We start from the raw sequence: 55,979 nt of genomic DNA on the forward strand, positions 1-55,979 counted from the left end.
CCCCGGCCTGGATGCCCTGGACCATTCTCGCCGGCGCGATCGGACTGATGTTTGCTGCCGAGCGAATCGTCCCGTATCAGGCGGACTGGAATCGATCACATGATGACGTTGCACGCGACCTGCTGCATGGCCTGGTGAATACCGCGACCAATCACAGCGGCGTATTACTGCTGCCAATGCTGGCGCTGGCGATTCCCGCATCAAGCGTATGGCCAGATGACTGGCCGTTCTGGCTGCAGGTTGTGATGGCAATCATCGTGCTGGATCTGGGGGTCGCGGCGGCGCACCACGCCAGCCATCGCTGGAACTGGCTCTGGCGATTTCACGCCGTGCATCACAGCGTACGGCGTCTGTACGGTTTCAACGGTCTGATGAAGCATCCGGTGCATCAGGCGATTGAAACCGGCTCCGGCATTCTGCCGCTGTTGCTGCTCGGCATCCCGTTGCCCGTCGCGCAGGCCCTGGCGTTCTGCGTGGCCATGCAGCTGCTGCTCCAGCATTCCAATGCCGATTACCGGACCGGCCCGCTCAAGTACCTGTTTGCCAATGCCGAAGTGCACCGCTTCCATCACGTCGGCCGACCCAGCGATGGCGACGTGAACTTCGGTCTGTTCACGACGCTGTGGGATCACCTGGCCGGCACCTTTCGCTACGAGGCAGGCGCCGCGCCCATGCGATCGGACGAGCTCGGTATCGAAGCGCACCCCGACTATCCGGCCGCCTACCTGCCGCAACTTGTCGAGCCGTTTCGCGGGCGCTGAGTGCGATCAGTACGGCGCGAACTGTCGAATTCGAGCTGGTGTTCATTGGCGCAACCAGGACAGTATCAAGGGGTCAAAGGCGTTCGGCCGCTCCAGCTGCGGCGTATGGCCGCAGCGCTCGATCTGACAAAGGGACAGGTTGGGTAAACCGGCCAACTGCGGCGCCCACAGGCTGGGAGGCACCGCGAAATCGTGCGTGCCCGTGATCACGAGCACCGGTGCGGGCATTGCACCGACATCCCAGCTCATCGTGTACTGGCTGAACATCGCGCGGAAAGCCGGAAGGATCCGCGTGGCAATCGGGACTCCGTGCCACAAGGGTGTGGCATCAAATCGGGGTCGGTACCAGTAGAGGGGCGCGTCCGCCACGTATTGGGCGACGAAGTTCTGGCCTGAGGTTGCGACGCTGCCTCTGGCGGACAGAGCCGCTCGGCGCTCCGCCAGCAAATTTCGACGATACGAGGTGGCATGTTCTGCCCAGAACCGCTCGGCTGCTGCGAGGGTGTCGCGTACACCTACAGGCGGCGAATTGATCAGAATCAGTCGGGAGACGCGATCGGGAAATCGCTTCGCATACTCCAATGCGACATTTCCATGGTGCGAATGCCCGGCGACGGCGAGTCGATCGTGACCGCTTGCCGCCCGAATCCGCTCGATGCAGTCGGCATAAAAATCCAGATTGACATGGCTCAGCGGGAAGTCCGGGCCCAGCTTTGAAAAGTGCGGCAGATCGGCGTGAATCATTGTCAACGCACGCTTGAGTCGAAGGGAAAAGGTCCGCGGGTAGTACACCGACGAACCGATCACGAGGAGCGCCGGACCGGCGCCTTCGACCAGGAAGCGCAATTCCCCGCCGGGAATGCCCACCTGACCTTCTCGGCTATCGTTCCGACGCTGCTCGTCAGGCATCGAGCGCTCCACGCTCACACCCGGGCCTGGCGCAACCGCAAAGCGTTGCCGATAACCGACACCGACGACAGGCTCATGGCTGCTGCGGCCAGCATCGGGCTCAGCAGCAGGCCGAAGGCCGGGTACAGCAGGCCGGCCGCGACCGGCACGCCGGCGGCGTTGTAGGCGAAGGCGAAGAACAGGTTTTGACGGATATTGCGCATCGTCGCCCGCGACAACCGGCGGGCCCGCACGATGCCGCGCAAATCACCCTTGACCAGTGTGACTCCCGCGGACTCCATGGCCACATCGGTGCCGGTGCCCATGGCGATGCCGACCTGCGCCTGGGCCAGCGCCGGGGCATCGTTGATGCCGTCGCCGGCCATCGCAACGATGCGGCCTTCGCCCTGCAGGCGCTTGATGGCCTCGGCCTTGTCCTGCGGCAGGACCTCGGCGATCACCTCGTCGATGCCCAGCTGCGCGGCAACGGCCTTGGCGGTGGCTTGCGAATCACCGGTCAGCATGACCAGTCGCAGACCCTCGCCGTGCAGCGTGCGAATCGCATCGGCGGTGGTATCCTTGATGGGATCGGCGACCCCGATCAGACCCGCGGCACGACCGTCCACAGCCACGAACATCACGGTCTGGCCCTGTTCGCGCAGGGACTCGGCGCGTCCAGTCAGGGGCTCGATCGCAACGTTCAGATCGGCCATCAGGCCCCGGTTGCCTAGCGCCACGCGGCGACCTTCCGCGCTGGCCGTCACCCCCTTGCCAGTGACGGACTCGAAGCCCTCGGCCTGGGCGCGCGCAGCGCCCCGCTCCTCCGCGCCGGCCACGATGGCCGCAGCCAGGGGGTGTTCGCTCGGCCGCTCGACCGCAGCCACCAATTTCAGCAGTTCAGACTCTTCGATTCCCTCGGTCGGTTCCACTGTCACCAGTTGCGGGCGCCCTTCGGTCAGGGTGCCGGTCTTGTCCACGACCAGGGTATCGACCGTGCGCAGCACTTCGATGGCCTCCGCGTTTCTGAACAGCACGCCGAAGCCGGCGCCCTTGGCGGTGGCGACCATGATCGACATCGGCGTCGCCAGGCCCAGTGCGCAGGGACAGGCGATGATCAGCACCGCCACGGCGGCGAGCAGCCCGTAGGCCATGCGCGGCTCGGGGCCGACCAGGCTCCAGACGATGAAGGCCAGGGCCGCGACCGCGATCACTGCTGGCACGAACCAGCCCGACACCGTGTCCGCCAGCTTCTGGATCGGCGCGCGGCTGCGCTGGGCTTCGGCCACCATGCTGACGATACGGGCCAGCAAGGTGTCAGCACCGACCTTTGCCGCCCGCATTACCAGAGACCCGGTGCCATTGACGGTGGCGCCGATCAGCGCATCGCCGGCGACTTTGGTGACTGCGATCGGTTCACCCGTGACCATCGATTCATCGACGCTGCTGCGGCCTTCGAGCACCTCTCCGTCTACCGGCACTTTCTCGCCCGGCCGGACGCGCAGATGGTCACCGACCTGCACGTCTTCCAGCGGAACGTCTGCCTCGCTGCCATCCTCGGCGATGCGGCGCGCGGTCTTCGGCGCCAGACCCAACAGCTGGCGGATTGCCGCGCCAGTGCGGCTGCGCGCCCGCAGCTCCAGCACCTGGCCAAGCAGGATCAGGGTCACGATCACCGCCGCCGCCTCGAAATAGACCGCGACCTCGCCCTGGCCGTCACGGAAGGCCGCCGGGAAGATTCCGGGCGCGAGAGCGGCGATCAGGCTGTAGCCGAAAGCCACCGACACCCCCAGCCCGATCAGGGTGAACATGTTGAGATGGCGGTTGTTGATCGACTTCACCGCGCGCAGGTAGAAGGGCCACGCTGCCCAGGTACACACCGGCGTGGCCAGCGCCAGTTCCAGCCAGACACGGGTGCCGTGGCCCAGCCAGGCAGACACGGGCGACCCTGGCAGCATGTCGCCCATCACGATCAACAACAGCGGCAGACTCAGCAGGGCGGCGATACCGAAGCGGCGAGTCATGTCGCGCAGTTCGCCGTCGTCCGCCTCGGCTGATGCATCGGTCGCCTCCAGCGCCATGCCGCACTTCGGGCAGTCGCCGGGGCGATCGCTTTGCACCTCCGGATGCATCGGGCAGGTGTAAGCTGCGCCGGAAGCGTTGCCGGCGTGAAGTTCCGGGCGTCTGTGGGCCGTGCCGGCGTGCTTGGCGTGGGAGCAGGTTTGCGGCTCCTGAGGCGTCTCGGCGACGTGGCATTGATGGGTGGTGTCCATTACTCAACTCCGGTAGTGCAGGATGCGAAGGACACACACCTTAATCCCTGGACTCTGGTCCAGAGTCAAGTCCCTCAAGAATCGGGCAGCCTTCGCGGCTCGCACCGCACAAATTGACCAGCAGTGTCAGCTCGTCGCGCAGCACGGCCAGTTCGTCGAGGTGACGGTTGATCTGCGCCAGTTTCTCGCCAGCCAGCGCCCGCACCTGCGGTCGCGCACTTTGGGGATTGTCGCGAAATAGCAGCAGTTGCCCAATCTCATCCAGCGAAAAGCCCATCTTCTGCGCGCGCTGGATGAAACGCAGACGCGACAGATCACGCGACTCGTAGCGGCGCAGGCCGCTGGGGTCTCGGGCTACCCGGGGCAACAGACCGATCTTCTCGTAGTAGCGCAGCGTATCCGCGCTGAGCCCCAGCTCCCGTACCACATCGCCGATTCGTTGCATGTTTACATCCACCTGAAGTGTGCATTGAGCAGGTACAGACCGACCGCCATCAGGGTCAGCCCACCGGTGATTTCGAAAGCCCGGCGCCAGTGCGCGAGACCGCGCAGGCCTTCCAGCCAGCCCAGGCTCCAGGCGCCGACCAGCAGCGGAACCGCGCGGCCGACGCCAAAGGCCAGCATCAGCAGGGCGCCATAGGCGACCGAGCCCATTGCGGCGCTGGCGCCAAGTCCGACCCACAAGCCCGGTGAGCAGGCCGGGCAGATTCCAACGCTCAGCGGAATGCCGATCATGAAGGCGCCGCCCAGCGTTGCGACGCGCCGGCCGCGCAAGGACACCCAGGGCAGCGGCAGACGCAGCCAACCGGTCCAGATCAGGCCAAGAACGATCAGGAACGGACCCAGGACGCCCGCCCATTGCCGGCTCAGCGCCTGCTGCGCCCATGCGCCACCCAAGGCCGCGCCGATACCCAGCAGCACATGGGTCAGAATCAGACCGGTGCACAGCGCCCCGGCATACGCCAGCGCCTCGCGCGGCGCCCGCGCCCGGGTCACGTAACCCAGCACCAGCGGAATCGACGCGAAGGCGACCGGCGTGAAACTGAACAACAGGCCTGCCAGCAGCGCGGCAGCCAGGCCACCGGCGCCGCCGAGCTGCATCCAGGTGGCCGTGTCCATCAGCGGCTCAAGTGCTCACGCAGAACCCGCCGCAACTCGGCGACGGATGGCGCTCCGCTGAGGACCAGTGCGCCATCAATGGCGATGGCCGGCGTGCTCAGGACGCCGAGGCTCACTGCGTAGTCGATGTCCGCCACGACATCCACTTCGCGAAGACGCAGACGAGCCTCGCCCAACTCCTCGATCACGGACCGGATCCGTTGACGAACAGGCTGGCAGGCACCACAGCCGGTGGCGGTCAGCAGTTCTACAACAATGTCCTTTCGTTCCATAGCGCTTGTCGATTCCCGATCAGTCCGGACAGATTAATTCTTGGAGTCCACTCCAGGTCAACAGTTCCGGCCGCGTCACCGAAAGCCCTTGACATGGAGTGGACTCCAGGTTGTAGCGTGGCGGTCAAGACCTGTTGGAGCGACACATGACAGCGACACACTGGTATTCGGGCCTGCTGGCTCTGGCCCTGGCCCTGGCGGGCACGGCGACCGGCGCCGGCGCCCACGACCCGGTCTTCGGCCTGGGACCGCACACCCTGTTCAAAGGCGGCGTCGAGGTTCATTGGGGCTTTGCCCGCACCGAGGCCGGGGCGGAACGCGAGCAGGAGTTCGCGATTGAACTGAAGTACGGCCTGACGGCGGACTGGGTGATCGGCGTGGAGCAGCACTACGCGGACGCATCGGGCCCGGACGAGAGCCGATCGGGCCGTGGTGATCTGGCGCTGGCGAGCAAGTACCGTTTCTGGCGTCGCGACTTGCCCGGCGTGCAGGAAGCCGCTGCCGTCGCGGTCCGCACGATCATCGGCGGCACCGGCGAGGATAATGTGGCCAACGATGGCGCCACCGACGCCATCCTGGGCCTAAGCTATGGCTACGAGGGTCGCCGCTGGTACCGCTGGGCGGCGGCACGTTATCGCCGCAATGGCGAGAACGATGCGGGACTGACGCGCGGCGATGTGCTGCTACTGGATCTGGTCGGCGGCATCCGCCCGCGACCCACCGGCTACTTTGAACCGGACTGGGTCTGGATGCTGGAGCTGAACGGCGAGCTTGTCGAGCGCGCCGAGCGCAACGGCGTTGCCATCGCCGCCAGCGGCGGCGACCGCTGGTTTCTGAGCCCCGGACTGATGCTGACCTATCGCAATTACGCCCTGAAAACCGGCATCCAGTTGCCCTTGGTACAGAACCTTAACGGCCCGCAGGACGAGATCGACTACCGCGCGGTGCTCGAACTCGAAGGCCACTTCTGACATCCACACGCTGACCTGGAGAATCATGATGATTTCAAGACACCTAACGGCACTGCTCCTGGCGTCGCTGCTCGGCAGCTGGTCCGCCGCGGCGCTGGCCGATACCGCCTACGAAATGCGCGTGGACGGGCTCGCCTGCCCCTACTGCGCCTACGGCATCGAAAAGAAACTCAAGCAGATCGACGGCGTCGATCACGAATCCCTGGACATCGACCTCAATACAGGACTGGTCCGGGTGCGGGTGGCCGATGGCGTCACGCTGAGCGATGAGCGCCTGCGCCAGTTGTTCAGCGATGCGGGGGTCACTTTCCGTTCGGTCGAAAGGACGCCGTTGTGAGGGCAGCGGCATCGATGGTCGGCGAATGAATGAGGCCCGGGCACGCCTGCGCGAAGCTGCCATCACCTTCGTCAGCCTGCTGGGTTCCACCGGCACGCTGGTCTGCTGCGCGCTGCCCATTCTGTTGGTCACCCTCGGACTGGGCAGCGCGGTGGTCGGCCTGACCGGCGCTTTTCCCTGGCTGATCACACTGAGCCAGCTCAAGGCCTGGGTCTTCGCCGCGTCGGGCGGGATGCTCGCGCTCAGCGGCTGGCTGATCTACCGCAGCGGCCGCCAGTGCCCGGCCGACCCAGCCCTGGCGGCCATGTGTGCGCGCGCGGACCGATGGAACCGCCGTATCCTCATCCTGGCAGCCGGCATCTGGCTGCTGGGTTTCTTTGCCGCCTATCTGCTTCTGCCGCTGACCCGGCTGTTCGAATTGGCGGGATAAGCGTCAAGCGCCTCGCTGCATCGTCGGTGTTCGTGCAAAGCACCAATCGACACGAGTCATGGACTCAGTGCTCGTCGTTCCCGGACAGCGAACTTACGATGGGACAATCAGACGGGGAACCGTGCCCTGGGCATTTTTCGATGACCACTTTCAAACCTTGACGAATCCGTTGCATTTCCTTGATCCGTTTTTCCACCTCAAGCAGTTTTGCGGTGGCAGCCTCCCTTATGGCCGCCATGTCCGTTCCGCTGCTGAGAACCAGCAACTCGGCGATCTCGTCCAACGAGAATCCGAGGTGCTTGGCACGCCGAATGAAGTTCAGGCGGCCGACCTCGGCGGCATCGTATTCCCGGTAGCCTGAAGATCGGCGTGCCGGAGGTGGCATAAGCCCGCGACGTTCATAGAAACGGATGGTGTCAATGTTTACGCCGGCCTGCTTGGCCAGTCGCCCTATGGTCATGGTTTTCATTTGGCGGCCCTCCTGGCTGCTGGGTGTCGCGGAATTGCACCGCTGGCATCACAAACGCGATTACGAGGATGCCGAAGTCAATTTCGGCGAAGTCTGGATGATTTGGGACCACCTTTTCGGCAGTTTTATGACACGAAGGAAACTCCCCGCGCCGGCGAGCTTGGGTTCAAGCATGAACGCATCCCGAATGGCTATTTAAAACAGCTAAGCTGGCCGTTTCGAGGCTAAGTCTAAGTGCTGCGGCCTCTCACTCGAAAGGCCGCTGCCCGTTCATCAACCACCACCGTGCTGCGCGAATGCCTGCGGTGGCTTCTCGCCATTGAACATCCAAACAGTGTAGGCATCACGTCGGTCGCCCATTTCCATGCCCGGAGATCCTGCTGGCATGCCCGGCACCGCCAAGCCTTTGCCTTGAGGGCGTTCGGCCAGGAGTTTGTGAACATCCTGTGCGGGCACATGGCCTTCAATAACATAGCCGTCAACCACGGCCGTATGGCAAGAACCCAGAGCAGCAGGCACACCTAAACTGCGTTTACGTTGTGTCAGATCGTTCTCTTCGACTACGTCCACCAAGAATCCGTTGTCACGCATGTGCTCGACCCACTTGCCGCAGCAGCCGCAGGTCGGGCTTTTGTACACGACCATTTTTGGCAAAGCATTAACAGACTGTGTATCGGTGGCCGTGGCGGATTGGCCGCTGCTACATGCCACGAAAAGTAGCGTCAAACTGAGCAACACACTTGAAATAAATATCCTCATTGAGCTGCTCCTGACGACCAATGAACATGTGCGACACGCCACTGGGTGTCTTGCCGCTCCAGCAATAGGGTTTCGGTGCTGAGCAGATTCACCCGCTTGCCCTGGCTATCGCTACGTAGCCGTGAACGCGAAGCCACTATGGCATGATCGCCATAGTCGAAAACCTGGCGTGATACCGGCTCCGAATTGAGCGTGGCCAAAAAAGTCATGTCGTGTGGCATGTGATGTGCTGCATAGTCCTCAAGGCCAGCTTCCGCGCCGCCTGACTCAAAAATCAGAACTGCGGGATCCAACAGTTGACGCACGGTTTTTTCATCCCCGGCACGTAACGCCGTAAACAGCTCGTCGGCGATTTTACTGGGCGATGCGCGGGCGTCACTGGCGGGATGCTCATGGGACGTATGCTGATCCGTGTCCGGACTTTCGGGATGAGGATGACTGCCATGTTCATGCGGCGTATCGGCATGCCCCGACTTAGGCGGGCTGGCCTCAGCATCATGATGCCCTTGCGTTTTCGCGGGCTCCGATGACGGACCAGGGTGAGCATGTTCAGCCCCGGACTCGTCGTGGTCATCGTTCATTGGATTCTGCTGCGTGCCAGCAGACGGACCATGACTGTGCGCATGACCATCGCCTTTCTTATACTTCACACGCGCTTCGCGACTGGCCGCATCGTATTCCGCTGAGCTCATCGTTTTGCTGGCCTGCAAGAATGCCGTCAATGCCCACAGCTCATCGTCTTCGTGGCTGGGGCCAAAGGCCGGCATGGCAGTCATGCGCACGCCGTTTTTGATCACCCAAAAGGCTTCGGCTGGGTTTCGCTGCGCCAGCAATTCCTGCATATCCGGTGGACGAGGATTCATCCCCTGGACCTGCACACTAGGGTCCTGGCCCGGCGGGGTGTGACAACCTGCACACATGCCTTGAAAGTTATACGCACCTCGCTGGATGCGCTCCGTTGAAGCCAGATCAGCAGGCACCGCAATGTTCCTGGATGCACGGGTGACCGCTTTCTCGTAAGCGGTGTGAATCAGGTTTGCTACCAGCGGTGGTTCCGGTGGAAACGCAGCGACTGGAAACCAGCCGCCCATGACGATGGCAAACGCCAATATCACCCCGATAAGCGCGCTACCGGCCATGCCATAAATGAAATTTTTCATTTTAATGCTCGTGTTGGTGCTGATGTTCGTGGGATGGCTGCTGATCGCTGGCCGATGAGTCGGCTTTATTTTTATCTGCGCAGGCCTGCTTCATCTTCATCATCTGCTCATGCTCTTGATCGTTCATCCTGCTCATTTCCGTCGCAGAGTGATTCATCGCGCAGGGGTCGGATGGGGCGGCTGGCGCCTCATGTTGGTGTCCTTCCCCAGCCAGCACCGCGCCGCTTGCAAAGAGAAGCGTCGCTAAAGTGATTTTTAAGTTCTTCATGATGTTTTCCTCATATTTTGATGTCTTTGCGATATCGCAATGTGAGCGACTCGCTCTTTCATTGCGTATTCGCAGCTTGTTTAAAGGTCACTTGCAATGGGTCGCGTGACGGCAAATTCAGGGTCACGATAATTCGCCTCACCTCGGACCAAGACCAGACGTCGTTTAAAGCAAAAGACTCCGCCAACTGATCCAGCTGGACCGTCCTTGTTTGCTCATACCCCCAAATCAGGGCTCGCCCGGTAGCTCCTTCAATACGTACAGCACGATCCTGTTTGTCACGCACATACAAGCGGCTTGGCTGCGGGTCTGCCACCCATTCAAGGCGCAGACCACCCACCGTTTGCACCTGGCCGCCGTGTTGTGCGCGCGCCGGCCTGAAGCTGTCTGGGCCGTGAGCCCAGACGCTCGAGAACAAATTCGCTACGACGAGTGCGAGCATGCTTAGATTCATTTTGGCAGCCATGCGCTAAAACCACATCCGTAGGCCCACTACTGCCGTCAGCTCAGAGATATCGCCACCCCCGGCCTTGATGAGATCGGCGGTGTTGCCCAAACTGCGTGACCAATTCAAGCCCACATAGGGTGCAAATTCGCGTCGGATTTCATAACGCAGGCGCAGCCCGGCCTCCATATCTGAAAATCCAGCACCTATGCCATTTTCTAGGTCACGTTGACCATAGGCATTGATCTCAACCAGCGGTTGCAGGATCAGCCGATTGGTCAGCAGCAGCTCATACTCTGCTTCAAGTCGCGCCGCCGTTTGTCCTTGCTCACCCGCGTACAGGGTCAGTTGGGTTTCAAACCAATACGGTGCCAAGCCTTGGATGCCCACGGCCGCGTAGGTCCGTCCTGGTCCGGGCTCAAAGTCCTGGCGTATGCCCGCCACCACGTCCCACCAGCGAGAAATGGCTCGACCATAAAGCAAGTGCATCTCGGCGGCTTCGAACTCACCGTTGCTACGCTCGCCTTCACTACGCCACCACAAGCGATTCAGGTCGTAGCCCAGCCAACCGCTGATATCCCAGACGCCGCGATCACCTTCTTCCGCATCCTGCCATTCCAGCTGATCAACCAGGAGATAGCCGAGTAGTGGCGTATCCATGTGCTTGCGCAAGTCCATACCATCCAGATCAGGAAAAGCTTCGGCGAGAGCTGCAGCGGTCGGTGGTGGCAGTTCCGGGCCGTACTTTTGCGCAGCAGGCTCACTGGCGGCCTTCATGCCTTGATGTTGCCCATGGCCCACCGGAGACGCTTGTTTCGCCATCGGCATAAGGTGTCCCGCATGAGGATTGGACGGCGTATCCGCCATCGGCATGGCATGCCCCGCGTGTGGGTCCGCTGCCGATTGTGGAGCTACCATCCGATGCCCTGCATGCGGATCGGCGGTGGCTTTTGGCATCGACATTTGGTGATGCGCATGCGGATCTGGCGCTACCGTTGGCGTTGGCGTTGGCGCCGCTGTTGGCATGGACATGTTGTGATGCGCGTGTGGATCAACACCCGGTACCTGTTCTGCGTACAGATTTTGTCCCCATATCATTAGCACGACGCTCAAGCCGATACTTTTCATAAAATTAAACATCGATCCGTACCTCCCGGAACATGCCCGCCTCCATGTGGAACAGCAGGTGACAGTGATAGGCCCAGCGGCCCAGGGCATCCGCACGCACGCGGTAGCTGCGCTGGGTGCCCGGCGGCATGTTGATCGTGTGTTTACGCACCCCGAAACTGCCGTCGGCGTGTTCCAGATCGCTCCAAACACCGTGCAAATGTATGGGATGCTCCATCATGGTGTCGTTCACGAGCGTGATGCGCACACGCTCACCGTACTTCAGCTTAAGCGGCTCCGAATCGGCAAATTTGATTCCATTGAAGGACCAAATGTAGCGCTCCATGTGGCCGGTCAGGTGCAACTCAATTTCGCGGCTGGGGTCGCGGCCATCCGGGTCGGCAAAAAGACTTTTGAGATCGGCGTAAGTCAGTACGCGGCGGCCGTTATTCCGCAAACCGATGCCGGGATCGTCCAGGCGATGTTGTGGCGCCATCGTTTGCATGTCGACACCAGGATTGCCCATCTCGGAGGCTGGATGAGCAAGCATCGCCGCCATGCCGTGGCCGCCGTGGTTCATACCGGACATCGCCATTTTGGAATGATCCATTCCGGCCATATCCATCCCAGGCATATCCATTTCGCCCATGGGCGCAGCCTTGGCCCCATGGCCCATACCGCCGTGCCCCATATCCGCCATGGTCAGCAACGGGCGTGGGTCCAGTGGTGGAATCGCCGCGCTGAGGCCAGGCTGTGGCGACAAAGTGCCACGGGCAAAGCCGCTGCGATCAGATGACTGGGCAAAGATCGTATACGGCTCATTTTGATCCGGCTCTACGATCACATCGTAGGTTTCAGCGACGCCGATGCGGAATTCATCCACCGTCACGGGATGTACGTACTGACCATCAGCCGCCACCACAGTCATCTTCAAACCGGGGATGCGCACATCGAAAAAGCTCATCGCCGCGCCGTTGATAAAGCGCAAACGTATTTTTTCACCGCGTTTGAACAGACCCGTCCAGTTCGCCGCCGGCGTCGCACCGTTCACCAAATAGGTATATGTGTAGGCCGAAACATCAGCAAGATCGGTCGGCATCATGCGCATGTCGCCCCACATGGCCCGGTTTTCTATTGTGGCGCCCAAGCCATTTTTGCGTGCGTCACGCAAAAAATCGCCAGCGGTTTGCTGATTGAAGTTGTAGTAATCGGACATCTTCTTCAGCTTGGCGAACACGTGATGTGGGTTCTCGTCGCTCCAGTCCGACAGCATCACCACATAGTCGCGGTCATAGAGGAAGGGTTCAGGCTCGCGAGGTGCGACAACAATCGCCCCATACATGCCGGTCTGCTCCTGAAAGCCGGAATGACTGTGATACCAGTAGGTGCCACTCTGTTTGAGCTTGAACTGATAGGTGTAGGTTTCACCCGGCGGAATGCCTTTGAAAGATAGCCCCGGCACCCCATCCATATTCGCCGGCAGCAAAATGCCGTGCCAATGAATTGAGCTCGTTTCGGCCATCGTATTGGTCACGCGCAAGGTGACCGTATCCCCTTCGCGCCAATGCAAAGTTGGGGCGGGTATCGAGCCGTTTATGGTGGTCGCGATACGCTCGTTTCCGGTGAAATTGACCCGCTGCTCGCCGATGCGCAGATCGAACTCGGTTCCCCTCAGATGCTGAGGATCACCGGCATCCAACAAGTTGAGGGACTGGGCCCAAACGGGCGCGCCACATAGACTGGCAGCACCACCGGCGGCCAGGCCCTGCACGAAACGGCGGCGCACGGGATTAAAAATAGTCGACATACTCTGTCTCCAAACAAGAATGAAATCACCAGCGTTACGCAAACGCCGGCGGCACAATCAAATCAGGAGCGAGGCTGGAGGCCTTAAGAGTCGAAACGGATGAGCCGGCAAAGGGGTTGTGGCCAGTTGCGATGTAGAGACCGCCGAATCGAATGAAACGCTCTCAATCACTTGCTGCATAGGCAGCGGCATATTCCCCAATTGCACGCAGGCGCTCAAGCAACTGACATCGTGCTCGTCAGACATGCCTGAGCCATCATTCACAGTGCTGTTTTCAACCGATGCATGATCGTCACAGTGCTCCATCGTATGACTTGCTGCAGCCACAACAATGGTGGATTGCGCAGCTGGCGGGCAGCACAAAGCCGCCGCTTGGCTGACTGGCAACCAGGCCATAAGCGCAATCATGACTATGTGGAGACTTGCCTTCATCGTATCTGCACTGAAATCTGCCCCCAGCATAAACCATGGACCCGCATCCAGGGTCAAGTCCTTACAACTTGGCTGGGGTTAATTTCCAACACAAGAAGGATTGTAGCCCTTCCAGAGTTTCCTCCGGAAACTGGCATTTCATACTTGTCGTTTTCGCGAGTTTACTCCCACACAAGCACTATTCGCGCTGACAAATTCCTTATTTATTGGCATTGTCACAGTAAAACTATCGATGTGCGAAATGGCACATCACCCTGCCGTTCAGGCGCAACTCGCCTGCCATTGCTGATTCGATCGGCTTCGGGCCAACTTGTAGTTTTCCCGACTTAAGAGATGCCGCTCATTGTTAACGTGATTGTGAATCTTGGAATGTACTGAAACGAATTTTTGCAGCGAACCCATCGACAGGAACCGCTGCATCGAACGCTCTCGTCGACGAAACGGCTGGCGTGACATCCGCCCGATCGTTCGCTCCCTTGTCCGAAACGTGATTCCCCGAATACTCTAAAACTCGCAATGCCTCTCGGTAAGATCCCAGTTTGTCGGTCACCATTTTCATTGGTAACCCATGCCGCTTCAGAAGTTTTCGCATTAGATGCAAAGCCGCTTGGCGATCTCGTTTTTTAGTAACCACGTAATCGATGATCTCGCCCTCATGATCAACCGTACGCATCAGGCTTGTGTACGAGTCACTGCTTTGGCAGTCAACACCTAATCAGCCCATAGCTTTTCGTGGAGGTACACTTTCGTAGCCTTAGTGACGAAATCATCTGAGCCTTAGACAAAAATGGAAATTTTCAAAACATTCGGACTTTTTGTCCTGACCGCGATTGCCGAGATTGTTGGCTGCTATTTGCCCTATCTCTGGCTCAAGCATGGCCACAGCATTTGGCTGCTGGTTCCGGCGGCCTGCAGCTTTGCCCTGTTCGCCTGGCTTCTCACCTTGCATCCACACGCTGCCGGGCGCGTTTACGCGGCCTATGGTGGTGTCTATGTCAGCGTGGCGCTGGTGTGGCTCTGGGCGGTCGATTCTATCCGCCCCACAGCGACCGACTTGATTGGAGTCGGTGTCTGCCTAGTTGGCATGGGCATCATTATGTTTGGTGCACGGACCACTTAAAACGTCAGAGCATCGAAATCAGCAGGTCCACACTGACACCGTTTGCTTGAAGCCCTTCAAACTGACCTTTTCTCTTTGCATCTCAAAGCCTGCGACCAAATCCGGATCACTACCCGCCGCCAGATCCAGGACTTCACGGGCCGTTGCAATCTGGCCGGGTTTGGCGATTTTCTGAAGTCGTGCCGCAGCATGGACTGCCGGCCCCACAAGTAGCAACGAGCGGCGGACATGATTGCCAACGTAGCCCGCCAGCAGTTCCCCGAAGGCCAAACCGAATCGGGCTTCCGGGATAGCATTGCCATTTGCCCGTTCGGCATTGAGACGGTCCCGAATCGCGAACGCGGCCGGCAGTGCTTCACCGACTCCTGCGAAGTACAACAAGGCGCCGTCGCCTTCGAAGTCACGGACATCACCGCAATGGGCGACGCCTTCCTCGACGACGACCGTCATGAATTCCTGAATCGCTTCGAATGCCGCTTTGGGATCCTGCGATTCAATCAGGCTGGTGGAATCGACAATATCGACAAAAAGTACCGCGAGCTTGCGACGGACAGGCAAGGATTCCCCCGCCAGCCATGATTGCTCGGCAATTGGCCGCTCCGCATCGGCGGTCAGTCGTGGTGCCATCTGCCAGGGCAGTTTGGCACCTGCGTTTGTGTCGATAAGCTCGACTGCAAAGCCGGCCTCGCGCCAAGTTGGCAGGCCGCCCTCCAGCACGGTGACATGTTCATAGCCCGCAGCTATGAGCCAAAGCGCGACACGCACACTGGAAGCATCCCCATCGCAGACGCAGTACACCGCGATGGGCCTTGATCGATCGCAATCCGGAATCTGAATGGCATGAGCGTCCAGATATAGGGGCACGGCGCCACGAATCCCTCGCGGTTCGCGAGCGAAGGCAGCTTTACGCCGCGCATCAAGTACCAGGGCCGAGCCTGATTCAGCCATGCGGGCAAAAGCCTGTGAGGACAACTTGGAAAAGGCCTTGGCTGTCATGATGGTGAATCACCAGCCGGTGAGCACTCATCATCCGTCCTGCATTCATCTTCCTTTTGGGCTTCACGAAGAATACGGATACCTCCGCGAAGCACGATCAGCGCCACAACCGAACCGATCACAAGGTCCGGCCAGCGTGAGCCGGTGGCCACCACAAGAATCCCGGCCAGGATGACGCCGCTGTTGGCTATTACATCGTTCGCGGAAAAGATCCAGGCGGCCCGCATATGAACCTCGCCATCACGGTGTTTTCGGATCAGCCACAGGCAGGTGACATTGGCCACCAACGCCACAATGGCCACCGCAATCATCCAGTCGCCTAAAGGCTCGCTGCCCAGCACGCCGCGCCTGGCGACATCCAGCAGCACCATCCCGGCCAGCGCAATCTGCAACCAGCCGGACAGCCTCGCGGCTGTCCGTTTGATACTGGCGGCACGCCCTACGGCATACAGGCTGGTGGCATAGACCAGCGCGTCTGCGAGCATGTCCAAGGAATCGGCAATCAGGCCGGTGGATTGCCCAATCCAGCCGAGCAAAAACTCCACTACAAACATCACGCCATTGATCGCCAGCAAAGCGATCAGCACGCGCCGCTCGGCCTGGTTTTTCGCCTCGAATTCGCAGCCGCAATCACTCATCGCGCACCTTCCTCTGTTTCCTGAAATTCCACCAACTCTTCCTCCCGCCCATGCACGATGCGGTACAGCGCGGGAAGCAACAGCAATGTCAACAGGGTCGATGATACGATGCCACCGATCACCACCGTGGCCAGCGGGCGCTGCACCTCCGCTCCTGTTCCGACGTTCAATGCCATGGGCACAAAGCCCAAGCTCGCCACCAAAGCGGTCATGAGAACTGGTCGTAGCCGAGTCATAGCACCCTGCACAATGGCGACTTCAAGCCCCTGCCCCTCATGCCGCAGTTCACGAATGAATGACAGCATGACCAAGCCGTTGAGCACCGCGACCCCCGACAGCGCGATGAAACCGACGCCGGCAGAGATCGACAGCGGCATGTCACGCAGCCAGAGCATGGCAACACCGCCAGTCAATGCCAATGGCACACCAGTAAAGATGATCAGCGCATCCTTCAGTGAGCCAAAGGCCATCAGCAGCAGACCCAGTATGAGCAGCAGCGTGACCGGTACGACGATGGACAGTCGCTGACTGGCTGATTGCAGTTGCTCGAAGGTGCCGCCGTAATCCAGCCAGTAACCTGCGGGTAACTCGACTTGCGTCGTGATGCGTTGCTGAACCTCTTCCACAAACGAACCGAGGTCGCGTCCGCGCACATTGGCGGTCACCACCACGCGCCGTTTGCCATTCTCGCGACTGATCTGGGCCGGTGCCGGGGCCAGCTCGATGCGAGCGACTTCACCCAGCGGGATGTAATGGGCACCGTCGCTGTTTTCACTCACGCCAGGCAGCAGCAACGGCAGTCGCTCAAGCACGGCCGTGTCCTGACGCAAGCGTTCAGGCAGACGCACAACCAGCTCGAAACGCCGGTCGCCGTCGAAGATCAGACCGGCGGAAGTGCCGCCCACTGCGGTGGCTACCAGATCCTGTACCGCCTGCACATTGAGACCGTAGCGTGCCAATGCGGACCGGTCCGGAATCACTGACAGCACCGGCAACCCACTGACTTGCTCAACGCGCACATCAGCCGCGCCATCAATGCCTTGCACCACGCTTTGGATCGCCTGTGCACTGCTGAGCAATTGCTCCAGGTCATCACCAAACACCTTGATGCCCAGATCCGCACGCACGCCCGAGATCAACTCATTAAAGCGCAACTGTATAGGCTGGGAAAATTCATAGTTGTTACCCACCAGTTCATTCAAGGCCTGCTCCATCTGTTCGACCAGCTCGGTTTTGGGCAGGTCAGGATTCGGCCACTGATCACGTGGCTTGAGCATCACGTAGCCATCGGCAATGTTCGGCGGCATTGGGTCGGTGGCCACTTCGGCTGTTCCCACTCGTGCGAATGCAATCTCCACCTGTGGAAATTCGCCGATGCGTTTTTCGACCTGCGCCTGTAACGCCAATGATTGCTCCAGCCCGGTACCGGTGATACGCAAGGCCTGCACCGCAATATCACCCTCATCCAGCTGAGGCACGAACTCCGAGCCCAGCGTCGTTGCCAGCCATCCGCTGGCCACAACCAGCGCAGTCGCCCCAGCCACCAAGGCCCAGCGCAGTTTCAAGGCCCCCTTGAGCAATGGCTCATAGGCCTGCTTGGCTGCGCGCATCAGCAAATTTTCTTGCTCGGCCACCGGCCCACGCATAAACACCGCCACGGCGGCCGGCACCAAGGTCAATGACAGCAGCATTGCGGCCAGTAAAGCCATGACGACGGTTGCCGCCATCGGGTGGAACATCTTGCCCTCAACGCCGCTAAGCGAAAAGATCGGGATGTAAACCACGGTGATGATGCCGACGCCAAACAGGCTGGGCCGAATCACCTCGCTGGTGGCGGTGTACACCACGTTCAGGCGTTCCTTAAGCGCCAGCTGACGTTCGCGAATGCCGCTCTGCGCTTCCGACAAGCGACGAATGCAGTTTTCCACCACGATGACCGCGCCATCAACAATGAGACCGAAGTCCAACGCGCCCAGGCTCATCAGATTGGCCGATACGCCGGTGCGGACCATGCCGGTCACGGTGGCCAGCATCGCCAGCGGAATCACGGCGGCGGTGATCAGCGCCGCACGGACGTTACCCAGCAGCAAAAACAGCACAACGATCACCAACAATGCACCTTCCAGCAGGTTCTTCTGCACCGTGGCGATGGCTTTATCGACCAGTGTCGTGCGGTCATACAAGGGCTGAATGAAAACACCGTCCGGCAGGGACCGATTGATCACTTCAAGGCGCTGTGCCACATCGCGGGCCACAGCCCGTGAGTTTTCGCCAAGCAGCATCATCGCAGTGCCGAGCACCGCTTCCTCGCCAGCCACCGTGGCAGCCCCCGAACGCAATTCGCGGCCCAGACCCACGTCGGCCAAATCACGCACCAACACCGGCACGCCCTCGCGGTGGCTGACCACGACCTGTTCAATATCCGCGATGGTCTCCAACCTGCCGGGGGAGCGCACCAGCAATTGTTGGCCGTTGCGTTCGATATAACCGGCACCACGATTGTCGTTATTGCTCCTCAGCGCCGCGCTGAGATCTTCCATCGACAGGCCCCAAGCCAGCAGCTTTTGTGGGTCAGGCAATACGTGATACTGCTTGTCGAAGCCGCCAATGCTGTTGACCTCGGCGACGCCTGGCGTGAGCACCAATTGTGGGCGAATAATCCACTCCTGGACTTCACGCAGACCCATCGCATCCCAGGGCCGGCCATCGGCCATTACCGCACCCTGTTCAGCACGCACCGCGTACATATAAATTTCACCCAGGCCGCTACTGATCGGCCCCATTTCGGGCTCCAGACCGGGTGGCAGCTGGCTACGAACCGCAGACAGCCGTTCGTTGATCAGATGGCGCGCAAAGTACAGATCGGTGCCTTCCTCGAAGACCACGGTCACCTGCGACAAGGCATAGCGCGATAGTGATCGCGTGTAGGCCAGACTCGGCAGGCCAGACAGGGCCGTCTCCACAGGAAAGGTCACCCGCTGCTCGGTTTCCAGCGGCGAATAGCCGGGTGCAGCGGTATTGATTTGCACCTGCACATTGGTGATATCCGGCACCGCATCAATAGGTAGGGATTGGTAACTCCAGACACCAATACCGATCCAGACCAGCATCAGGGCGAGTATCAGCCAGCGCTGCTCGACGGCAGCGCGAACGATTGAATTGATCATGACCGCCCCTTAGTGATCGTGCTCGGCACTGGATTTCTCCAGCTCGGCTTTCAGCAAGTAGCTGTTCGTCGTCACATAGCGCGCACCTGGTTCCAGGCCGCCCAGTACCTCGGTCATGCGACCATCGCTGTGGCCCAAGGTCAGTGGGTGAGCTTCAAAGCGCTGACCGTCCTGCACAAAAACGGCACGCTGGCCTTCAATGTCCTGCAAACTCAGGTTTTCAATGACGAGATTGGCCGGCGTTTCAGCGGTGACAATCTCAGCCCGAACGGTGCTTTCTGGCACCCAGCGACCATCTGGGTTTTCCAGCACCACACGCGCACTTCGCGCAGGGCCATGATCGGCAGCCGGGGCGATCCAGTCGATGACGCCCTCAGCTTGCACGTTGTCGCCAAAGAGCATGACGGTCTGGCCAACCTCGACGGCTGATGCTTGCGATGGAAACACCGCCAGCTGGGCCCAGACTTTAGAGTAATCCGCGATGCGCAGCAGCGGCCGACCAGCGGTCGCTTCGCCGGCCGAGGCCATGCGATCAACCACGGTGCCGTCAATCGGTGCGAGCAGCTTGTAGGGCCGCAGGCTGTCATCGGCTTCCACGGTAGCGATCACATCCCCTTGAGACACGTTCTGACCAATGTCCGGGCGCAGCTCCAATATCTGGCCGGGGTAGCGGGCGTGCACAACGGCCGTACGGGATGGCATTGCTTCAATCCGACCATAGACTGGTAACGTCTGGCGCAATGTGCCAGGGCCAGCCGTGGAGATTTCCAACTTCGCCAAGGCGATTTGTGCTTCGTTGAGTTCAATGGTGTCACCTTCATCATGATGATCACCCTGTGCGTCATTCGATGCGAAAGCACCGGGAGCCCATCCTGCTGCGATCAGTGCCAATGACGTCGCGAACAGGCTTGCAGCGACAAGGGTTTTCTTAGTGGTCATGGTTTTGATCCTTGTGTTCTTTTGCTGAGTCACCATCGGCGGCGGTCAGTGCCGCGCCGGCCAGGCGCTCCAGTTCAATACGGTTGAGGTGTGCGCGACGGGCGGCATCAAGCAATGCCAGCCGTGCGTCGATGAGTTCTTGCCTGGCCGCGATCAAGTCCAGATAGCTGTATCGGCCGGCACGATAGGCCTCACGGGTATTGCTCAGCGCCGATTCCAACCTTGGGATAACGGCATCACGCAGCGCCGCAAAGGCTTCGATGGCATGCCTGCGATGCTGCCAGGCTTCGTACAGGGTGGCCCGCGCTGCAATCCGCGCTGTTTGGGTATCGAAGCGTGCGGCTTCATGTCGCGCGCTGGCAGCATCAATATCACCCCGTGCCCGGCGCCCTGAGAACAAAGGAATGCTGAGTCCAGCCACCAAGCCTGTGCTGTCAGAACCTTCCAGCCGACGGACACCGGCCTGCCAGCGCACATCACCGCGCGACGTGGACTGAGCCAGTCGCAGATTGGCAGCCTGGATGCGTTCCTGGCTCGCTAATTGCTGCAAGTCGGGACTCTGTTCCAGGGTCTTGATCAAGGGTTCGAAGGCACCGGCCCGTCCCGTATGAAACAGCGCATCATCATCCACGCGCTGGAAATCCGGCGAGGTCTCACCCCAGAGCGCGGCCAGCTTGACCTTGAGCGTGGGAATCTGATGTTCGACATGGCCCGCCTCGACGGCGGCACGGGCGGTTGCGGCCTGAGCGCGGTGCAATTCCGCCTGCGGTGCGCGACCCCGCTCAACCCGCTGGCTGACTGTTTTTTCGGCTTGACGCGCCAGCGATTCTGCGCGCCGGGCAACCTCCAGCTCCTGCTGGAGCGCGGCCAATTTGACGAACAAACGTGCCGCTTCGGCCTGGACATCGAGCAGCTGTGTCCGGCGCGTAGCGGCAAGCAGGGCCTCTTTGGCGTCAACGATGGCGATCCGGGATTCAGGCCGGCCGCCCAGCTCAACAACACCCGACAACGCCAGGGTCAATTCAATATTGCGGGTGCCCTGTGCTTCATTGGAGCCGCCGAATTCGTCCGCTTCCGCAGAGAGTTCCATTGGCGGTTTGAGACCAGCTGACGCGCGGTCGCCGGATAGGGCTTTCAGGCGCGGTGCGTAAGCCATCAAAGAAGGGTTGTGTTCGGTCACCCGGCGTACGGTTTCCCGCAACGTTAGGGTGTCTGTGATTTGCGCTTGCGCTTGGCCCACAGAAAGCCAAATCAGACCGGCGACATATAGCCCCGACCGAGAGAGAAAACCAAGCATGGTGACTCCAGAAATCATTGCGCCAACCGGCGCTGGAAGGTGCCGTGATAGCACCTGCGATGATGACTAGAGGCTTAGAGGTGGCGCTCTGGCGGGGGGCGGAAGACCGGTCGCGTTCCGTTTGCGTGACGCTACCCGCTCCACCGGAATGTCGCTGACCTGTGAGAACAGCAGCAAACCCAGAATGCCCACAACAACAATCGCGAGCAGCTGGGCATCATCCAGATCAAGCAACTTGGCCAGCACACCGTCGCCCACTTCAACTCGGGTATCCACACAGGATTCTTCTGCACAGGATTCACTCGCATGCACGAGCGCGTCGGCATGCGATTCCTGAAGGCAGTCGATATCGCCGTCTGAACACGCATGTGCATGCACACCCACAACCTGACCGACCAGCAAGAAGATGGTCAGCAGCCAAGTGAGTCTGTGGGGCGAGTTAAGCACGAAGTGAGGAATTATTCTTTGGATGTGAACAGACCCATATTATCTCAAGTCGTTCCAATACATTTGTCATAAGGGAAATTCGGGCTCGACCACTTGGCCTCAGCTTGACCTTAGACCTGACTCCAGACTTATTGTTATGTCATGAATGACCATTTTCTGAACACCCGCGTGCCGCCATTGGCCTTAGTAATTATTGCTGCATTGATCATGTGGTTGACCAAGCTTGCCTTGCCGCCGCTTTGGTTTCCGCAACATTTCGATGCAGTCGCCAATGTCAACAAGTTTGCAGCCATCGCTTTGGGACTGCTCACGCCCCTGCTTGGCGTCATCCAATTTCGACGCGCGCAAACGACGGTGGATCCGCGCAGCCCTGAAAAAAGCGCATCGCTTGTTACTGGCGGCATCTACCGATTCAGCCGCAATCCGATGTATGTCGGTTTCGTACTCTGGCTTTTGGCGTTGTCGTTACAGCTAGAGCAATTGTGGTCCATGGCTCTAATCCCGATTTTCGTGGGCTACATGAATCGCTTTCAGATCAAGCCAGAGGAACAGATGCTTGCTGCTCATTTTGGCAACGATTACCTGGACTACTGCGAGCGTGTTCCAAGATGGCTCGGGCTGTCCAAAGGAGCCGCTTAGACCATGGCTCATGATCACAAACATCCAGCTGACAGCCGCAAAACCCTGTTGTTGGCACTTTGCATCACCGGCGGGTTTGCTGTTGTTGAACTCGTCGGAGGATTGCTGGCGAACTCGCTGGCTTTGATTGGAGACGCAGGCCATATGGCAACGGACGCGCTGGCACTGGGGCTCGGCGCGTTGGCCGCCGCGATAAGTCGAATTGGCGCCACTGCACGCTACTCTTACGGCTTGCGTCGCGCTGAAGTCCTGGGCGCATTCATCAATGTGTTGTTCATGTTTGGCGTCGTAGTGTGGATCGTTATTGAGGCCATTGAGCGTGTGCAGGAGCCCGTTACAGTCGCCGGACCGACCGTCATGGTAATTGCCGCCATAGGCTTGATCATCAATCTGGTGGTATTCCGGATACTGCATGCGGGCGAGCAGACCCTGAACACGCGTGGGGCCCTGCTACACGTACTCGGTGATCTGCTGGGTTCAGTGGCCGCACTGGGTGCCGGCCTCATTGTCTGGCTGACCGACTGGATGCTGATCGACCCGTTGCTTTCCTTATTGGTCTGCGGCCTGATCCTGCTCTCATCGACTCGGGTTTTGCTCGATTCCGTGCACGTTATGATGGAAGGTGTACCGCCTGAACTTTCACTTTCAGACGTTGGTGAATCAATGGCTGGAGCGCATCCTGACATCATGCAGATTCATGACCTGCACATCTGGCGACTGTCCTCCGACATGACCGCACTCTCTGCTCATGTGGTGCTTCGCGAAAGTAGCCGATGGCCAGATGTACTGAACGATCTGCGGACCCGCTTGCACACACAGTACGGCATCTCGCACATCACCATTCAGCCAGAAATGGCCGACGAACAGATCGTTGTGCCAGCGAATGATTTACCGCCCATGGGTCGTAACGAATGATGGCAACGACTATCAATCTTGCTGCCAAGCAGCATTGATCCCAATGATCACGCTCGTCGGCTTTCGGAAAGTGACCTGACACAGGAATAGCCCGTGCAAACTATTAGTTTTTCAAGCGACCTGCCGGTAAAGGCTGATGAGATTCTCGCCACGCTAACAATGCACGGCGTGAACGCTGAGCTTCGCCCGCTCATACGGATGACGGCACCAAAAGCATATTCAGGACGAAGCATCCTTGATTGGTCCGAGCAGCAAAAGCTGTTTGACTGCTGGATACTGCTGTTTGGGTTCCTACCTATCGATAGGCACTCGTTTTACTTCGACGTCATTGATGAGCATGAAGGGTTTTCAGAGCATTCCACATCGTGGACCAATAAATATTGGAAGCATGACCGCAGGGTTGCCTCGCAGGAATCAGGGTGCCGAGTAGTCGATACTGTGAGGTACAAATCCAGAATTCCGCTCATGGACTTGTTGCTCAAGCCAGCATATCGACTGGTCTTCTGGCTTCGCCATAGGAACCTTCGCGCAAAATACGGAGGACAAGCTACTTAGCACTTGTCACGAGCTGGGCTCAAACGATCAATAGCATATGCATTTGGCACGAGGCCATCATTGAGCTGCGTATTCCAAAAAGCCGCTGTGGGACATGGCTGAACGACTATGCTTCTGCCCTGAGCCAATGACCGCTTGCGGGAAGCTAGACACCCACCCACATAGGTCTGGGAACTTCAGCTCTGGGTCGCATCCAGCGGTTCGCGCATGACACCACTGCCCCGCTTCAAGCAAATGCCTCAGCCATGGAGCTCAACTCCGGGAAAAATTGGGCCATATATGGGCCATGCGAATGGTGACCTGCCGTGCAATGGGCCATATTTGGGCCAAGCTGAGTCACGCTCTGTCACGCGATGTCATGCATAAGAAAAGCGCGAGGCCCTTGATTAAACTGAGAAAACCCAGAAAACCACGGCGTTTCGCGCTTTGGTATATGGCGGAGAGAGAGGGATTCGAACCCTCGAAGGGCTTGCACCCTTGCCGGTTTTCAAGACCGGTGCATTCAACCACTCTGCCACCTCTCCGCGGGTCTGAACGTGGTTCGCGCGAGCATTCTACCTATCTCACGGCATGAAGGTGAAGCGATCCGACTCAGCAACACGATATACTGGCGCATTCCATGAACGATTGTGTGTCGATGCCGGGTCACCTGCGCGTCGGGCTTGGCGAGACCATGCCCGCTGCTAACGAATATCTTCTCAGTCAGGTGCTGTATTCAACCGCCCGACACCAGTCATCGGCGCCTCAGCTATGGCCGCTTGGCCTAGAACCCCTCAGTGGCCCCAGCCACGAAAGCTGGTTCGTGGATTCGCCAGTGCAGACACGTGAAGAACTTGGGTTTGGCATACGAGACTCCGCGCACTGGGCCTGGCTCGGCTACGAGCTAGACTGTTGCGACGACACAGACTTCTCCAGCCTGGCGCATGAGCTTTTCCTGCGTTTACATCGTGTCTGCCAAAGTCTGGGAAAAACCCACGTCGCGCGTGTCTGGGCCGTGATACCGGACATCCACCGCGGCGCCGGTGACCAGGAGCGCTACAAGCAGTTCTGCCTGGGCCGTTACGATGCGTACACCGAGCTGGGGGTCACCGCAGCAGCGTTTCCCGCCGCAACCGTGATCGGCGGTCATACGGAAGTTCTTCGCGTGCATGTGCTCGCCGGACATGAGCCCGGCTTGCCGGTGGAAAACCCACGGCAAACTTCAGCGTATCGCTACCCCCGAGAGTACGGACCGCGCAGCCCAACGTTCAGCCGGGCCATGAAGCTTGGCGCCACAACCTTAGTCTCCGGCACAGCCGCCATTCGCGGCGCCGACAGCCGTCATCCCAGCGATACCGCCGCCCAGATCCGCGAGATTGCACAGAACCTGCGCAGTCTGCAGCAGGCTGCCGGCACGGCACAAACAAGCCCGCTGAACTACGCGCGCCTGTATCTGCGTTCAGAACATGACCTGAATACTTTAAATGAGGCGTGCCAGAACACCTGGGCCGATAGCCAACGGTGGCCGGTCTTGAAAGCTGACATCTGCCGTGAAAACTTACGCTGTGAAATCGAAACGGTATTTTCCGCATGAGCACATTTGATAATCCCCCATCTGCGCCTATTGAGTGGCTGCAAACCTGGCTGGATGAGGCCACAAAGCTATCGCTCAACGAACCCATGGCGATGAATCTGGCCACCGCCGACGAGCAGAACCGGCTCAGTAGCCGCATCGTGTTGTTCAAAGGCTTCAAGCATGAAGACATCTGCTTCTTCACCAACTACAACAGCCGAAAAGGCGTTCAGCTGGAAAAGTGCCCTACTGCTGCGCTGTGCTTCTGGTGGGATGAATTGATGCGACAAATCAGAATCGAAGGCGTATGCCACAAGCTGCCGAACGAAGATTCAGATGCGTACTTCGCCTCACGCGCGCGTGGCAGCCAGCTGGGCGCGTGGGCCTCACAGCAAAGCCAGGCTGTGGATTCACGGCAAACCCTTGAGGCCGCCTACGCGGAGCAGGAACAGCGCTTTGCTCAGGCCGATGTTAGCCGCCCACCGCACTGGGGCGGCTACCACCTTTCAATTTCGCGCATCGAATTCTGGCAAGGGCGGGACCATCGCTTTCATGACCGCATGGTCTATATCCGCCAAGCAGACAAGCAGTGGCAACATCAGCGCCTGCAACCCTGAAAACAAAAAGGCCGACGTAAGTCGGCCTTTTTGCATGACAACTGAGCTGGTGCCCGAAAGAGGATTCGAACCTCCGACCTACTGATTACGAATCAGTTGCTCTACCGACTGAGCTATTCGGGCACGGGGCGGCGATTATAGAGAGTAAATGCGCTAGCGCCAACAATAGGACAGCGGTTTAGAGGCACCACTCAGCCCCCGCGTGCCGCTCTGATCCAAGGTGAAGTTGCCGCAGGGATCAGCAGACTGATCCCCATAGCGAGACGCCGTGATCGTGTATGTACTGCCCGTCAGGTTTCCCAGCGAGAGCGAGTAGTACTTGGCATTCCCATCCAGTGGCGATTTATCCGGGTAGATTCCAGGGACCGCCGCACCCGCGTAAGTCCCGTTGTTGGCGCGGTAGCGCTCCAGCGCATTGGCCAGACCCATGATCGCCCCTTGCGCATCCACACGCCGCGTCTTGCGCACATGCTCGGTATACGACGGATACGCGATGGCAGCGAGGATGCCAATGATGGCGACCACAATCATGATTTCAATCATGGTGAACCCACGGCTGAATCGACCTTTCATCAATCTCTCCAGAACGTCTTGTGCGTCAACAGCGTGTCATCCAAGGGATAACACATCGGGCCAATACACACGACTGGCTCGTTGGGCAGGCCACCATCGTCACGCGGCGGGAAGAAAATCGCCGGATCTGGCGGAATGCTGCCCTGTGGCATTTCGAAATCACGGTCCTTGGTCGGTGGATCATCCGAGAAACGGCGCGGCCCCAGATTCAAAACGTCCAAGAAGTAGGTGCGCGCAATACCCTCGCCCGCCTGACAGGGATTGCCAGTACTTTGACCCGGTTGGAAGGTCGAGAAGATGATGGTGTTGGAGAAGGTCTGCGACGTGGTCAACACCTTTTCACCGTCTCGCATGTCGATGTAGCCACCACGCGCGCGCCCGTACTTGACCTGGCCTTCCTCGGTATTATCCGTGGCATCGACCAGCTCGGACTCGCTGATAGCACCGAGTGTGATGTTCTCCTCATCGGTGTCGATATAACCGTCCAGATCCACATCGAAGTCCTGCTGCCGCTGGAAGTACGGCAAGCGATAGTCAGCGGCGATGATCACCTCGGAAACCGGCGCAACGTCGTAATCCTTGAGGACATAGAAGCGGTCCTGCACCCCCTCCTCAAGAGGGTGTGCGCGGTACCCGGAACCGATCGACAAGGTCAGCAGCGGATCCTGGTCCGGGAACTGGATATATGCTGCGTCGACATCGTTATAGAAACGGCGATTGTTGGCGGCATCGCTACCACCCAAGGTGGCATACAAATACCCCTTGGCCATATCGGTCACACCCGTATTCTTCTTGAAGAAATCAAAGCGGAATACCTTGCCATTGGTGTCTGCAACGTACATGCGATCGATGACATCGTCTTCATCCAGGTCAATCGCACGTGGCGTTCCCGGAATACTCGCTTTCATGTCGGTCATGGGCAGGATCGGGCTGTTTGCCAGATTGCCGGCACTCCAGATCAAACTGCCGGTGTCCAGATCAACCATGTAGACCATCTGCCCAACGCTGTCGGTGATCGGCGCCGATTCAGGCGTATCCTGGGCCACATCGTATCCGCCACCGAAAATCGCAACCTTCTTCACCGAAGCCCCGATCTGGACCTTGGCAATTTGCGGTGTTGACCAGGACTGCCCCAGGCCGGAGAAGCCCGTGCTTGAAGGGGTGATCACCCACTTAACCTTGGGTTGGTTGCGCGTCGAAATATCCAGCGCGTAGTACATCGCACCACCACGCCGCATACCCACGATCAGCATCTTGGCACCGGATTCCGTTGTCGTGCTCACAATCGGGCCATCAACACCGTATGGACGATTCTTGTGCGAGCCGCGATTCAGATAATAGGGGTAGAAGTTGCCAAGCAGTTCCTTGGGTACGAAGGCAAATTCTTCCTGCAGCGTACGACTGCTGAAGGCGTGCAGATAGCCCTGATTGCTGCCCATGAAAATCTGCAAATCCGGATTGGTCTCTGAACCACCGTAATCCACTACAACCGGTTCGGAGTGCAGCGGGTCACCCAGCGAATGGCGTGCGTCGGTTTTCGACCCATCCGAATCTTCGTCCAGCACATCAATACCGCGCGCCCAATTGAGGACCAGCTTACGCAGATTCGATGCATCGGCTTCGCCATCCACACCCAGCGCGTTCGTGGTGATATTGGTGTTGTCCGGGTGGACCCGGTTACCGTTGTCGGTCAAGTTATTCCCAGCCACATTGGTGTACACCTTGCGTGTGGCGGTCAAATGCTCGGAAGCCCCGCCGTCGGTGACGCTGCCGCCATCGTCCGTGCTAGAGAAATAACTCCTGGCATCCTCATAGAAGAACCCGGTTGTGGGATCAACGGCCTCATTGCCGTCGGCATCCAGAATCACTTCCGTGCCCTCTTCACCACTCAGCTTGAAGCGCTTCAGGTTGCCCGGCCACAACGGCTCTGAGCTGGGCTGGAAAAGGGCAAAGTAAAGCTGATCAAGATGGCTCAGACGATTGTAGGAGTTGATCGTGACAGCCGGCGCCACAAAGGTCGTGTTCTTATCCAGAATGTCTGCCACGATCCCTTTGAAAATCTGCACCAGATCATCGGAGTCTCCGGCCTCGAAGAAGTCACCGCCACCTGCAAATGCAACGTCCTTGAGGAACTCGGCACCGGAAACACCGCTACCTACATCACCAAAACCAATGGTGTAGGTGGTAATCGTCTGGTCACCATCCAGCGTCGAGGATTGATCGTTCTTGAACAGGAACTCGGCCAAATCCACACCGCAACCACCGTTGCTCGCGCCATAGCAGGAGTTCTTACCGATCAGCTGATGAATCAGGCCGTTTTCGGTGTTGTTGTTCGGCTCACCATCGGACAGCAGCACAATGTTGTTGGACTGGCACGCCTGATCCATCGGCGTGCGGTAGACCGGATTGCCATCAATGTGCTGGTTGGAACAATCAGAATCATTCGGATTGTCATCCGAGCAACCGCTTGGATTGTCCTGCTCGCCGCCGGTGTAGGTGGAACAATGGCTGATCCTCATCTTGTTCGCACTGGGCAAATCATCCTGGCCGGAGTTGCCCTGACCAATGAACTCACCAGAACCACGCGTGCGCCCGAAGAAGACATTCTCACCACGGTAGTAGTACGCCGCCTCGGTCAGAACCTCAGCAAGCGGGGTATAGCCCACGTGATCAAAATCGCCGACGATATCGATCAAACGTTCGCGCACTGTTTCAAACAAGGCCCCCGAATCCGGATCACCACCGCGCGCCAATATCGACAAACGTGGCGCCTGCGAAGCCGATGTGGAGGTCACCGCACCGCGGCGGCTGCCTGATTTCTGCTTGATGAAGAACAGGATCGAGTTGCCGGGCTCCCAGCCCGTCAGATCAACAATCTCTTGAACAACATCCTTGAGATTGGGCGACACGTACGAGTCACCTTCGTTCCATACATCCATCGTCCAGGTCACGCCATTGGTGTGACCACTGTCAAAGCGATCATCCAGCTCGTCATCGTCGCCTTTGATCGCATCCGCGTTGTCGACCAATTCGGCATAAACCTCAACTTCTGAGGCTGCCGTCGCATCATCCAATGCAGTGAACTCGATGCGGGCATCCAGGATTTCAGCATCCTGCAGCACACGAATGTTGTTGAAGCGCAGACCAATGTAAGGGTTTTCCTGAATATCCAGATCAGGACTGCTCATACGGACATTGCCGCCGCTTTCTTCCTCGGCGTCGTCATCGTCATCATCGATCTGATAGAAGACGCTCTGAGCCTGACAACCCGTGTCAATTTGTGGATCGCTGGTGTCCAGCGTCACATTGAATTCAGGCAACGCGGAACTGTTGGTCAACAGCGTTTCAAAAACACGCGTTGCCGCATTGCCGCTCTCCGGGTCAACCAGGAAACTGATCGCCGAGCCGCCACACCAGTCAGACTGGTTGGCGATTTCCTGCACGATGTCAGTGACGTCGATATCAACCGCCTGCCCGGCTACCCACGCATAACTATCAAAATCAACACTTTCAGTCGTCTTGCTACGCGAGGACAAATTGCTGTTGGTCGCGGCAAATTCAGCCGAATTGTCGGATTTCTCGCCATAAAGCGTCATGTCGGCGGTGCCGACCTCGGTGCCCGCGGGTGTAACGGTCAAGGTTGCCGAGCTCACCGTCGTGCCTTGCGGAATGTTAACCCCGTTGAAGCGCAGACCAGCCATCGCCGGCTCCGAGACTATGGGACCAGTTGAGTAGCTGATGGTCAGCGCGGGTCTGCGACTTTGCGAGTTACCACTTCCATCATATGACCACACCGAAAAATGGCCGCCATCCGCATCAAAAAGCAAGGTCAGCGCATTGCCATCCTGCCAGCCCGGCCGGTCGACGATTTCCTGAAGCACAGGGGCAAGATTCGGTGTGCTGATGATGGCATCACGCCCATTGTCGACAAACACGCCATTGCCAACCCAGTCGACCCGCTCTGAGGTCCTGTTGTTGAACAGGTTGTCGAAATTCCACCCTCCGTTGATGCGGGATGAATTATCAACATCATGGGCATAAATGTCGATGTCCGTATTGCTCTGATGCTGACCGTTGTAGTCGGTCTGAGCGAAGGTGACTCGGGCATCGACAATCGTTGCCCCCTGCGGAATCGCTACGCTGGGGAAACGCACACCCGAATCGACGTCACCAAGATCAAGATCATCATCGCTGGTGTAGTACTCGCTGGCATCACCACTCGAATCGTTCTCGTCCTCATCGTCGTCGTAACGATTGGTGGGGAACAGCGGGCCAATAGTGGTCGAAGCCCCGCCACCAACACCGGTACCGCCGCTGGCACCGCCAGCCACCAGGACTGCATCGTTGACAACCACAGTCCCGGAAGTCTTGAGCTCGAATGCCCACTCACCAGAATCTTCGGCGTAGCCAACAATCGGCGGGCGCGTGCTACCACCGCCAGTATCTGCCACGGAACAACTGCCCAGCTTTTCAACCCCCGCAGCGGAGGCCTCAATGTGTGAAACCGGCCAAAGCACCGGGCCACCCTCATCGTCGGACAGACGCATAAGGCCAACATTCACATTCTGGTTCATCTGCTGTAGCAGCTGAACCAGGGCATCCTGTACCCGCTCAAGGCGGTCTTTGGATTTCCCGTCCGTCCCATTCATGGAACCCGAGGTGTCCATGATGAACATGATATTCGGGCGGACGGTTTGATTGTCTGTCACATCGACTGGCGGGAAAAACACTTCCGTGTCATCCGCGATAACAGATCCGGACCAGGCTGCTGAGGCCACCGTAATTGCGGCCGCAGTAAAGTGGGCCAAACGCCCCTTTACGCCATGTACTGTGTGAGTGCTGTGTGTCATATCTGCACCTCCGCCTTCTAATTCGATGCTGCCGGGCCAATTCGCATGAGGCCCTGCTGATTGTTTGTTTGCGTATTCGCCGCTGGCATGTTGCTGATGCTGTCGACCAGATAAACGAATCCAGTCGCATTACCACCGATGCTGTAGCCGAGTGCTTTGCCGTCACCCAGGAAAGCCACGGTCGCATCCGCATTCACACCCGTGGGCGCCTGCCCGATGGTCCGCGGTACCGTTTCGGGTACGGCGAGCAAGGATTTCTGTATGGCGTCATTGAGAATATGCGGCGTACCCGCTGCCGGAGGCGCCGGATCATTGGCCTCATTGACGATCTGACGGATCAAACTTTCTGCGGTCTGATAGGTCAGCATGCGCTCTTGCATATTGGTCGAAATCGCGGTCTGGATACTCGTCGACTTGATGCCGGAGATCGCAACCAGCGTGACCACGATCAGGAGCAGCAAGCCCACAATAAGCGCGGCGCCATGCTGGCGACCTGGAAGGCGAACGATTGTCATCATGGTGTGCTGTTCCGAACTTCTACAGTTGAACGAAAGACGCGCCGGAAAATCCGATCATCGAAAGCCGCTCTGGTCTCGTCATCCAGCAATTTGAACTGGGTGTCGGCTGGCTCATCCAAGGCGTTATTCAACGAGGTGGAGAGCACCGCGAAACGAATTGACACCACGCTGTCCCAGGCGGCTGCGGGATTGGCCAACGCATTGATCGCAGTGGCGGACATGTAACGCTCGATCTGGAAATCACGCGTGGTCGGGGTGGCGGCAACCCCTGCCGCATCAAGCAGGTCTACGCCATACAGGAACTGGATATCTTCAATGCCATCCACCAGGGCAGCGGTGCGTGCTTCAACCTGCTGGTTATCCAGACCCAGTGCACGACAACGCAGGCTCAGCTGAGCCTCACCCACCGTTGACGGACCAATGAAATACTGATCTTTGGTATAGAAATTGCCCGCCGGATCCTGCATCAGTTGTGCCGCCGGGTAGCTGTCAGTGCGCTGCCCCAAGCAATTGGTTGCAGACTGATACATCACTGTGACGACATCAGGGTCGTTTTGATTGACACCGTCTCGTGTGGCCGGCGCCCCGGAGTCATCGTTTGCCCACACAATGCCCTGCAATATCCCCGGGCCACCTTCACGCGGCAAACCGGCGATACGCAGTCCACGGTGCAGGAAAAACACCGCCGTACGTCCGTTGTCCTGGACCAGCCCAAGCCCACGTTGCAGCCGGTACGACTGTTGCCCACTCAGAAAGATCTGAACCACACCGGCAATCACAACGGCGCCCAACGTCAGCGCGATCATGAGTTCCACCAGCGTGACGCCTTGCTGCTTCACAGTGCGGAAGGGTCCGTTCATGGCGTCACCACAATTGAAACGGTCTGGGTCATGGTGAGATTGTTGCCGTCACCATCCTGGTCCTCGGCATCATTGCGATCAGTTTCCGCGGTTTGCCAGGTTCCGGTAATCGTATGCGGCGTTCCGGTAGGGCACGCCAGAGGCGCTGGCGCTGGCAAGGTGTTGCATGAGACCTGCAAACGCGCCCCGTCGGAAACTTCGATCACACCACCGCTCCACTGACCATCGGCAAATTCGTAGCCGCAGTAGACGCGAGCGACGTCGTATTGCGCCATCTGTTGGGGGTTACAGTTTTGCGCAGCAAGATTGTTGTCTTCCTCACAACGCAGGGCGTCAATCACCGTATCGCCCAGACCCGCTGCAGACGCACACAGATCGTCACCTTGCAGATAATCAAACCCGTGATACTCGCTAACACCCGCCGTGATCAAACCGAACGCGCCACGGTTGGCTCGCATGCGTTCTGCCATCTCTTCGACCAGCATGGTCATCTGACTGCGCTGGTAGGAATCTTCCACCGAACGCACACCGACCAGCTGCAGCGCTGCATATCCTGCGAAGCCGATCGACAATACGATCAGAGCAACCAGCAATTCGACCAGTGAAAAGCCATGGCTGGCCTTGATATTCCTCAACATCCCAGCTCTCCGCTCTCAGGAATTTCCACTTTGGCCCGTCCGGACGCACTGATCACCAAGGTCCGCATATCCTTGAGATGACCGGTATCCGCTTTGCGCTCGTCACAGATACTGTATGTGGCGTTATTGAAACCGACTGGAAGACCGGTTCGTGCAAACTGAACCTGTCCAGCACCATTGGTTTTGACGATCATGTTGGGGTGGCTGATGCGCACGTCAGAAAGCTTGTTTTCAAACGCACCATCCCGGTTGCTGTCGGCCAGCACCACCCAGCCCGCAGACCAGTCCTTGGTGTCTTCGCACACGGGCGGGTTAGCGTCCGGATTCTTTGACATGCAGACCACGACATTGGTGTTCTGCTGAATAGCTGCAGCCCGAGCCTGCGACACAGATGTCAGCAGCTCATTCGAGAGCGTTGAGATGCGCTGGTTACGGATGGTGTCCCGAAAACTCGGAACGCCGACTGACGCCGTGATGGCGATGATCACCACCACAATCATCAGTTCCAGCAATGTAAACCCGTGTTGCTTCATTCGCGATTCCTCCAGCTGACGTTATACAGCTGAAATCTCGCAAGCGCGGGGTCATTCCGACCGGACTACGCAGCGCGCCGACGAACGGTCAGCGCCGCTAAATCAGAACCGCTGGTCTCAGTTCTGCGCCAAGGCCTTGGGCAGTGAGAAAGTGATCGTTTCCTCGCGCCCGGGAAGCTCGGTCGCACACTGCCCGCCCAACTGTTTGAGGCGCTCCACGACTTCCAGAACCAGGGTTTCCGGCGCTGAAGCACCGGCTGTCACACCAACCGCCTGACAGCCACTCAGCCAGGCCGCGTCAATGTCGCTGGCACCATCAATCAGATAGGCCTTGGCTCCCTGCAGCGCGGCCAGTTCACGCAAACGGTTGGAGTTGGAACTGTTGGTTGAACCCACCACCAGCACCACCTCGCACTCTCGGGCCAAACCACGCACCGCGTCCTGACGATTTTGCGTGGCGTAGCAGATGTCATCTTTGCGCGGCCCGGTGATTTTGGGGAACCGCTCACGCAGGGTCTGAATGATCACGGCCGTGTCATCCACGGACAGCGTGGTCTGGGTGACATAGGCCAGACGATCCGGGTCAGTCACGGCCAGGGTAGCCACATCCGCAGGCTTCTCAACCAGATGCACGCGCGCGCCATGGGTCAGGTCGAACTGGCCCATGGTGCCCTCCACTTCCGGGTGCCCAGCGTGCCCGATCAGGACCACGTCACGCCCCTCACGCGAGTAGCGCAGAACTTCCATGTGCACCTTGGTAACCAGCGGGCAGGTCGCGTCAAACACCGTCAGCTTGCGCGCCTTGGCGTCTTCTCGGACCTGCTGAGACACCCCGTGGGCAGAGAAAATGCAGGTTGCCCCCTCCGGAATATCAGCCACCTCCTCAACGAAGATGGCGCCTTTCTTCTTCAGGTTGTCGACCACGAAGCGGTTATGGACCACTTCATGGCGCACATAAATCGGCGGCTCCAGACGTTCCAGGGCACGTTCAACGATCTCAATCGCGCGATCAACACCAGCGCAGAAACCACGCGGATTGGCCAGCTTAATTTCCATGTTTGCTCTCCGTTGTCGTCTTGCGACTCTGACGCCACCAGTCCAGCAACATATCCAGAATCAAGAACACCGCCCCGGCTGAAATGGCCATGTCGGCCACGTTGAACGCGGCGTAGTGCCACTGACCAACGTAAACATCAATGAAATCGACGACATAGCCGTGGCGCACACGATCAATGATGTTGCCCACGGCGCCACCGAGAATCAGACACATGGCCACGGCGACCAGCTGATGCCCATACAGATTGCGCCGCAACCAGATCAGAATGCCAACACTTACCGCACAGCCCAGCAGCACGAAGGCCCACGGCGGCAGCTGGCTGAAGCTGGAAAAGGCCGCACCGGTATTGCGCAGATGGGTGAAATTCAGATTGCTCATCACCGGCACCACGTCGTACCAGTCGAGGTTGCGCAAGATCAGTTGCTTGCTGACCTGATCAAGCACGATCACCAGCAGGGACAGCCACAGCCAGTAGGGGTTGCTGAATCGGAATTTCACGCGATGTCCTGTTGAAAATGTTGTTGCGCCTGAGCCACATCCGCAGCAATCGCCTGCTGCAGCTGCTGCAGGTCGGCGAAAGCCTGCTCAGGCCTCAGAAACGCCTCGAATTCGACCGTGACGATGTGATCGTAAAGTTCATGGTGGCCCTCCAGCAGATGGACTTCAAGATGCTCCGCATCGCCACCAATGGTCGGCCTCACACCGATGTTGGCCACCCCGGGTAAACCATCCAAACGCACACAGTAAACACCGTGACGCAACGGGCTCGGGCTTCGCAGCGCCACATTGGCCGTCGGCGCGCCAAGTTTGCGCCCCAGCTTCTGGCCATGAATGACCCGCCCCCGCAGCCGAAAGTTCCTGCCCAGACAACCTTGCACATCGGCCAGATCCCCGGCTTGCAAAGCTTCACGCACCCGCGTGCTGCTGATACGGCGCCGGGCCTGCGCCACCGTGTCGAGCTGCTCCACACGATAGCCACCCTGCGCCGCCATGGCCTTGAGCAAATTCACGTCACCTGCACGCTGATGACCAAAACGCCAGTCGTCACCGATGACCACACAGCAAGCGCCCAAACCTTCGACCAGCACCTTGGTCACAAAGGTCTGCGGCGGCATGCTGGCCAGCGCCTGATCGAAACGCAGCACCAGAACCTGCTCCAACCCTTGAGCGCGCAGGAAACGCAGCTTCTCGGACAATGACTGCAAGCGTACGGGTGCAAGATCCGGCCGCAGGTATTCCAGCGGCTGAGGCTCAAAGCAAACCAGGCAACGAGGTGCTTCAGGAGCCGCCCGCCGGAGCTGTTCAAGCAAAGCCTGGTGGCCCAGATGCACGCCGTCAAAATTGCCCAGCGTCACCACCGCACCACGATCGGCCGCCTGGATATTGCTCAGACCGCGGATCACGCGCACGCGAGTAGCCTCCTGCCGAAAGCGCACGGCAACCGCGCCAAACCGAAACCTGAAGAAAGTGCTTGTTGCATGAACCGGGAATTAAGCTGAATCATGGGCGGGGCGGCGATACGGCGAGCTTTAGCAGCAACGGGTTGTCACAGCGATGTTTCGCTGCGCAAGACGTGACGCGGCCGCACACCAACCAGCCACAGGGTGACGAAGTATGCCAGAGCCCCTGCCATCACGACCTGTGCAAGCTGAGCGGCGCGTGCAGCTGCGGAAGCCTCGTACCACCAGGACAGCGGCGGCGCCATCAAGCCAAGCACGACAGCCATGACCGCACAGCCGAGCAGCAGCCGGCCCAGCTCCTTAAACCAAGACAATTGCGTTGCGTAAACCCCGCTGCGGACCAGGCCGCGTAACAACAAGCCCGCGTTGATAAAGGCCCCGAGCGAGGTGCCCACGGCCAACACCGCGTGCGGCGCTGCCCACTTCAGATGCAGGGCCAGGAGCACACCGGCGACATTAAAACTCATGCCAATACACAACGCGACGATACCGATGCGCACCGGCGTTGCGGTGTCCTGGCGTGAGAAATAACCCGGCGCCGCAATTTTGACCAGACTGAACCCAACCAGCCCAAACGCATACGCCATCAGGCTGACGCGGCTCATGTCCACATCATGCGGTGTAAACGCGGCGTACTGAAACAGCGTGGCCAGCAACGGCCCGGCCAACAAAAACAGACCGACCGCACTGGGCAGGCAGATCAGCAGTATCAGACGCAAGGCCCAGTCCAACGTGGCACTGAAACTGCGCGCATTCTTCTCGGCGTGCTGACGCGACAGACTGGGCAGAATCACCGTAGCAATAGCAATGGTGAATATGCCGAGCGGGAATTCCATCAACCGATCCGAGTAATACAACCAGCTAACGCTGCCCGAAATCAGCAAGGACGCCAAAATCGTATCCAACAACAAGGCGATCTGCGCCACGCTGGAACCGAAAATGATCGGCAACATCAGGCGTATGATGCGCCGCACCGGCGGACTGCTCCAGGCCCAGCGCGGACGTGGCAGCAACCCCAGGCGCGCAACAGCAGGCAGCTGCAACACCAACTGCACCAGGCCGGCAATAAACACCCCGATGGCCAGGGCATATATAGGTTGCTCCAGACGCGGCGCAATCCAGAGCGCACAGGCGATCAGACTGATGTTCAGAAAAGCCGGTGCTATCGCCGGCAGCGCGAAGTTGCCGTAAGTATTCAGCACCGCGCCTGCCATCGCCGTCAGTGCGATGAACAACAGATACGGGAAGGTGATGCGCAGCATGTTGGCGGTCAGCTCGAACTTGCCCGGATCGTCGGCAAAACCGGGCGCAAACAGCAACACAATCAGCGGTGCAGCAAGAATGCCCAGCAGCGTCAAAAGACTGAGGAAACCGGCCAGGGTGCCGGACACATCGGCAACCAGCTGACGCACATTCTCCTGTGTGCCCTGATGCCGGGTCTCTGCCAGCACCGGCACAAAGGATTGGGAGAACGCCCCTTCGGCAAACAGGCGGCGCATAAAATTGGGAATCTTGAACGCCACCAGAAAGGCGTCCATGCCCGCCGAAGCCCCAAACAGTATGGCTAGCATCATGTCGCGCACGAAGCCCAGCACACGGGAAATCAGCGTCATACCGCCGACAACCGAACTCGACTTAACCAGCGCGCGAGACATCAGGACAGGAATTTACGGGGGCGGAAAGGCGAAATCATAACGCCGATTGACAGCGCGATCCATTTCTCTATAATTCGCGGGCTTCACTCCCTTTAGCTTTTAAGTAGACACACACGTGGCAAACTCTCCTCAAGCAGCCAAGCGCGCCCGTCAGGCCGAAGATCGCCGCCAACTCAACATGAGCCAGCGCTCGCGTTTTCGCACCTCGATCAAGACCGTGCTTAAAGCCGTGCAGGCCGGCAACAAGGATGACGCCAGCAAAGCCATGCAGACTTGCGAGTCTCTGCTTGACCGTTATGCTGGGCGCGGTCTGCTGCACAAGAACAAAGCCGCACGGCACAAAAGCCGCCTGCGCGCCAAGATCAAAGCGCTGGCGTAATTACACCAGCCGATAAAAAGCCGCCCTGGGGCGGCTTTTTTGTGTCTGCTATCAAGCCCCCAGAATCAGGTTATTGCGATGAACCAGCTCGGGCTCACCCGGGCGCCCGAGCACCTGATTGATCTGGGTCGATGTCACGCCGCACAAACGCCGCGCATCCTCGCTGTCGTAATTGCTCAAGCCACGCGCGATAACCTGCCCGCTTGCGTCCACGCAGTGGACCAGATCGCCAGGCGCGAACCGCCCTTCGACCGAGGTCACACCCACCGGCAGCAGACTGCGCCCTTTGTCCAGCAGCGCTTCGCGCGCACCGTCATCCAGCCACAACTTGCCAACCGCGCGGCGCTGCGCCGCAATCCAGCGCTTGCGCGCGGTCATGCGCCCATCCTCGCCAGCCCACAGGCAGGTCCCGACCGGATGACCATCCGCAACAGCCACCAGCACCTCATCCAGACTGCCGCCGGCGATCACCGTCGAAACCCCGCTGCGCGCCGCAATCTGCGCCGCCTGCAGCTTGGTTTTCATACCACCGCGCCCCAGCGTACCGCCGCTGCCGCCGGCAGCCGCGACCAGCCGCTCATCATCAATCGATGCATCGCCAATCAATTCGGCCTGCGGATCGAAGCGCGGGTCTGAAGAATAGATACCCTGCTGGTCGGTCAGAATGACCAGCAAATCCGCCGAGCACAGGTCTACCGCAACCGCCGCCAGCGTATCGTTGTCGCCAAAGCGGATTTCGTCACTGGCAACCGTGTCATTCTCGTTGATCACCGGCACCACGCCCCAATCCAACAGCGCACGCAAGGTGTTACGCGCATTGAGGTAACGCTGACGGTCTGCGGCATCTTCATGTGTGAGCAGGACCTGGGCGGCATTGATCTGATGCACAGCCAGCGCACGATCCCACAGACTGGCGATGTCCAACTGCCCAACCGCAGCCGCGGCCTGCAATTGCGACAGGTTGTCAGGTCTCTGACCCAGCCCCAGGCGCAACATACCGGCAGCCACCGCACCGGACGACACCACCACCACTTCCACACCGCGCGCACGCAAGGCCGCGATCTGCGCAACCCAGCGCGCAACGGCACTGGCCGCCACCGCCTGACCATTGTCGGTCAGCAACGAGCTGCCGATCTTGATAACCCAGCGGCGCCGCGAGGCCAGATCAGCCCTGTTCATCAGCCTCGTCTTCCTGCTCATCCAGCCAGCGCATGCAGGCCTGCGAAATCGCATCAACACCCTGCCCCGTCGCTGCAGAACAGCGATAAACCGGCAGATCATGGTCGGCACGCAAACGTGCCTCCAGCTCATCCAGCGCCTCAGCCGAGAGCAAATCGCACTTGTTCAGCACCAGCCAGCGCTCACGCTGCAGCAACTCGTCAGAAAATTCGCCCAGTTCATGAGCCACCTGCTGCATTTGCGCATCCACGCTCTGCTCGTCCAGCGGCGCCACGTCAACCAGATGCAGCAACAGGCGTGTGCGACTGAGATGCTTGAGGAACTGAATCCCCAACCCCGCACCCTGCGCCGCTCCGGCAATAAGACCGGGCACATCGACCAGCGAGAAGCTCTGCGCTGCGCCAACCGAGACGATGCCCAACTGCGGAACCAGCGTGGTGAAGGGGTAATCGGCAATCTTCGGCCGCGCCGCCGAAACAGCCGACAGGAAGGTGGACTTACCGGCATTGGGCAAGCCCAGCAAGCCGACGTCAGCCAGCAGCTGAAGCTCCAGCCTCAGCAAACGTTGCTCGCCCGGGGTGCCCGGCGTACTCTGTCGCGGCGCGCGGTTGGTGCTGCTCTTGTAACGCGCATTGCCGATACCGTGATAGCCACCCTTGGCCACCATCAGCGTTTGCTCGGCCTTGACCACGTCACCGATCAGCTCATCCGTTTCATCGTCATAAACCAGCGTGCCCAGCGGTACCGGCACATAGCAATCACCACCGGACTTGCCGCGACAATTGCCGCCGCGCCCGGGCTGACCGTTTTCGGCCCTGAATTTTCGCTGCACACGAAAATCGCTCAGCGTGGTCAAGCCGCTCTCGCCGACCAGAAACACATCACCACCATCACCGCCGTCGCCGCCATCGGGACCGCCGAAGGGAATGTATTTCTCACGCCGAAAGCTGACCACACCGCTACCGCCGTTGCCGGCTTCGACTCGAATCGTGGCTTCATCAACAAATTTCATACACAAAAAAGCCCCGTCACAATGACGAGGCTTTCCTCAATCCTGCATGTGGTCGGCTTTACTCAGCAACAATACTCACGTATTTGCGCTTTTCCGGACCCTTGGTTTCAAAAACCACGCGACCATCGACCTTGGCAAAAATGGTGTAGTCCTTGCCCATGCCGGCATTCTTGCCAGCCCGGAAGGCACTGCCACGCTGGCGCACGATGATGCTGCCACCAGTGACCTGTTCGCCACCGAAGCGCTTCACGCCAAGGCGTTTGGATTCTGAATCGCGGCCGTTACGAGTACTGCCGCCAGCTTTTTTATGAGCCATTAATAACTGTCCGTTTCGAGGTTGGGGCCTTAGGCCACAATTTCGGTGATGCGCAGCTGGGTGTAATCCTGACGATGACCCTGCTTGCGGCGGTATTTCTGACGACGGCGGAACTTGATGATGGTGACCTTGTCGCCACGACCGTGTGCTTCCACGGCGGCGACAACTTTGCTGCCCTCGACGACCGGCGAGCCGACCTTCGTGTCAGCGCCTTCACCCACCATCAGCACGCGATCGATGGTGATCGAATCACCTTCGGCGACGGCCAGTTTCTCAACGCGAATCACGTCGTCCTGGGCGACACGGTATTGCTTGCCACCCGTTTCAATCACAGCGTACATGGGATGCTTACTCAAATCAGCGCACAAAGAAGCGGAAATATAGCGTTATTCCGCGCGGGGGTCAATGCAGATTTTACCGCTCAGTTCTGCAAAAATGCGCAGCCCGTCCACGACACGGCCGCGCGGCTTAGCGCCGCGCCCGATTCGCCCGCCGCCAAACATCAGATCATGACCCCAGAGCGTATTCTTTCCCCCATCCACGTTGACATGCAAGCGGTGGACAGCCTGATTCGCGACCGCCTGTCGTCAGACGTCGTGCTGATCAACCAGCTCGGGGAACACATCATCGCCAGCGGCGGTAAACGCCTGCGCCCCGCGCTGGCGCTGCTCGCGGCGCGCGCTCTGAATAACCGTTCAGCCGAAGCGCACCTGCTGGCCGCCGTCATCGAATTCATCCACACCGCCACCCTGCTGCACGATGATGTGGTGGATCATTCCGATCTGCGGCGCGGCAACCCAACGGCCAATGCCCTGTGGGGCAATGAGGCCAGCGTGCTGACCGGGGACTTTCTCTACTCACGCGCCTTTCAGATGATGATCGAGCTGCGTGACATGCGCGTACTGAATGTTCTGGCCGACACCACCAACCGCATCGCCGAAGGCGAAGTGCTGCAGCTGATGAACTGCCATAACCCGGACATCACCGAAGCGGTCTATAACGACGTTATCGAGCGCAAAACCGCAGTGCTGTTCGAGGCTTCGGGGCGCTGTGCAGCCATGATCAGTGGCGCATCAGACACCGTCATCGAGGCCCTTGCGGCGTACGGCCGCCATCTGGGCATCGCGTTTCAACTGGTTGATGACTGCCTCGACTACCAGGCCGATGCCGCCACCACTGGTAAGAACATCGGCGACGATCTGGCCGAGGGAAAAACAACCCTGCCTGTGATCATCGCCATGCAGCGCGCTGAACCCGGCGTTCGCGAGCAACTTCGCCAGGCCATCATCAGCGGCGGACACGAACATCTGGACATCGTGATGAAAAGCATTGAAGCCAGCGATGCAATCACGTACACTGCGCGCCGCGCTGAAGCGTCCGCCCAGTCTGCCATTGATGCGCTGGAGCCTCTGGACGCCAGTCCGTTCAAGGATGCGATGCAGAATTTGGCAACATTTTCCGCGAAACGCGCGTACTGAAGTTTTGACGTCGGGGTGTAGCTCAGCTTGGTAGAGCGCCATCTTCGGGAGGTGGAAGTCGGAGGTTCAAATCCTCTCACCCCGACCAACTCCCAGCTTTTGCCGTGAACCCACCGGCACCCCGCCCAGCCTTCGCCCTGCCCTGCAGTTGATGACTTTCATGGTCGCGCCATTTCAAGCATTATTGGTGGCTTAGTCAGAGCGGGAAACGCCACGTCCATGCTGCGCAGGATTGTTTACATCGAACGGGGAGCCATAGTCGGCGCCTGTGCGATCGCCCCCTTGCTCGCCGCCTTGCTGCAGTTTGGCAGCACGCAGATTCCAACCATCCATGTCTTGCTGCTGCCACTGGCCTGGCTGGTGCCAACGCTCGGCCTGATTGGCGCCGTACTAGGCGCCGTGCTGCACCGCTCACATGCCACCGGTCACATCCAATGGGGTGGCCACGATGAAACCAGCACCCTGCTCAAGCAAGGCGTGGCCGAGTTGGTCAGCGGGCAACCCGACAGCCGCCTGAATGATGCCGCCATGGCGCAAGCCAATGCCCAGGAAGGACGCGCAGCGGCAATCTACTTGCTTAGCCGTATGTCCCAAATGCGCCAGACGCAGGTCCTGAGCAAAGCCTGGCCTAACCCCATGCGCTGGACCAAGCGCGCCGCCTGGAGCTTCAATCTGCTACTGGTCAGCGCCACAGCGCTGATGATCCCACCTGGCATGGCCTCAGGCCTGCACTGGCTGGTCTTCATCATTCCCGGGTTGTTGCTGTTTCCTATCTGGGTCACGGGCATATTGATCTGCGGCCTTGGCCAGAAGAATGCCGACAGCTGGCTGCGCAAGCTGCCTGGACGCGAATACAAGCCAAAGCTCAAGCCACGCGGCAACCGAACTGTTGCGGGCAGCTGGCACACCAAGGAAAGCCGACAGGATCTTCCGATCATTCGCGGACTTATTATCGTGTTGCTGGTGATCGCTGGCGCGCTGTATTTCCTGCGCGAGTACACCGGGGGATATTTCTCCAACGCAGATGACGTTTACGCGCAAATCGAACCGCAGGCCGAAAGCACAGATCAGGCCACCGAAAACACCGAAATCGCTGCCCGCCCCGCCCCAGCCCAACAGACCTCGCGCCGGGCAGCCGCGCAGGCAACACCAGAACCGACACCTGATCTGCGTGTGAAATACAGCATGGAGGCGTGGTCGCGATTGCGCCCGAATGGGTTCGTATTGCAGGTAGACACAGATCGACTGGCTTTTCACGGCTGGAACGTAGATGAGGTCAACAGCGCATTCACGCGGGCCAAATCGCGGCTGGACGAACAGTTCGCCGTTCATCTGCGCGAACACCCCGCAACGCAGGGGCGCATCACTTTCCAGATCAAACTGCAGCCCTGGGGCGAAGTGGCCGACATCGAAATTATCGCCAGCGAACTGAACGATTCAACTTTTGTGTTTGCCCTTGTGGATCATCTGGAAGCGGTCAACATCAAACCCGAAGCCGACGCGCTTGACCCCGTCACAGCGCTGCTTTCGATGGATTTCCGCCCCTAGGGCAATCTCAATCACTTCATAACGGGACCACCATGCTGTTCAGCAACCCTCGCGTCTTGCCGGCGCTGCTCGTATGCATCGGCCTGACGATCATGATCCTGCGCGGTAACGAGCTCAAAAATCTCGAGCAATGGACCCCGCAAGATCTTGAACGCGCCGTTGAGCTCAACTATGCGCTGGACCAGATGCGCGCAGGCCAGGCCGAACCCCTGAACCCGGACCAGGAGGCACAACGCAAGATCGAGATTCGTGCGGAAATCACCTCCACCTTTGTGGAACCACAACGCAAGGCACGCGAAGAGTTCGAGCAAGCCAAGTGGATCACCGGCGCAGGCGTCGTGCTGATGCTGATCGTACTGGTACTGCAACATCGCGGCATTTTGAGGAAGTAGTACGTGGCCGACTCACCCTCAAACTGGCAACCGCCGTGGCTTCAACTGCCAGGGGAAAGCAGGGCTCTGATCGAATGGTTGCGCAAACCCCATGCGCAGGCGCATCCCGAATGGCCGCAAGGGCAAGGCATCCCCGTCCTGGTGATACCTGGCTTTGGCCAAAGTGCCAAAAGCACCACCCCATTGCGCAAGCTTTTGAAAGCGCAGGGCTTTGTCCCATATGACTGGGCGCAAGGCCGCAACATGGGCCTGAAATCCGGCATGACGGCAGCACTGCTGAGATTGATCAGCACGCTTCATGAAAAACATCAACACAAGCTCGCGCTGATCGGCTGGAGCCTGGGCGGCGTCATTGCGCGCGAGCTGGCCCGCAAACAGCCTGGCAACATCGCTCATGTGATGTCCTTGGGCAGTCCTCTGGCAGGCGGGCAAGCCACCACCCTGGACACCCTATTCAGCCTGATCAACCGCAAGCCCGGCCCCAAACCCGGACACAACCCGGAGCGCTACCAGCCACCACCGGTCCGCTGCACCGCGATCTACACACGCAGCGACGGCATCGTCAACTGGCGCGCAAGCTGCGAACCAACCGGCCCAAACACCGAGAACATCGAGGTGCGAGGAAGCCATCTTGGCCTTGGGGTCAACCCACAGGTGTGGCACGCCATCTGTCATCGGCTGAGCCCGACGACACGCGATCTGCCTTATTTGCCGGATTGAGACGGCCTGATAAACCAGCATGCAAATGGTGGGACTAGCAGGAGTCGAACCTGCGACCTGCCGCTTAGGAGGCGGCTGCTCTATCCTGCTGAGCTATAGCCCCGAATTCATGCGACCTCTTGATGGAGGCCGGATTCAAATGGTGGAGCGGAGGAGGATCGAACTCCCGACCTTCGCATTGCGAACGCGACGCTCTCCCAGCTGAGCTACCGCCCCGTTGCTTCGAGATGATACCCACCGGGCCGGGCAAAAAAAAGAATCGCGCATGCAACCTCGGTACTCGCCCGCAACCATATCCAAATGACAACCGGTCAGACCGTCGGGCTCAACCTCGATAAGCGGACATAAACCCCCGTCAATTCAGGCTTTTTTGTACGCCCTAACGGCCCCTTCAAAGCCCGGCAATCACGGCTCATTAGGATTCTGTGCAGCACCTCTTCCCTTTTTTCACGTTTTGGTGATACTTCGAATTTCAAGCTCGACGCGCGAGCTGAAAGCTTGGTTTGGAGTGCTAATTCATGAGTGACGAAGACGACGATTTCGTGGATTTCGACGACGAGAGCAACGCGTCGGACACGGACGTGGACAACGCTCGGTTGAGCGCGCGGTCGAGCCGCACGCGGCGCTGTTGGCGCGATGTAGAACGCATGCGAGAGCAGCGCGAACTGGAACGTTTGAACGCCAACGACAGCTGGTTCGACGACCTCGATCGGGTGTAAGAAAGCTGCGTGCCCGCAGGGCGCGCGGCCCTCTTGCGCCCCGTCTCGCCGCGGCCTGCCTTGAAGCACCATCCAGTCACCCCCATTTGCTGATGCATTGACGTGGTTCGCAAACCACCGGAGATACATCAATGCGAATGGACAAACTCACCAGCCAATTCCAGGCCGCCCTGGCCGACGCCCAGAGCCTCGCCGTCGGAAAAGATCACGCCCACATAGAACCGGCGCATGTGCTTGTGGCCCTGCTCAACCAGGAACACGGCACCACCCGCCCCCTGCTCAACCGTATCGGCGTGAATGTGCGCGCGATCCAGGAACAGCTCAACGGCGCGCTGGATGCCCTACCCACCATCGGGCAGGCCACCGGCGAAGTCGGCCTGGCCAACAACACAGCCAAACTCCTCAATTTGGCCGACAAGCAGGCACAAAAACGCGGTGATCAGTACATCTCCAGCGAGCTGTTCCTGCTCGCTGCAGTCAGCACCGACCAGCCGGTCAGTCAGACACTGCGCCGCGCCGGCATGACCCCTGAAGTTCTGGAACAGGCCATCGAACAGATGCGCGGCGGCCAGAACGTGGACAGTCAGGACGCCGAAGGCCAGCGCCAGGCTCTGGAGAAGTACACCCTGGACCTGACCCAACGCGCAGAAGCCGGCGCGCTGGATCCGGTCATCGGACGCGACGAGGAAATTCGCCGCGTCATCCAAGTTCTATCACGCCGAACCAAGAACAACCCGGCACTGATCGGCGAACCCGGCGTTGGCAAGACCGCCATCGCTGAAGGCCTGGCCCAGCGCATCGTCAATGGCGAGGTGCCGGAAAACCTCAAGGGCAAACGCCTGCTGTCGCTGGACATGGGCGCGCTGATCGCCGGCGCCAAATACCGCGGTGAATTCGAGGAACGTCTCAAGGCCGTGCTCAACGACCTGGCCAAGCAGGACGGCAATGTCATCCTGTTCATCGACGAAATTCACACCATGGTTGGCGCCGGCAAGGCCGAAGGCGCAATGGACGCGGGCAACATGCTCAAGCCCGCCCTGGCCCGCGGTGAGCTGCACTGTGTCGGCGCGACCACGCTCAACGAATACCGCCAGCACATCGAAAAGGATGCGGCGCTCGAGCGGCGCTTTCAGAAAGTGCTGGTCGAGGAGCCCAGCGTGGAAGACACCGTCGCTATTCTGCGCGGGCTCAAGGAACGCTACGAAGTCCACCACGGGGTCGACATCAGCGACGATGCGATCATCGCGGCGGCGCGCCTGTCACACCGTTACATCACGGACCGCCAGCTGCCTGACAAGGCCATCGACCTGATCGACGAAGCGGCCTCACGCATCCGCATGGAAATCGATTCCAAACCGGAAGCCATGGACCGCCTGGAACGGCGCATGATTCAGCTCAAGATCGAAGCCGAAGCACTGAAAAAGGAGACCGACAGTGCCGCCCGCGAGCGCCTGCAGGCCTTGCAGGACGACATTGCCGACCTGGAGCGCGAGTACAGCGATCTGGAAGAGGTGTGGAAAGCGGAAAAGGCCAGCGTGCTCGATTCGCAAAGCGTCAAGGAAGCGCTGGAACAGGCCCGCGTTGAGCTGGAGCAGGCGCAGCGCGCCGGCGATCTGTCGCGCATGTCTGAACTGCAATACGGCCGTATCCCGGAGCTTGAGAACCGTCTGGCTCAGGCGCAGCAGCACGACCAACCCAGCGCGCCAAGTCTGTTGCGCAACCGTGTGACCGACGACGAGGTTGCCGAAGTGGTGGCCAAATGGACCGGAATTCCGGTGTCCAAGCTGATGGAGGGTGAACGCGACAAGCTGCTGCGCATGGAAGATGTGTTGCACGCTCGCGTGGTCGGCCAGGATGCCGCTGTAACAGCCGTGTCGAATGCCATTCGACGCTCGCGTGCCGGCCTCTCCGATCCCAACCGCCCAATCGGCTCCTTCCTGTTCCTGGGCCCGACCGGCGTGGGCAAGACCGAGCTGTGCAAATCGCTGGCCGAATTCCTGTTCGACACCGAAGAATCGATGGTTCGCATCGACATGTCGGAATTCATGGAGAAACATTCGGTAGCGCGCCTGATCGGCGCACCGCCCGGTTACGTTGGCTATGAGCAGGGCGGTTACCTGACTGAAGCGGTCCGCCGCAAACCCTACTCGGTGATCCTGCTGGACGAGGTCGAGAAAGCCCACAGTGACGTGTTCAACATACTCTTGCAGGTGCTGGATGATGGTCGCCTGACGGATGGCCAGGGCCGCACGGTGGACTTCAAGAACACGGTCATCGTGATGACCTCCAATCTCGGTTCACAACTGATTCAGGATCTGAGCGGTGAAGCCAGCTACGAGGACATGCGCGATGCCGTCATGGAAGTGGTTGCACAGCACTTCCGCCCCGAGTTCATCAACCGCATCGATGAAGCTGTGGTCTTCCACAAGCTGGAGAAGGCACATATCCGCGCGATCGCCCAGAGCCAGATCGATATCGTCGTCAAACGGCTGGCAGAACGTGATATCGCATTGAGCGTTGATGACAGCGTCATCGACAAGCTGGCTGATCAAGGTTTCGACCCGGTCTACGGTGCCCGTCCGCTCAAACGCGTGATTCAGACCCAGCTGGAAAATCCTCTGGCGCAGGCCATACTGGGCGGCAAGCTTGGGCAGCAGGTGCAGGTGTCGGAACAAGACGACGAAATTCGGCTCCGCTCGTAACCCGCGATTGCAGGCACAAAAAAGGCGATCTCAAGATCGCCTTTTTCATGTTCGAGGTCAGACTAATTCGGTGAAGAGCAATCCGGATCCGTTCCGAATGGGCTGATGCCAGGCAGGTTATCGACGTCATCCTCAGCCACCGTCAGCGTAAAGCGACGTTTCTCCGAGGTTTCAGTGCCAGACACCAATGCCGTTGCGGTGATCTCCACCTCAACAAAGAAACCGTCGGTTTTGGCATAGGTCACCAGAATCTGCCCTGAACCAAACTCGTCAAGGCTCACAGTGGCAGGAATGGAAGCCCGGCGCCCCGGCTCAAGACGACCGCTGGTGTTGAAATCTTCGCCAACATCAAGGATGTCGTTGCGATTGACATCCTCACTGGTGCAGGCCGTTCGGCTACCGAAGGTACCTTTGAAATAACGTGTCGCGAACAAGGTGATGCTGACATCGGCATCGGGAGCCGGATTACCACCCGAGTCCGTGACCACAATCGTAAACGGCAACTGATACGTGGATTCATCCTTGTCCAGAATTTCTGAACCGGTACCCAGTGCAATGCCTGCCGCATCGCCACCAACAGTAAGGCTCACTGTATCCGTCACATTCGGCGTGCTACGCACCTGCGAAGTGACCACCACCGCCTCGGTGCCACTGGATTGGGACGATGCCGTGTAAGTTACCCGAGCCAACCCCTGGCTGTTCGTTACGGCGCTTGAGGCCGACAACGTGCCGGTGGTCTGGTCGGTCAATTTGAAATCGACCGTGACATTCTTGACCAGGTTGTTATCCGCATCGCGCACGATCGCCACGATCTCGCTGCTTTGATTGCGCTGAACATTGGTCGGCGCAGCCTGCACCGCAATACTTGACGGTTCAGTTGCAACAAATTCAACGGTGGTGCGTGCGTTCGGACTGCTCAAATCATCGCTGAAGGCCGAAACAATTGACGGGCCCGCTTCCGTTGAATTGAACACGACCGAAGCCTCTCCACCACTGACCGCATCTTCAGCAGGATTCTGAATGGTTCCGCGAGTGGCGCTGAACCCGACAGTACCCTCGTTCACAGGGCCATCGGCACGAATCCAGCGCGCCACAAGCTCATAGTCCTGACCGACTTCCAGCTCCGGGAATTCACTGCTGCCAGCCGAAATGAAATCCGTTTCACCCAGACGACGCACACCCACAGTGAAGTCGTCCGGTGAAACCGCAATCGCAAACGTGCTGCTCAATCCCAATGCCGAAGCGGTCAAAGTGGAGTTGACTTCAAAGCCGGTGAAATCGACTGTCACCTGGCCGAACTCATTGGTTTCCAACGAAGCGGCCGACAGCGAATTCCCGGCTTCAGTGGTGATCTCAACAGTACGTCCGGCGATCCCGTCGCCAGCGGCATCACTGAGCGCTACGACGTATTCCGTCGCCACACCAAGCTGCGTACCCGCCGGACCGGAAATATCAATTTGCGTGCCGACAACTTCAACCGAAACCGAGCTCGACAGCTCACCACTACGCGCCGTCACCACAATCGTGCGATTGGTCTCATCCAGGGTCGTCAAAACGGCACTGGCCTGCCCCGTTTCGTCGGTCAAGACCGGACTCTGAACCACCAGGACTGCACCCGGGTCGCTGGTGGAAAAGAAGACCTCTTCACCCACTGCAATATTGTTGCTTGCATCCTTGGCAAAGGCGGTCAGCTCAATACCCGAGGACACACCGGAGGCATCGGAGCTCAAAGTCGGCGCCGCGGCCAGCAGGGTCAGACTGTCCAGAGCGTCATCACCCCCACCCAGGCCACTGCCGTCACCGGTGAACAGATCATCGCCGCCACATGCGGTGAACAGAAACAAACTCGCAAAAATACCGATCCAGGCTTTCAATGGCTGCCCCATGTGCCCCTTCCCCTCGCAATGATTCCAACGCGGCGCTGTAAGCGGTCAGACTAATCAATGCGCGTGGGCCTGACAAGCTATTTTGCCCCGCTGGCGGGCCACATGCGGCGCCGCCACCGACACACCGTGCGGTCGTGCGCACTGCGCGCATGTCGCTGAAAACAAAACGCCCGGTCATTGACCGGGCGTGTTTTCAGTCCAAGCCTCTCAGGCGCCCTTGAAGACCAGGCGGTTAAGACGCTTCACAAAACTCGCCGGATCGTCGAGCTGGCTGCCCTCGGCCAGCACAGCCTGCTCGAACAACAGATGGCTGAGATCTTCGAACTCGTCGTCATCCAGGGTTTCACGCATACGCGTCATCATCGGATGATCCGGATTGATCTCGAGTATGGGTTTGTTGCCGGGTATGGCCTCGCCGGCCTGGCGCAGCAATTGCTCCAGGTGGCGGGACATGGCGTTGTCCGCCACCACCAGACAGGACGGTGACTCGGTCAGGCGCTGGCTGACCCGCACGCTTTCCACACGCTCGCCCAGCACCCCCTGCACGCGCTCGATGACGTCCTTGTAAAGCGCCTCGACGCGCGCCTTCTCGCCTTCGGCCTGAGGGTCTTCGATCAGCTTGCCCAGGTCGACATCACCACGCACGACGGATTTGAGTGTCTTGCCGTCAAATTCCGGCAAAGCGTTGACCATCCATTCATCCACACGGTCGGTCAGCAGCAGCACCTCGATATCACGCTTGGCAAACGCTTCCAGATGCGGGCTGGCTTTGGCCGTGGTGAGATTCTCGGCCGTCAGGTAGTAGATGTCCTCCTGCCCCTTGGCCATGCGCTCAACATAGTCACGCAGCGAGATCCGTGCCTGACCCTCGGTGCGGGTGGTGTGGAATCGCAACAGATCGATGATCTTGTCGCGATTATCCGGGTCCTCGACCACACCCTCCTTGATCACCGGACCGAAGGCGTCATAGAAGCGGGCAAACTTGTCCGCATCATTCTTGGCCAGATCGCCCAGCACGCTGAGCACGCGCTTGATCGAGGCAGCGCGAATCTTGTCGATGACCCGGTGCGACTGCAACAGCTCACGTGACACATTGAGCGGCAGATCATTGGAGTCGATCACGCCGCGCACAAAGCGCAGGTAGCTGGGCAAAAGCTTTTCCGCGTCATCCATGATGAAGACCCGCTGGACGTAAAGCTTCAGCCCACGGCGGCTGTCGCGATCCCACAGGTCGAAGGGTGGCTTGGCCGGTATATACAGCAATGAGCTGTACTCCAGGTTGCCCTCCACCTTGTTGTGCGACCAGGTCAGCGGGGGCTCCGGATCGTATGACAGCTGCCGGTAGAGGTCGTGATATTCCTCATCCTTGACGTCGGCCTTGGGTCGCGCCCACAGCGCGGTGCCCTGATTGACCGTGTCGTACCCGCCTTCATCCTCACCGTCAGCCGGGCGGTGCAAGCGCACCGGCAGGCTCAGATGCTCGGAATATTTGTGAATCACGTGGCGCAGACGGGTGTGCTCCAGGAACTCGTCCTCGCCATCGCGCAGATGCAGGACGATCTCGGTGCCGCGCGTCGCCTTGTCAACCGGCTCGATGGTGTAGTCACCCTCGCCGGCAGAAACCCAGCGCACACCCTGCTCCTGGCCGGCCCGGCGGGTATTGACCGTGACCTGGTCGGCCACGATGAACGACGAATAGAACCCGACCCCGAACTGACCGATCAGCTGCGAGTCCTTTTTCTCATCGCCGCTGAGTGCTTCCAGATATTTGCGTGTGCCGGAATTGGCGATGGTGCCGAGGTTTTCGATGACCTCCTGCTCGCTCATGCCGATACCGTTGTCACGGATGATCAGTTCGCGTGCGTCCTTGCGCACCTCGATCTCGACCTTGTACTCGGCATCACCCTCGAGCAGAGCGGGGTCTTTCAGCGCTTCGAAACGCAGCTTGTCAGTGGCATCCGACGCATTGGAAATCAATTCACGCAGAAAGACTTCCTTATTGGAATACATCGAATGAATCATGAGATGAAGCAGCTGCTTCACCTCGGCTTGAAATTCACGGGTCTCGGCCATGGTTTCCTCCTTACCTAAGCGCGGCTAAGTGGGGGGGAACCTGAACGTTTTCAAGCCCATAACGAAAAACGCCCGCGAAAAGCGGGCGTTTTGCATGCGGCGGCTGTGTGTTTACAGCTTTTCGCGGATACGTGCAGCCTTACCGCGCAGGGCGCGCAGGTAGTACAGCTTGGCACGACGCACTTTACCGCGGCGCTTGACTTCGATGCTGTCGACCAACGGGCTGTAGGTCTGGAAGGTACGCTCGACACCTTCGCCGTGCGAAATCTTACGCACCGTGAAGGCCGAGTTCAGGCCGCGATTACGCTTGCCGATGACGACACCTTCAAACGCCTGAAGACGCTCACGCTCGCCTTCCTTAACCTTGACCTGCACCACCACGGTATCGCCCGGGGCGAACGGCGGCACGTCACGGGTCATCTGTTCGGCTTCCACCGCGTCAATCAGATGTTGCATCTTTGCTCTGTCCTGCAAGAAATTCGTTGATGTATTCGCGCAACAAGGCGCGGTTGTGCGCATCAAATGCGCTTTCGTCCAGCAAATCCGGGCGTCGTTCCCAAGTGCGACCGATCGCCTGAACCCTGCGCCAATGCAGGATTTCTCGGTGATTTCCGGACGTCAGCACAGGCGGAACTCTCCGGCCGCGCCAGCTTTCGGGCCGCGTATATTGCGGATATTCCAGCCGCGCGTCAACAAATGACTCGTCGCGCGCTGAATTTTCGTCGCCGAGTATGCCCGGAACCAGACGCAAAATCGCATCCATGATCATCAGCGCCGGCAACTCACCACCGCTGAGCACGAAGTCACCAGCGGAGATCTCGAAATCCACATGACTGTCGATGACGCGCTGATCAATCCCTTCGTAACGCCCGGCAATCAGGATCGCGCCGCCGCCTTGCGCGAGCTGCTGCGCCATGGCCTGATCAAACGGCTGCCCCTGTGGCGACAACAGAATAACTGGACGGGACACATCGGATGCCGCGCGCGCAGCGTCGATGGCCTGGGCCAAAGGCTCGGCCTGCAGCACCATACCGGCACCGCCACCGTAGGGTTTGTCATCGGGGCGCGCCTTGCGCTCGAAATCGCGCGGGTTCCAGGCGGCAAGCTGCGCCTTGTCACTGCGTAACGCCTCACCGGTGACGCCCAGCGCGGCAAATGCGGCCACGGCCTCCGGCAGCAGCGTGATCAGGTCAAAGCGCATAGTCGGAGGCCCACTGCACCCGGATTTCACCGCGTTCCAGATCCACCGATTCGACAATGGCACCGCGCACGAACGGAATCAGCAGGCCCGGCTCTGCGCCCACCTGCAGTATGGGATGCGCCGGATTCTTGAGCACGGCGGTAACGTTACCCAAGGCTTCGTCGTCGATGCCGATAACACGTAGCCCAACCAGATCAGACCAGTACACCTCGCCCTCAGGCAAGGCCGGCAACTCAGTACGTGACACGCAAATTTCGGCATTAACAAGCGCGGCGGCCGCATCCCGATCGGCGATAAGCCCGCCATCCTCGGTGCCCAGTTGAACAATCAGACCAGGACCGTGCCAGCGCCCTTCTTGCGGGCACAAAATACGATGCCCGCTGCGTGTGGACACACGCCAGCGGGCATAGTCGAGCAGGTTTTCAGCCGGATCGGTGAAGGATTCAACCCTCACCCAACCGCGCACACCGAACACGCCACGGATTTTTCCCAGGACGACATCTGCGTCCTTTCGCCGTGACATCGGCGCTTATTCGGCAGCAGCAGCCTCGGCAGCCGGGCTCGCGCCCTGCGCCTTGCGCTGATTGCGCACGATCGCAGCAACGCGATCGGTCATAACAGCACCGTTCTTGACCCAGTGGTCAACGCGGTCCAGGTCCAAGCGCAACGCTTCACTGTTGCCGCGTGCAACCGGATTGTAGAAGCCCAGACGCTCAATCGAGCGACCGTCGCGGCGCGCACGGATGTCGGCAACAACGATGTGGTAGAACGGCTTCTTTTTAGCGCCGCCCCGGGCGAGTCTGATCTTGACCATAATGACTTCGGAAAGAGTGATCCGGAAAAAGGCGCGAGATTGTACTTGTTTTCGCGCAAATGTGAAGAGTTTTCGTATTCGGGCCTGTGCCCCACGCCGTTAACGACGCGGCATACCGCCTGGCGGCATCATGCCCTGCATGCCACGCATCATATTGGCCATGCCACCTTTGCGCATGCGTTTCATCATTTTCTGCATCTGCATGTGCTGTTTGAGCAGGCGGTTCACGTCCGGCACCTGGGTGCCCGAACCGGCCGCGATGCGCTTTTTGCGCGACGCCTTGATCACATCGGGGAACCGACGCTCCTGCAGGGTCATCGAGTTGATGATGGCGATCGCGCGCGTGATTTCTTTGTCGTTGATCTGATTCTTGACCTGCGCCGGAATCTGCGACATGCCGGGCAACTTGTCCAGCATGGCGCCGAGACCGCCCATATTGACCATCTGGGCCAACTGGTCCCGGTAATCCTCAAGATCAAAGCCCTTGCCCTTCTTGAACTTCTGGGCAAGCTTCTCGGCCTTCTGGCGGTCGATTTTCTTTTCCGCCTCCTCGATCAGGCTGAGTACATCGCCCATGCCGAGGATGCGTGAGGCCAACCGCTCCGGGTGAAAAACCTCCAGCGCCTCGAGCTTCTCGCCCACACCGAGGAATTTGATCGGCTTGCCGGTCACCTTGCGCACCGACAGGGCCGCACCACCGCGCGCGTCGCCGTCGACCTTGGTCAGCACCACGCCGGTCAGCGCCAGTGCATCGCCAAAGGCCGCGGCGGTTTTGGCCGCATCCTGACCGGTCATGCTGTCGATTACAAACAGCGTCTCGGCGGGCTTGAGGAAATCATGCAGACCTTTGATTTCCTGCATCATTTTCTCGTCGACCGTCTGCCGACCCGCGGTATCGACGATGAGCACGTCGTACAACTCTTTACGCGCCACAGCCAAGGCTGCATCGGCAATTTGGGCCGGACTCTGCAACGGTGAGGAGGGGTGGAAATCAGCTGAAACCGCTTCGGCAACGGTCTTGAGCTGGTCAATTGCGGCC

General features: G+C 59.3%; 59 protein-coding genes and 5 tRNA genes (2 of these 64 only partly in view). 19 read left to right on the forward strand and 45 right to left on the reverse strand.

Going from position 1 to position 55,979, the window contains the following annotated elements:
• A protein-coding gene (locus ATO7_RS02925) for a sterol desaturase family protein (protein WP_206044769.1) crosses the window boundary here: on the forward strand, positions 1-761 show its 3' portion. Its footprint begins 94 nt before the window's first position; 761 of the gene's 855 nt are visible here — the last part of the coding sequence; the start codon falls outside the window, past its left edge; it ends in the stop codon at positions 759-761.
• A 42-nt stretch (positions 762-803) separates the two neighbouring features.
• Here the strand turns inward: ATO7_RS02925 and ATO7_RS02930 are convergent, their stop codons facing one another.
• The 5 genes from ATO7_RS02930 to ATO7_RS02950 are packed head-to-tail and all read right to left on the reverse strand — an operon-like array spanning position 804 to position 5,310.
• Positions 804-1,670 (reverse strand): alpha/beta fold hydrolase, encoded by an 867-nt coding sequence (locus ATO7_RS02930; protein WP_146680118.1) that lies wholly within the window; start codon positions 1,668-1,670, stop codon positions 804-806.
• A gap of 14 nt (positions 1,671-1,684) precedes the next feature.
• Positions 1,685-3,919, reverse strand: coding sequence for a copper-transporting P-type ATPase (locus ATO7_RS02935; protein WP_456238502.1), 2,235 nt, complete (start codon positions 3,917-3,919; stop codon positions 1,685-1,687).
• Positions 3,920-3,959: 40 nt separating this feature from the next.
• Positions 3,960-4,364 carry a heavy metal-responsive transcriptional regulator gene (locus ATO7_RS02940; protein WP_083559409.1) on the reverse strand — a complete coding sequence of 135 codons (405 nt, stop codon included), beginning with the start codon at positions 4,362-4,364 and terminating at the stop codon, positions 3,960-3,962.
• A gap of 2 nt (positions 4,365-4,366) precedes the next feature.
• Positions 4,367-5,038, reverse strand: a complete 672-nt coding sequence (locus tag ATO7_RS02945; RefSeq protein WP_083559410.1) for a cytochrome c biogenesis CcdA family protein — start codon at positions 5,036-5,038, stop codon at positions 4,367-4,369.
• Positions 5,038-5,310 carry a thioredoxin family protein gene (locus ATO7_RS02950; protein ID WP_083559411.1) on the reverse strand — a complete coding sequence of 91 codons (273 nt, stop codon included), beginning with the start codon at positions 5,308-5,310 and terminating at the stop codon, positions 5,038-5,040. Before ATO7_RS02950 ends, ATO7_RS02945 begins: the two co-directional genes overlap by 1 nt.
• Before the next feature lie 146 nt (positions 5,311-5,456).
• Between ATO7_RS02950 and ATO7_RS02955 the strand changes: the two genes are divergently transcribed.
• The 3 genes from ATO7_RS02955 to ATO7_RS02965 are packed head-to-tail and all read left to right on the forward strand — an operon-like array spanning position 5,457 to position 7,048.
• Positions 5,457-6,281 carry a transporter gene (locus tag ATO7_RS02955; protein WP_083559412.1) on the forward strand — a complete coding sequence of 275 codons (825 nt, stop codon included), beginning with the start codon at positions 5,457-5,459 and terminating at the stop codon, positions 6,279-6,281.
• 28 nt (positions 6,282-6,309) lie between these two features.
• Positions 6,310-6,618, forward strand: coding sequence for a heavy-metal-associated domain-containing protein (locus tag ATO7_RS02960; protein WP_083560985.1), 309 nt, complete (start codon positions 6,310-6,312; stop codon positions 6,616-6,618).
• Between the two features lie 25 nt (positions 6,619-6,643).
• Entirely contained in the window at positions 6,644-7,048 is a 405-nt protein-coding gene (locus ATO7_RS02965; RefSeq protein ID WP_146680119.1) for a hypothetical protein, read from the forward strand.
• Positions 7,049-7,112: 64 nt separating this feature from the next.
• Here ATO7_RS02965 and ATO7_RS02970 read toward each other — a convergent pair whose 3' ends face one another.
• Positions 7,113-7,517: a MerR family transcriptional regulator gene (locus tag ATO7_RS02970; RefSeq protein WP_206044770.1), complete on the reverse strand. Its 405-nt coding sequence runs from the start codon at positions 7,515-7,517 to the stop codon at positions 7,113-7,115.
• Between ATO7_RS02970 and ATO7_RS17220 the strand changes: the two genes are divergently transcribed.
• On the forward strand, positions 7,507-7,716 hold the full coding sequence (locus ATO7_RS17220; protein ID WP_407938458.1) for a sterol desaturase family protein: 210 nt from the start codon (positions 7,507-7,509) through the stop codon (positions 7,714-7,716). The two genes, ATO7_RS02970 and ATO7_RS17220, sit on opposite strands and share 11 nt — an antisense overlap.
• A 74-nt stretch (positions 7,717-7,790) precedes the next feature.
• Here the strand turns inward: ATO7_RS17220 and ATO7_RS02980 are convergent, their stop codons facing one another.
• The 8 genes from ATO7_RS02980 to ATO7_RS03010 all read right to left on the reverse strand — a co-directional run bounded on the left by ATO7_RS02980 (position 7,791) and on the right by ATO7_RS03010 (position 14,168).
• Positions 7,791-8,276 carry a DUF411 domain-containing protein gene (locus ATO7_RS02980; protein WP_083559414.1) on the reverse strand — a complete coding sequence of 162 codons (486 nt, stop codon included), beginning with the start codon at positions 8,274-8,276 and terminating at the stop codon, positions 7,791-7,793.
• A complete protein-coding gene (locus ATO7_RS02985) occupies positions 8,273-9,385 on the reverse strand; it encodes a c-type cytochrome (RefSeq protein ID WP_206044772.1) in 1,113 nt (370 codons plus the stop codon). The genes ATO7_RS02980 and ATO7_RS02985 overlap by 4 nt, the downstream gene beginning before the upstream one ends.
• Before the next feature lie 52 nt (positions 9,386-9,437).
• On the reverse strand, positions 9,438-9,704 hold the full coding sequence (locus tag ATO7_RS02990) for a hypothetical protein (RefSeq protein ID WP_083559416.1): 267 nt from the start codon (positions 9,702-9,704) through the stop codon (positions 9,438-9,440).
• Between the two features lie 58 nt (positions 9,705-9,762).
• Positions 9,763-10,146, reverse strand: coding sequence for a hypothetical protein (locus ATO7_RS02995; protein WP_146680120.1), 384 nt, complete (start codon positions 10,144-10,146; stop codon positions 9,763-9,765).
• A gap of 27 nt (positions 10,147-10,173) precedes the next feature.
• Entirely contained in the window at positions 10,174-11,289 is a 1,116-nt protein-coding gene (locus ATO7_RS03000) for a copper resistance protein B (RefSeq protein WP_206044773.1), read from the reverse strand.
• Positions 11,282-13,105, reverse strand: coding sequence for a copper resistance system multicopper oxidase (locus ATO7_RS03005; RefSeq protein WP_456238503.1), 1,824 nt, complete (start codon positions 13,103-13,105; stop codon positions 11,282-11,284). Before ATO7_RS03005 ends, ATO7_RS03000 begins: the two co-directional genes overlap by 8 nt.
• 15 nt (positions 13,106-13,120) lie before the next feature.
• Positions 13,121-13,552, reverse strand: coding sequence for a hypothetical protein (locus ATO7_RS16720; protein ID WP_158523015.1), 432 nt, complete (start codon positions 13,550-13,552; stop codon positions 13,121-13,123).
• Between the two features lie 289 nt (positions 13,553-13,841).
• Positions 13,842-14,168: a DDE-type integrase/transposase/recombinase gene (locus ATO7_RS03010; protein WP_083559419.1), complete on the reverse strand. Its 327-nt coding sequence runs from the start codon at positions 14,166-14,168 to the stop codon at positions 13,842-13,844.
• Between the two features lie 114 nt (positions 14,169-14,282).
• Here ATO7_RS03010 and ATO7_RS03015 point away from each other — a divergent pair, with 114 nt between their 5' ends.
• Positions 14,283-14,615, forward strand: a complete 333-nt coding sequence (locus ATO7_RS03015) for a YnfA family protein (protein ID WP_083559420.1) — start codon at positions 14,283-14,285, stop codon at positions 14,613-14,615.
• Positions 14,616-14,633: 18 nt separating this feature from the next.
• On the opposite strand, the gene ATO7_RS03020 is transcribed toward ATO7_RS03015, so the two are convergent.
• The 6 genes from ATO7_RS03020 to ATO7_RS03045 form a co-directional block, all read right to left on the reverse strand.
• On the reverse strand, positions 14,634-15,611 hold the full coding sequence (locus ATO7_RS03020; RefSeq protein ID WP_083559421.1) for a rhodanese-like domain-containing protein: 978 nt from the start codon (positions 15,609-15,611) through the stop codon (positions 14,634-14,636).
• Positions 15,608-16,249 (reverse strand): cation transporter, encoded by a 642-nt coding sequence (locus tag ATO7_RS03025; RefSeq protein WP_083559422.1) that lies wholly within the window; start codon positions 16,247-16,249, stop codon positions 15,608-15,610. Before ATO7_RS03025 ends, ATO7_RS03020 begins: the two co-directional genes overlap by 4 nt.
• Complete coding sequence (locus ATO7_RS03030) at positions 16,246-19,416, reverse strand: efflux RND transporter permease subunit (RefSeq protein ID WP_083559423.1); 3,171 nt, start codon at positions 19,414-19,416, stop codon at positions 16,246-16,248. Before ATO7_RS03030 ends, ATO7_RS03025 begins: the two co-directional genes overlap by 4 nt.
• 9 nt (positions 19,417-19,425) lie before the next feature.
• Positions 19,426-20,118 carry an efflux RND transporter periplasmic adaptor subunit gene (locus ATO7_RS03035; RefSeq protein ID WP_158523016.1) on the reverse strand — a complete coding sequence of 231 codons (693 nt, stop codon included), beginning with the start codon at positions 20,116-20,118 and terminating at the stop codon, positions 19,426-19,428.
• Between the two features lie 226 nt (positions 20,119-20,344).
• Positions 20,345-21,670, reverse strand: coding sequence for a TolC family protein (locus tag ATO7_RS03040; RefSeq protein WP_083559425.1), 1,326 nt, complete (start codon positions 21,668-21,670; stop codon positions 20,345-20,347).
• Between the two features lie 48 nt (positions 21,671-21,718).
• The gene (locus ATO7_RS03045; RefSeq protein WP_146680122.1) at positions 21,719-22,099 is read right to left on the reverse strand and encodes a hypothetical protein; all 381 of its coding nucleotides are present in this window, start codon (positions 22,097-22,099) and stop codon (positions 21,719-21,721) included.
• A gap of 141 nt (positions 22,100-22,240) precedes the next feature.
• Here ATO7_RS03045 and ATO7_RS03050 point away from each other — a divergent pair, with 141 nt between their 5' ends.
• From ATO7_RS03050 to ATO7_RS03060, 3 genes are all read left to right on the forward strand, one after another.
• A complete protein-coding gene (locus ATO7_RS03050; RefSeq protein ID WP_083559427.1) occupies positions 22,241-22,738 on the forward strand; it encodes a methyltransferase family protein in 498 nt (165 codons plus the stop codon).
• Between the two features lie 3 nt (positions 22,739-22,741).
• Complete coding sequence (locus ATO7_RS03055) at positions 22,742-23,653, forward strand: cation diffusion facilitator family transporter (protein WP_083559428.1); 912 nt, start codon at positions 22,742-22,744, stop codon at positions 23,651-23,653.
• A 93-nt stretch (positions 23,654-23,746) separates the two neighbouring features.
• Complete coding sequence (locus tag ATO7_RS03060; protein WP_083559429.1) at positions 23,747-24,208, forward strand: hypothetical protein; 462 nt, start codon at positions 23,747-23,749, stop codon at positions 24,206-24,208.
• A gap of 434 nt (positions 24,209-24,642) precedes the next feature.
• On the opposite strand, the gene ATO7_RS03065 is transcribed toward ATO7_RS03060, so the two are convergent.
• Positions 24,643-24,732 (reverse strand) — tRNA-Ser (locus ATO7_RS03065).
• Positions 24,733-24,827: 95 nt separating this feature from the next.
• Here ATO7_RS03065 and ATO7_RS03070 point away from each other — a divergent pair.
• A complete protein-coding gene (locus ATO7_RS03070; protein WP_083559430.1) occupies positions 24,828-25,781 on the forward strand; it encodes a chorismate transformation enzyme, FkbO/Hyg5 family in 954 nt (317 codons plus the stop codon).
• The gene (gene pdxH, locus ATO7_RS03075; protein WP_083559431.1) at positions 25,778-26,377 is read left to right on the forward strand and encodes a pyridoxamine 5'-phosphate oxidase; all 600 of its coding nucleotides are present in this window, start codon (positions 25,778-25,780) and stop codon (positions 26,375-26,377) included. The genes ATO7_RS03070 and pdxH overlap by 4 nt, the downstream gene beginning before the upstream one ends.
• A 47-nt stretch (positions 26,378-26,424) precedes the next feature.
• On the opposite strand, the gene ATO7_RS03080 is transcribed toward pdxH, so the two are convergent.
• From ATO7_RS03080 to murJ, 11 genes are all read right to left on the reverse strand, one after another.
• Positions 26,425-26,500 (reverse strand) — tRNA-Thr (locus ATO7_RS03080).
• 30 nt (positions 26,501-26,530) lie between these two features.
• Positions 26,531-26,950 (reverse strand): type IV pilin protein, encoded by a 420-nt coding sequence (locus ATO7_RS03085; RefSeq protein ID WP_083559432.1) that lies wholly within the window; start codon positions 26,948-26,950, stop codon positions 26,531-26,533.
• Entirely contained in the window at positions 26,950-31,800 is a 4,851-nt protein-coding gene (locus tag ATO7_RS03090; protein ID WP_083559433.1) for a VWA domain-containing protein, read from the reverse strand. Before ATO7_RS03090 ends, ATO7_RS03085 begins: the two co-directional genes overlap by 1 nt.
• 17 nt (positions 31,801-31,817) lie before the next feature.
• Complete coding sequence (locus ATO7_RS03095; RefSeq protein WP_083559434.1) at positions 31,818-32,318, reverse strand: PilX N-terminal domain-containing pilus assembly protein; 501 nt, start codon at positions 32,316-32,318, stop codon at positions 31,818-31,820.
• The gene (locus ATO7_RS03100) at positions 32,315-33,157 is read right to left on the reverse strand and encodes a PilW family protein (protein ID WP_206044775.1); all 843 of its coding nucleotides are present in this window, start codon (positions 33,155-33,157) and stop codon (positions 32,315-32,317) included. The genes ATO7_RS03095 and ATO7_RS03100 overlap by 4 nt, the downstream gene beginning before the upstream one ends.
• Positions 33,158-33,174: 17 nt before the next feature.
• Positions 33,175-33,816 (reverse strand): type IV pilus modification protein PilV, encoded by a 642-nt coding sequence (pilV, locus tag ATO7_RS03105; RefSeq protein WP_083559436.1) that lies wholly within the window; start codon positions 33,814-33,816, stop codon positions 33,175-33,177.
• The gene (locus tag ATO7_RS03110) at positions 33,810-34,349 is read right to left on the reverse strand and encodes a GspH/FimT family pseudopilin (RefSeq protein WP_083559437.1); all 540 of its coding nucleotides are present in this window, start codon (positions 34,347-34,349) and stop codon (positions 33,810-33,812) included. Before ATO7_RS03110 ends, pilV begins: the two co-directional genes overlap by 7 nt.
• 117 nt (positions 34,350-34,466) lie before the next feature.
• Positions 34,467-35,405 carry a 4-hydroxy-3-methylbut-2-enyl diphosphate reductase gene (ispH, locus tag ATO7_RS03115; RefSeq protein WP_083559438.1) on the reverse strand — a complete coding sequence of 313 codons (939 nt, stop codon included), beginning with the start codon at positions 35,403-35,405 and terminating at the stop codon, positions 34,467-34,469.
• Positions 35,395-35,904, reverse strand: coding sequence for a signal peptidase II (gene lspA, locus ATO7_RS03120; protein ID WP_083559439.1), 510 nt, complete (start codon positions 35,902-35,904; stop codon positions 35,395-35,397). Before lspA ends, ispH begins: the two co-directional genes overlap by 11 nt.
• Positions 35,901-36,815 carry a bifunctional riboflavin kinase/FAD synthetase gene (gene ribF / locus ATO7_RS03125; RefSeq protein WP_083559440.1) on the reverse strand — a complete coding sequence of 305 codons (915 nt, stop codon included), beginning with the start codon at positions 36,813-36,815 and terminating at the stop codon, positions 35,901-35,903. Before ribF ends, lspA begins: the two co-directional genes overlap by 4 nt.
• A 137-nt stretch (positions 36,816-36,952) precedes the next feature.
• Positions 36,953-38,521 (reverse strand): murein biosynthesis integral membrane protein MurJ, encoded by a 1,569-nt coding sequence (gene murJ, locus ATO7_RS03130; RefSeq protein WP_083559441.1) that lies wholly within the window; start codon positions 38,519-38,521, stop codon positions 36,953-36,955.
• Positions 38,522-38,636: 115 nt separating this feature from the next.
• On the opposite strand from murJ, the gene rpsT reads away from it, so the two are divergent.
• On the forward strand, positions 38,637-38,900 hold the full coding sequence (gene rpsT, locus ATO7_RS03135) for a 30S ribosomal protein S20 (protein WP_083559442.1): 264 nt from the start codon (positions 38,637-38,639) through the stop codon (positions 38,898-38,900).
• 51 nt (positions 38,901-38,951) lie between these two features.
• Here the strand turns inward: rpsT and proB are convergent, their stop codons facing one another.
• Genes proB through rplU form a run of 4 tightly spaced genes read right to left on the reverse strand, consistent with a single transcriptional unit; the run spans position 38,952 to position 41,748 of the window.
• Positions 38,952-40,079, reverse strand: a complete 1,128-nt coding sequence (gene proB / locus ATO7_RS03140) for a glutamate 5-kinase (protein ID WP_146680123.1) — start codon at positions 40,077-40,079, stop codon at positions 38,952-38,954.
• Positions 40,066-41,091 (reverse strand): Obg family GTPase CgtA, encoded by a 1,026-nt coding sequence (cgtA, locus tag ATO7_RS03145; RefSeq protein ID WP_083559444.1) that lies wholly within the window; start codon positions 41,089-41,091, stop codon positions 40,066-40,068. The genes proB and cgtA overlap by 14 nt, the downstream gene beginning before the upstream one ends.
• A gap of 58 nt (positions 41,092-41,149) precedes the next feature.
• Positions 41,150-41,407, reverse strand: a complete 258-nt coding sequence (gene rpmA, locus ATO7_RS03150) for a 50S ribosomal protein L27 (RefSeq protein WP_083559445.1) — start codon at positions 41,405-41,407, stop codon at positions 41,150-41,152.
• A gap of 29 nt (positions 41,408-41,436) precedes the next feature.
• Positions 41,437-41,748 carry a 50S ribosomal protein L21 gene (gene rplU / locus ATO7_RS03155; RefSeq protein WP_083559446.1) on the reverse strand — a complete coding sequence of 104 codons (312 nt, stop codon included), beginning with the start codon at positions 41,746-41,748 and terminating at the stop codon, positions 41,437-41,439.
• A 168-nt stretch (positions 41,749-41,916) separates the two neighbouring features.
• On the opposite strand from rplU, the gene ATO7_RS03160 reads away from it, so the two are divergent.
• From ATO7_RS03160 to ATO7_RS03180, 5 genes are all read left to right on the forward strand, one after another.
• Positions 41,917-42,885, forward strand: coding sequence for a polyprenyl synthetase family protein (locus ATO7_RS03160; protein WP_083559447.1), 969 nt, complete (start codon positions 41,917-41,919; stop codon positions 42,883-42,885).
• Between the two features lie 11 nt (positions 42,886-42,896).
• Positions 42,897-42,973: transfer RNA gene (locus ATO7_RS03165), tRNA-Pro, on the forward strand.
• 131 nt (positions 42,974-43,104) lie between these two features.
• Positions 43,105-44,433 (forward strand): hypothetical protein, encoded by a 1,329-nt coding sequence (locus tag ATO7_RS03170; RefSeq protein WP_083559448.1) that lies wholly within the window; start codon positions 43,105-43,107, stop codon positions 44,431-44,433.
• Between the two features lie 32 nt (positions 44,434-44,465).
• The gene (locus ATO7_RS03175; protein ID WP_083559449.1) at positions 44,466-44,825 is read left to right on the forward strand and encodes a hypothetical protein; all 360 of its coding nucleotides are present in this window, start codon (positions 44,466-44,468) and stop codon (positions 44,823-44,825) included.
• A gap of 3 nt (positions 44,826-44,828) precedes the next feature.
• Positions 44,829-45,545 carry an esterase/lipase family protein gene (locus ATO7_RS03180; protein WP_083559450.1) on the forward strand — a complete coding sequence of 239 codons (717 nt, stop codon included), beginning with the start codon at positions 44,829-44,831 and terminating at the stop codon, positions 45,543-45,545.
• A 26-nt stretch (positions 45,546-45,571) separates the two neighbouring features.
• Here the strand turns inward: ATO7_RS03180 and ATO7_RS03185 are convergent.
• A tRNA-Arg gene (locus ATO7_RS03185) sits at positions 45,572-45,648 on the reverse strand.
• 37 nt (positions 45,649-45,685) lie between these two features.
• Positions 45,686-45,761: transfer RNA gene (locus ATO7_RS03190), tRNA-Ala, on the reverse strand.
• 302 nt (positions 45,762-46,063) lie between these two features.
• Here ATO7_RS03190 and ATO7_RS03195 point away from each other — a divergent pair.
• Both ATO7_RS03195 and clpB read left to right on the forward strand, forming a co-directional pair.
• Complete coding sequence (locus tag ATO7_RS03195) at positions 46,064-46,264, forward strand: hypothetical protein (RefSeq protein WP_083559451.1); 201 nt, start codon at positions 46,064-46,066, stop codon at positions 46,262-46,264.
• 137 nt (positions 46,265-46,401) lie between these two features.
• Positions 46,402-48,966, forward strand: a complete 2,565-nt coding sequence (gene clpB / locus ATO7_RS03200) for an ATP-dependent chaperone ClpB (RefSeq protein ID WP_206044826.1) — start codon at positions 46,402-46,404, stop codon at positions 48,964-48,966.
• Between the two features lie 62 nt (positions 48,967-49,028).
• Here the strand turns inward: clpB and ATO7_RS03205 are convergent, their stop codons facing one another.
• From ATO7_RS03205 to ffh, 7 genes are all read right to left on the reverse strand, one after another.
• Positions 49,029-50,852, reverse strand: a complete 1,824-nt coding sequence (locus ATO7_RS03205; RefSeq protein ID WP_083559453.1) for an Ig-like domain-containing protein — start codon at positions 50,850-50,852, stop codon at positions 49,029-49,031.
• 207 nt (positions 50,853-51,059) lie between these two features.
• Positions 51,060-52,925 carry a molecular chaperone HtpG gene (gene htpG / locus ATO7_RS03210; RefSeq protein ID WP_083559454.1) on the reverse strand — a complete coding sequence of 622 codons (1,866 nt, stop codon included), beginning with the start codon at positions 52,923-52,925 and terminating at the stop codon, positions 51,060-51,062.
• 111 nt (positions 52,926-53,036) lie between these two features.
• The gene (gene rplS / locus ATO7_RS03215; RefSeq protein ID WP_083559455.1) at positions 53,037-53,381 is read right to left on the reverse strand and encodes a 50S ribosomal protein L19; all 345 of its coding nucleotides are present in this window, start codon (positions 53,379-53,381) and stop codon (positions 53,037-53,039) included.
• Positions 53,365-54,126 (reverse strand): tRNA (guanosine(37)-N1)-methyltransferase TrmD, encoded by a 762-nt coding sequence (gene trmD / locus ATO7_RS03220; RefSeq protein WP_083559457.1) that lies wholly within the window; start codon positions 54,124-54,126, stop codon positions 53,365-53,367. Before trmD ends, rplS begins: the two co-directional genes overlap by 17 nt.
• Positions 54,116-54,649: a ribosome maturation factor RimM gene (gene rimM, locus ATO7_RS03225; RefSeq protein WP_083559462.1), complete on the reverse strand. Its 534-nt coding sequence runs from the start codon at positions 54,647-54,649 to the stop codon at positions 54,116-54,118. Before rimM ends, trmD begins: the two co-directional genes overlap by 11 nt.
• A gap of 6 nt (positions 54,650-54,655) precedes the next feature.
• A complete protein-coding gene (rpsP, locus tag ATO7_RS03230) occupies positions 54,656-54,940 on the reverse strand; it encodes a 30S ribosomal protein S16 (protein ID WP_083559464.1) in 285 nt (94 codons plus the stop codon).
• Positions 54,941-55,039: 99 nt separating this feature from the next.
• Positions 55,040-55,979 carry the 3' portion of a signal recognition particle protein gene (gene ffh, locus ATO7_RS03235; RefSeq protein ID WP_083559466.1) on the reverse strand. 422 nt of this gene lie beyond the right edge of the window, so only the last 940 of its 1,362 coding nucleotides appear in the window; the start codon falls outside the window, past its right edge — the gene reads right to left on this strand; the stop codon is at positions 55,040-55,042.

Origin of the sequence: Oceanococcus atlanticus, assembly GCF_002088235.1 — a bacterium.
Lineage (GTDB): Bacteria > Pseudomonadota > Gammaproteobacteria > Nevskiales > Oceanococcaceae > Oceanococcus > Oceanococcus atlanticus.

What these genes read in the sequence shown, in the direction of transcription:
- ATO7_RS02930 (WP_146680118.1), bottom strand. Translation starts at nt 1,670, where the DNA reads ATGCCTGACGAGCAGCGTCGGAACGATAGCCGAGAAGGTCAGGTGGGC.
- ATO7_RS02935 (WP_456238502.1), bottom strand. Translation starts at nt 3,919, where the DNA reads ATGGACACCACCCATCAATGCCACGTCGCCGAGACGCCTCAGGAGCCG.
- ATO7_RS02940 (WP_083559409.1), bottom strand. Translation starts at nt 4,364, where the DNA reads ATGCAACGAATCGGCGATGTGGTACGGGAGCTGGGGCTCAGCGCGGAT.
- ATO7_RS02945 (WP_083559410.1), bottom strand. Translation starts at nt 5,038, where the DNA reads ATGGACACGGCCACCTGGATGCAGCTCGGCGGCGCCGGTGGCCTGGCT.
- ATO7_RS02950 (WP_083559411.1), bottom strand. Translation starts at nt 5,310, where the DNA reads ATGGAACGAAAGGACATTGTTGTAGAACTGCTGACCGCCACCGGCTGT.
- ATO7_RS02955 (WP_083559412.1), top strand. Translation starts at nt 5,457, where the DNA reads ATGACAGCGACACACTGGTATTCGGGCCTGCTGGCTCTGGCCCTGGCC.
- ATO7_RS02960 (WP_083560985.1), top strand. Translation starts at nt 6,310, where the DNA reads ATGATTTCAAGACACCTAACGGCACTGCTCCTGGCGTCGCTGCTCGGC.
- ATO7_RS02965 (WP_146680119.1), top strand. Translation starts at nt 6,644, where the DNA reads ATGAATGAGGCCCGGGCACGCCTGCGCGAAGCTGCCATCACCTTCGTC.
- ATO7_RS17220 (WP_407938458.1), top strand. Translation starts at nt 7,507, where the DNA reads ATGGTTTTCATTTGGCGGCCCTCCTGGCTGCTGGGTGTCGCGGAATTG.
- ATO7_RS02970 (WP_206044770.1), bottom strand. Translation starts at nt 7,517, where the DNA reads ATGAAAACCATGACCATAGGGCGACTGGCCAAGCAGGCCGGCGTAAAC.
- ATO7_RS02980 (WP_083559414.1), bottom strand. Translation starts at nt 8,276, where the DNA reads ATGAGGATATTTATTTCAAGTGTGTTGCTCAGTTTGACGCTACTTTTC.
- ATO7_RS02990 (WP_083559416.1), bottom strand. Translation starts at nt 9,704, where the DNA reads ATGAAGAACTTAAAAATCACTTTAGCGACGCTTCTCTTTGCAAGCGGC.
- ATO7_RS02995 (WP_146680120.1), bottom strand. Translation starts at nt 10,146, where the DNA reads ATGCTCGCACTCGTCGTAGCGAATTTGTTCTCGAGCGTCTGGGCTCAC.
- ATO7_RS03000 (WP_206044773.1), bottom strand. Translation starts at nt 11,289, where the DNA reads ATGTTTAATTTTATGAAAAGTATCGGCTTGAGCGTCGTGCTAATGATA.
- ATO7_RS03010 (WP_083559419.1), bottom strand. Translation starts at nt 14,168, where the DNA reads ATGCGTACGGTTGATCATGAGGGCGAGATCATCGATTACGTGGTTACT.
- ATO7_RS03015 (WP_083559420.1), top strand. Translation starts at nt 14,283, where the DNA reads ATGGAAATTTTCAAAACATTCGGACTTTTTGTCCTGACCGCGATTGCC.
- ATO7_RS03020 (WP_083559421.1), bottom strand. Translation starts at nt 15,611, where the DNA reads ATGACAGCCAAGGCCTTTTCCAAGTTGTCCTCACAGGCTTTTGCCCGC.
- ATO7_RS03025 (WP_083559422.1), bottom strand. Translation starts at nt 16,249, where the DNA reads ATGAGTGATTGCGGCTGCGAATTCGAGGCGAAAAACCAGGCCGAGCGG.
- ATO7_RS03030 (WP_083559423.1), bottom strand. Translation starts at nt 19,416, where the DNA reads ATGATCAATTCAATCGTTCGCGCTGCCGTCGAGCAGCGCTGGCTGATA.
- ATO7_RS03035 (WP_158523016.1), bottom strand. Translation starts at nt 20,118, where the DNA reads ATGCCATCCCGTACGGCCGTTGTGCACGCCCGCTACCCCGGCCAGATA.
- ATO7_RS03040 (WP_083559425.1), bottom strand. Translation starts at nt 21,670, where the DNA reads ATGATTTCTGGAGTCACCATGCTTGGTTTTCTCTCTCGGTCGGGGCTA.
- ATO7_RS03050 (WP_083559427.1), top strand. Translation starts at nt 22,241, where the DNA reads ATGAATGACCATTTTCTGAACACCCGCGTGCCGCCATTGGCCTTAGTA.
- ATO7_RS03055 (WP_083559428.1), top strand. Translation starts at nt 22,742, where the DNA reads ATGGCTCATGATCACAAACATCCAGCTGACAGCCGCAAAACCCTGTTG.
- ATO7_RS03070 (WP_083559430.1), top strand. Translation starts at nt 24,828, where the DNA reads ATGAACGATTGTGTGTCGATGCCGGGTCACCTGCGCGTCGGGCTTGGC.
- pdxH (WP_083559431.1), top strand. Translation starts at nt 25,778, where the DNA reads ATGAGCACATTTGATAATCCCCCATCTGCGCCTATTGAGTGGCTGCAA.
- ATO7_RS03085 (WP_083559432.1), bottom strand. Translation starts at nt 26,950, where the DNA reads ATGAAAGGTCGATTCAGCCGTGGGTTCACCATGATTGAAATCATGATT.
- ATO7_RS03090 (WP_083559433.1), bottom strand. Translation starts at nt 31,800, where the DNA reads ATGACACACAGCACTCACACAGTACATGGCGTAAAGGGGCGTTTGGCC.
- ATO7_RS03095 (WP_083559434.1), bottom strand. Translation starts at nt 32,318, where the DNA reads ATGATGACAATCGTTCGCCTTCCAGGTCGCCAGCATGGCGCCGCGCTT.
- pilV (WP_083559436.1), bottom strand. Translation starts at nt 33,816, where the DNA reads ATGTTGAGGAATATCAAGGCCAGCCATGGCTTTTCACTGGTCGAATTG.
- ATO7_RS03110 (WP_083559437.1), bottom strand. Translation starts at nt 34,349, where the DNA reads ATGAAGCAACACGGGTTTACATTGCTGGAACTGATGATTGTGGTGGTG.
- ispH (WP_083559438.1), bottom strand. Translation starts at nt 35,405, where the DNA reads ATGGAAATTAAGCTGGCCAATCCGCGTGGTTTCTGCGCTGGTGTTGAT.
- murJ (WP_083559441.1), bottom strand. Translation starts at nt 38,521, where the DNA reads ATGTCTCGCGCGCTGGTTAAGTCGAGTTCGGTTGTCGGCGGTATGACG.
- proB (WP_146680123.1), bottom strand. Translation starts at nt 40,079, where the DNA reads ATGAACAGGGCTGATCTGGCCTCGCGGCGCCGCTGGGTTATCAAGATC.
- cgtA (WP_083559444.1), bottom strand. Translation starts at nt 41,091, where the DNA reads ATGAAATTTGTTGATGAAGCCACGATTCGAGTCGAAGCCGGCAACGGC.
- rpmA (WP_083559445.1), bottom strand. Translation starts at nt 41,407, where the DNA reads ATGGCTCATAAAAAAGCTGGCGGCAGTACTCGTAACGGCCGCGATTCA.
- rplU (WP_083559446.1), bottom strand. Translation starts at nt 41,748, where the DNA reads ATGTACGCTGTGATTGAAACGGGTGGCAAGCAATACCGTGTCGCCCAG.
- ATO7_RS03160 (WP_083559447.1), top strand. Translation starts at nt 41,917, where the DNA reads ATGACCCCAGAGCGTATTCTTTCCCCCATCCACGTTGACATGCAAGCG.
- ATO7_RS03170 (WP_083559448.1), top strand. Translation starts at nt 43,105, where the DNA reads ATGCTGCGCAGGATTGTTTACATCGAACGGGGAGCCATAGTCGGCGCC.
- ATO7_RS03175 (WP_083559449.1), top strand. Translation starts at nt 44,466, where the DNA reads ATGCTGTTCAGCAACCCTCGCGTCTTGCCGGCGCTGCTCGTATGCATC.
- ATO7_RS03195 (WP_083559451.1), top strand. Translation starts at nt 46,064, where the DNA reads ATGAGTGACGAAGACGACGATTTCGTGGATTTCGACGACGAGAGCAAC.
- clpB (WP_206044826.1), top strand. Translation starts at nt 46,402, where the DNA reads ATGGACAAACTCACCAGCCAATTCCAGGCCGCCCTGGCCGACGCCCAG.
- ATO7_RS03205 (WP_083559453.1), bottom strand. Translation starts at nt 50,852, where the DNA reads ATGGGGCAGCCATTGAAAGCCTGGATCGGTATTTTTGCGAGTTTGTTT.
- htpG (WP_083559454.1), bottom strand. Translation starts at nt 52,925, where the DNA reads ATGGCCGAGACCCGTGAATTTCAAGCCGAGGTGAAGCAGCTGCTTCAT.
- rplS (WP_083559455.1), bottom strand. Translation starts at nt 53,381, where the DNA reads ATGCAACATCTGATTGACGCGGTGGAAGCCGAACAGATGACCCGTGAC.
- trmD (WP_083559457.1), bottom strand. Translation starts at nt 54,126, where the DNA reads ATGCGCTTTGACCTGATCACGCTGCTGCCGGAGGCCGTGGCCGCATTT.
- rimM (WP_083559462.1), bottom strand. Translation starts at nt 54,649, where the DNA reads ATGTCACGGCGAAAGGACGCAGATGTCGTCCTGGGAAAAATCCGTGGC.
- rpsP (WP_083559464.1), bottom strand. Translation starts at nt 54,940, where the DNA reads ATGGTCAAGATCAGACTCGCCCGGGGCGGCGCTAAAAAGAAGCCGTTC.